Source organism: Reinekea sp. G2M2-21 (assembly GCF_015687175.1).
GTDB lineage: Bacteria > Pseudomonadota > Gammaproteobacteria > Pseudomonadales > Natronospirillaceae > Reinekea.
This window is the reverse complement of sequence record NZ_JADPQG010000005.1, coordinates 344788-402458: the sequence shown is the minus strand read 5'-3', so window position 1 is coordinate 402458 and position 57671 is coordinate 344788. Positions and strand designations below refer to the sequence as shown.

At 47.9% G+C, this 57671-nt stretch carries 59 protein-coding genes (2 of these 59 only partly in view); 18 read left to right on the top strand and 41 right to left on the bottom strand.

Annotated features, from left to right (window positions below; all coding sequences use genetic code 11):
* Both IYN85_RS19000 and IYN85_RS18995 read right to left on the bottom strand, forming a co-directional pair.
* Positions 1-776: the 5' portion of a carbohydrate ABC transporter permease gene (locus IYN85_RS19000; protein WP_196160512.1), read on the bottom strand. 124 nt of this gene lie to the left of the window's left edge; only the first 776 of its 900 coding nucleotides appear in the window; its start codon is at positions 774-776; its stop codon lies beyond the left edge, outside the window.
* A complete protein-coding gene (locus tag IYN85_RS18995; protein ID WP_196160511.1) occupies positions 776-1642 on the bottom strand; it encodes a carbohydrate ABC transporter permease in 867 nt (288 codons plus the stop codon). Before IYN85_RS18995 ends, IYN85_RS19000 begins: the two co-directional genes overlap by 1 nt.
* A 465-nt stretch (positions 1643-2107) precedes the next feature.
* On the opposite strand from IYN85_RS18995, the gene IYN85_RS18990 reads away from it, so the two are divergent.
* From IYN85_RS18990 to IYN85_RS18970, 5 genes are all read left to right on the top strand, one after another.
* The gene (locus tag IYN85_RS18990) at positions 2108-2689 is read left to right on the top strand and encodes a DUF2239 family protein (protein ID WP_196160510.1); all 582 of its coding nucleotides are present in this window, start codon (positions 2108-2110) and stop codon (positions 2687-2689) included.
* Positions 2682-4070 carry an MATE family efflux transporter gene (locus IYN85_RS18985; protein WP_196160509.1) on the top strand — a complete coding sequence of 463 codons (1389 nt, stop codon included), beginning with the start codon at positions 2682-2684 and terminating at the stop codon, positions 4068-4070. Before IYN85_RS18990 ends, IYN85_RS18985 begins: the two co-directional genes overlap by 8 nt.
* A 122-nt stretch (positions 4071-4192) precedes the next feature.
* Complete coding sequence (locus IYN85_RS18980; RefSeq protein WP_196160508.1) at positions 4193-5062, top strand: putative selenate ABC transporter substrate-binding protein; 870 nt, start codon at positions 4193-4195, stop codon at positions 5060-5062.
* On the top strand, positions 5062-5730 hold the full coding sequence (locus tag IYN85_RS18975; RefSeq protein ID WP_196160507.1) for an ATP-binding cassette domain-containing protein: 669 nt from the start codon (positions 5062-5064) through the stop codon (positions 5728-5730). Before IYN85_RS18980 ends, IYN85_RS18975 begins: the two co-directional genes overlap by 1 nt.
* Positions 5720-7174, top strand: coding sequence for an ABC transporter permease (locus tag IYN85_RS18970; protein WP_196160506.1), 1455 nt, complete (start codon positions 5720-5722; stop codon positions 7172-7174). The genes IYN85_RS18975 and IYN85_RS18970 overlap by 11 nt, the downstream gene beginning before the upstream one ends.
* Positions 7175-7188: 14 nt before the next feature.
* On the opposite strand, the gene IYN85_RS18965 is transcribed toward IYN85_RS18970, so the two are convergent.
* The 3 genes from IYN85_RS18965 to IYN85_RS18955 are packed head-to-tail and all read right to left on the bottom strand — an operon-like array spanning position 7189 to position 10509.
* Complete coding sequence (locus tag IYN85_RS18965; protein WP_196160505.1) at positions 7189-8133, bottom strand: transaldolase family protein; 945 nt, start codon at positions 8131-8133, stop codon at positions 7189-7191.
* Positions 8134-8161: 28 nt separating this feature from the next.
* On the bottom strand, positions 8162-8854 hold the full coding sequence (locus IYN85_RS18960) for an L-ribulose-5-phosphate 4-epimerase (RefSeq protein WP_196160504.1): 693 nt from the start codon (positions 8852-8854) through the stop codon (positions 8162-8164).
* Between the two features lie 11 nt (positions 8855-8865).
* Entirely contained in the window at positions 8866-10509 is a 1644-nt protein-coding gene (locus IYN85_RS18955; RefSeq protein WP_196160503.1) for a ribulokinase, read from the bottom strand.
* A gap of 46 nt (positions 10510-10555) precedes the next feature.
* Between IYN85_RS18955 and IYN85_RS18950 the strand changes: the two genes are divergently transcribed.
* The 3 genes from IYN85_RS18950 (at position 10556) to araA (ending at position 13930) form a co-directional block, all read left to right on the top strand.
* The gene (locus IYN85_RS18950) at positions 10556-10756 is read left to right on the top strand and encodes a hypothetical protein (protein WP_196160502.1); all 201 of its coding nucleotides are present in this window, start codon (positions 10556-10558) and stop codon (positions 10754-10756) included.
* Positions 10757-10774: 18 nt separating this feature from the next.
* Positions 10775-11638, top strand: a complete 864-nt coding sequence (gene araC, locus IYN85_RS18945; protein WP_196160501.1) for an arabinose operon transcriptional regulator AraC — start codon at positions 10775-10777, stop codon at positions 11636-11638.
* 822 nt (positions 11639-12460) lie between these two features.
* Positions 12461-13930 carry an L-arabinose isomerase gene (gene araA, locus IYN85_RS18940; RefSeq protein ID WP_196160500.1) on the top strand — a complete coding sequence of 490 codons (1470 nt, stop codon included), beginning with the start codon at positions 12461-12463 and terminating at the stop codon, positions 13928-13930.
* 111 nt (positions 13931-14041) lie between these two features.
* On the opposite strand, the gene IYN85_RS18935 is transcribed toward araA, so the two are convergent.
* From IYN85_RS18935 to IYN85_RS18820, 24 genes are all read right to left on the bottom strand, one after another.
* Entirely contained in the window at positions 14042-14443 is a 402-nt protein-coding gene (locus IYN85_RS18935; protein ID WP_196160499.1) for a hypothetical protein, read from the bottom strand.
* 202 nt (positions 14444-14645) lie between these two features.
* Positions 14646-15248, bottom strand: coding sequence for a hypothetical protein (locus IYN85_RS18930; RefSeq protein ID WP_196160498.1), 603 nt, complete (start codon positions 15246-15248; stop codon positions 14646-14648).
* Between the two features lie 74 nt (positions 15249-15322).
* Entirely contained in the window at positions 15323-15784 is a 462-nt protein-coding gene (locus tag IYN85_RS18925) for a DUF5680 domain-containing protein (protein ID WP_196160497.1), read from the bottom strand.
* Positions 15785-15823: 39 nt separating this feature from the next.
* A complete protein-coding gene (locus IYN85_RS18920) occupies positions 15824-16255 on the bottom strand; it encodes a hypothetical protein (protein ID WP_196160496.1) in 432 nt (143 codons plus the stop codon).
* Between the two features lie 6 nt (positions 16256-16261).
* On the bottom strand, positions 16262-16720 hold the full coding sequence (locus tag IYN85_RS18915; RefSeq protein WP_196160495.1) for a hypothetical protein: 459 nt from the start codon (positions 16718-16720) through the stop codon (positions 16262-16264).
* Positions 16721-17077: 357 nt separating this feature from the next.
* Positions 17078-17734: a hypothetical protein gene (locus IYN85_RS18910; RefSeq protein ID WP_196160494.1), complete on the bottom strand. Its 657-nt coding sequence runs from the start codon at positions 17732-17734 to the stop codon at positions 17078-17080.
* Positions 17735-17821: 87 nt separating this feature from the next.
* Positions 17822-18067 carry a hypothetical protein gene (locus IYN85_RS18905; RefSeq protein ID WP_196160493.1) on the bottom strand — a complete coding sequence of 82 codons (246 nt, stop codon included), beginning with the start codon at positions 18065-18067 and terminating at the stop codon, positions 17822-17824.
* Between the two features lie 484 nt (positions 18068-18551).
* A complete protein-coding gene (locus IYN85_RS18900; RefSeq protein ID WP_196160492.1) occupies positions 18552-18899 on the bottom strand; it encodes a hypothetical protein in 348 nt (115 codons plus the stop codon).
* An 811-nt stretch (positions 18900-19710) separates the two neighbouring features.
* Entirely contained in the window at positions 19711-20136 is a 426-nt protein-coding gene (locus IYN85_RS18895) for a hypothetical protein (RefSeq protein WP_196160491.1), read from the bottom strand.
* Between the two features lie 84 nt (positions 20137-20220).
* Positions 20221-20622 carry a hypothetical protein gene (locus IYN85_RS18890; protein ID WP_196160490.1) on the bottom strand — a complete coding sequence of 134 codons (402 nt, stop codon included), beginning with the start codon at positions 20620-20622 and terminating at the stop codon, positions 20221-20223.
* Positions 20623-21109: 487 nt separating this feature from the next.
* Positions 21110-21457, bottom strand: a complete 348-nt coding sequence (locus IYN85_RS18885; protein WP_196160489.1) for a hypothetical protein — start codon at positions 21455-21457, stop codon at positions 21110-21112.
* A gap of 133 nt (positions 21458-21590) precedes the next feature.
* Positions 21591-22223 (bottom strand): DJ-1/PfpI family protein, encoded by a 633-nt coding sequence (locus IYN85_RS18880; RefSeq protein WP_230390844.1) that lies wholly within the window; start codon positions 22221-22223, stop codon positions 21591-21593.
* 752 nt (positions 22224-22975) lie between these two features.
* On the bottom strand, positions 22976-23131 hold the full coding sequence (locus tag IYN85_RS18875; RefSeq protein ID WP_196160487.1) for a hypothetical protein: 156 nt from the start codon (positions 23129-23131) through the stop codon (positions 22976-22978).
* A 54-nt stretch (positions 23132-23185) separates the two neighbouring features.
* Positions 23186-23692, bottom strand: a complete 507-nt coding sequence (locus IYN85_RS18870; protein ID WP_196160486.1) for a macro domain-containing protein — start codon at positions 23690-23692, stop codon at positions 23186-23188.
* A gap of 87 nt (positions 23693-23779) precedes the next feature.
* Positions 23780-24052 carry a hypothetical protein gene (locus IYN85_RS18865; protein WP_196160485.1) on the bottom strand — a complete coding sequence of 91 codons (273 nt, stop codon included), beginning with the start codon at positions 24050-24052 and terminating at the stop codon, positions 23780-23782.
* Positions 24053-24191: 139 nt separating this feature from the next.
* Positions 24192-24512, bottom strand: a complete 321-nt coding sequence (locus IYN85_RS18860; RefSeq protein ID WP_196160484.1) for a hypothetical protein — start codon at positions 24510-24512, stop codon at positions 24192-24194.
* 231 nt (positions 24513-24743) lie between these two features.
* Entirely contained in the window at positions 24744-24995 is a 252-nt protein-coding gene (locus IYN85_RS18855) for an ankyrin repeat domain-containing protein (protein WP_196160483.1), read from the bottom strand.
* A 124-nt stretch (positions 24996-25119) separates the two neighbouring features.
* Positions 25120-25536, bottom strand: a complete 417-nt coding sequence (locus IYN85_RS18850; protein WP_196160482.1) for a barstar family protein — start codon at positions 25534-25536, stop codon at positions 25120-25122.
* 271 nt (positions 25537-25807) lie between these two features.
* The gene (locus IYN85_RS18845) at positions 25808-26041 is read right to left on the bottom strand and encodes a hypothetical protein (protein WP_196160481.1); all 234 of its coding nucleotides are present in this window, start codon (positions 26039-26041) and stop codon (positions 25808-25810) included.
* Positions 26042-26186: 145 nt separating this feature from the next.
* On the bottom strand, positions 26187-26804 hold the full coding sequence (locus IYN85_RS18840; RefSeq protein ID WP_196160480.1) for a hypothetical protein: 618 nt from the start codon (positions 26802-26804) through the stop codon (positions 26187-26189).
* A gap of 99 nt (positions 26805-26903) precedes the next feature.
* On the bottom strand, positions 26904-27305 hold the full coding sequence (locus tag IYN85_RS18835) for a hypothetical protein (RefSeq protein ID WP_196160479.1): 402 nt from the start codon (positions 27303-27305) through the stop codon (positions 26904-26906).
* Between the two features lie 484 nt (positions 27306-27789).
* Positions 27790-28275, bottom strand: coding sequence for a JAB domain-containing protein (locus tag IYN85_RS18830; protein ID WP_196160478.1), 486 nt, complete (start codon positions 28273-28275; stop codon positions 27790-27792).
* A gap of 123 nt (positions 28276-28398) precedes the next feature.
* Positions 28399-28761: a hypothetical protein gene (locus IYN85_RS18825; RefSeq protein ID WP_196160477.1), complete on the bottom strand. Its 363-nt coding sequence runs from the start codon at positions 28759-28761 to the stop codon at positions 28399-28401.
* A 1053-nt stretch (positions 28762-29814) separates the two neighbouring features.
* A complete protein-coding gene (locus IYN85_RS18820; RefSeq protein WP_196160476.1) occupies positions 29815-30723 on the bottom strand; it encodes a LysR family transcriptional regulator in 909 nt (302 codons plus the stop codon).
* A gap of 113 nt (positions 30724-30836) precedes the next feature.
* On the opposite strand from IYN85_RS18820, the gene IYN85_RS18815 reads away from it, so the two are divergent.
* The 3 genes from IYN85_RS18815 (at position 30837) to IYN85_RS18805 (ending at position 35976) form a co-directional block, all read left to right on the top strand.
* Entirely contained in the window at positions 30837-31760 is a 924-nt protein-coding gene (locus tag IYN85_RS18815; RefSeq protein ID WP_230390843.1) for a DMT family transporter, read from the top strand.
* A gap of 372 nt (positions 31761-32132) precedes the next feature.
* Positions 32133-33122, top strand: coding sequence for a substrate-binding domain-containing protein (locus IYN85_RS18810; protein ID WP_196160475.1), 990 nt, complete (start codon positions 32133-32135; stop codon positions 33120-33122).
* A 13-nt stretch (positions 33123-33135) separates the two neighbouring features.
* A complete protein-coding gene (locus IYN85_RS18805) occupies positions 33136-35976 on the top strand; it encodes an EAL domain-containing protein (protein ID WP_196160474.1) in 2841 nt (946 codons plus the stop codon).
* Positions 35977-35988: 12 nt separating this feature from the next.
* Here the strand turns inward: IYN85_RS18805 and IYN85_RS18800 are convergent, their stop codons facing one another.
* Positions 35989-36900 (bottom strand): DMT family transporter, encoded by a 912-nt coding sequence (locus tag IYN85_RS18800; protein WP_196160473.1) that lies wholly within the window; start codon positions 36898-36900, stop codon positions 35989-35991.
* A 752-nt stretch (positions 36901-37652) separates the two neighbouring features.
* Between IYN85_RS18800 and IYN85_RS18795 the strand changes: the two genes are divergently transcribed.
* Together IYN85_RS18795 and IYN85_RS18790 are read left to right on the top strand one after the other, a co-directional pair.
* Positions 37653-38318 (top strand): flagellar brake protein, encoded by a 666-nt coding sequence (locus IYN85_RS18795; RefSeq protein ID WP_196160472.1) that lies wholly within the window; start codon positions 37653-37655, stop codon positions 38316-38318.
* A 223-nt stretch (positions 38319-38541) separates the two neighbouring features.
* Entirely contained in the window at positions 38542-40593 is a 2052-nt protein-coding gene (locus IYN85_RS18790) for a methyl-accepting chemotaxis protein (RefSeq protein WP_196160471.1), read from the top strand.
* Here IYN85_RS18790 and IYN85_RS18785 read toward each other — a convergent pair.
* Both IYN85_RS18785 and rpe read right to left on the bottom strand, forming a co-directional pair.
* Positions 40590-41432 carry an HAD family hydrolase gene (locus tag IYN85_RS18785; RefSeq protein WP_196160470.1) on the bottom strand — a complete coding sequence of 281 codons (843 nt, stop codon included), beginning with the start codon at positions 41430-41432 and terminating at the stop codon, positions 40590-40592. The two genes, IYN85_RS18790 and IYN85_RS18785, sit on opposite strands and share 4 nt — an antisense overlap.
* 77 nt (positions 41433-41509) lie before the next feature.
* Positions 41510-42181 (bottom strand): ribulose-phosphate 3-epimerase, encoded by a 672-nt coding sequence (gene rpe, locus IYN85_RS18780; protein WP_196160469.1) that lies wholly within the window; start codon positions 42179-42181, stop codon positions 41510-41512.
* Positions 42182-42229: 48 nt separating this feature from the next.
* Between rpe and IYN85_RS18775 the strand changes: the two genes are divergently transcribed.
* The 3 genes from IYN85_RS18775 to IYN85_RS18765 all read left to right on the top strand — a co-directional run bounded on the left by IYN85_RS18775 (position 42230) and on the right by IYN85_RS18765 (position 45079).
* The gene (locus IYN85_RS18775) at positions 42230-43114 is read left to right on the top strand and encodes a DUF3530 family protein (RefSeq protein ID WP_196160468.1); all 885 of its coding nucleotides are present in this window, start codon (positions 42230-42232) and stop codon (positions 43112-43114) included.
* A gap of 82 nt (positions 43115-43196) precedes the next feature.
* Complete coding sequence (locus IYN85_RS18770; RefSeq protein WP_196160467.1) at positions 43197-43607, top strand: hypothetical protein; 411 nt, start codon at positions 43197-43199, stop codon at positions 43605-43607.
* Positions 43608-44212: 605 nt separating this feature from the next.
* Complete coding sequence (locus IYN85_RS18765; RefSeq protein WP_196160466.1) at positions 44213-45079, top strand: hypothetical protein; 867 nt, start codon at positions 44213-44215, stop codon at positions 45077-45079.
* 60 nt (positions 45080-45139) lie between these two features.
* Here IYN85_RS18765 and IYN85_RS18760 read toward each other — a convergent pair whose 3' ends face one another.
* Both IYN85_RS18760 and IYN85_RS18755 read right to left on the bottom strand, forming a co-directional pair.
* Positions 45140-45814 carry a DUF4332 domain-containing protein gene (locus IYN85_RS18760; RefSeq protein WP_196160465.1) on the bottom strand — a complete coding sequence of 225 codons (675 nt, stop codon included), beginning with the start codon at positions 45812-45814 and terminating at the stop codon, positions 45140-45142.
* Positions 45815-46579: 765 nt separating this feature from the next.
* Positions 46580-46942 (bottom strand): GFA family protein, encoded by a 363-nt coding sequence (locus IYN85_RS18755; protein WP_196160464.1) that lies wholly within the window; start codon positions 46940-46942, stop codon positions 46580-46582.
* Positions 46943-47145: 203 nt separating this feature from the next.
* On the opposite strand from IYN85_RS18755, the gene IYN85_RS18750 reads away from it, so the two are divergent.
* Positions 47146-48978 (top strand): hypothetical protein, encoded by a 1833-nt coding sequence (locus IYN85_RS18750; protein ID WP_196160463.1) that lies wholly within the window; start codon positions 47146-47148, stop codon positions 48976-48978.
* A gap of 73 nt (positions 48979-49051) precedes the next feature.
* Here IYN85_RS18750 and IYN85_RS18745 read toward each other — a convergent pair whose 3' ends face one another.
* Together IYN85_RS18745 and IYN85_RS18740 are read right to left on the bottom strand one after the other, a co-directional pair.
* Positions 49052-50800 (bottom strand): ABC transporter ATP-binding protein, encoded by a 1749-nt coding sequence (locus tag IYN85_RS18745; RefSeq protein WP_196160462.1) that lies wholly within the window; start codon positions 50798-50800, stop codon positions 49052-49054.
* Complete coding sequence (locus tag IYN85_RS18740) at positions 50797-52542, bottom strand: ABC transporter transmembrane domain-containing protein (protein ID WP_196160461.1); 1746 nt, start codon at positions 52540-52542, stop codon at positions 50797-50799. Before IYN85_RS18740 ends, IYN85_RS18745 begins: the two co-directional genes overlap by 4 nt.
* Before the next feature lie 94 nt (positions 52543-52636).
* Between IYN85_RS18740 and IYN85_RS18735 the strand changes: the two genes are divergently transcribed.
* Complete coding sequence (locus IYN85_RS18735) at positions 52637-53044, top strand: universal stress protein (protein WP_196160460.1); 408 nt, start codon at positions 52637-52639, stop codon at positions 53042-53044.
* 128 nt (positions 53045-53172) lie between these two features.
* Here IYN85_RS18735 and IYN85_RS18730 read toward each other — a convergent pair whose 3' ends face one another.
* The 5 genes in view from IYN85_RS18730 to IYN85_RS18710 are tightly spaced (at most 19 nt apart) and all read right to left on the bottom strand, a layout consistent with a single transcriptional unit that may run on beyond the window.
* Positions 53173-54030 carry a glycosyltransferase family A protein gene (locus IYN85_RS18730; protein WP_196160459.1) on the bottom strand — a complete coding sequence of 286 codons (858 nt, stop codon included), beginning with the start codon at positions 54028-54030 and terminating at the stop codon, positions 53173-53175.
* Positions 54031-54039: 9 nt separating this feature from the next.
* Positions 54040-55152, bottom strand: coding sequence for an endonuclease/exonuclease/phosphatase family protein (locus IYN85_RS18725; RefSeq protein WP_196160458.1), 1113 nt, complete (start codon positions 55150-55152; stop codon positions 54040-54042).
* Positions 55149-56150 (bottom strand): glycosyltransferase family 2 protein, encoded by a 1002-nt coding sequence (locus IYN85_RS18720; protein ID WP_196160457.1) that lies wholly within the window; start codon positions 56148-56150, stop codon positions 55149-55151. The genes IYN85_RS18725 and IYN85_RS18720 overlap by 4 nt, the downstream gene beginning before the upstream one ends.
* Positions 56151-56169: 19 nt before the next feature.
* Positions 56170-57432 carry a glycosyltransferase family 4 protein gene (locus tag IYN85_RS18715; RefSeq protein WP_196160456.1) on the bottom strand — a complete coding sequence of 421 codons (1263 nt, stop codon included), beginning with the start codon at positions 57430-57432 and terminating at the stop codon, positions 56170-56172.
* Positions 57429-57671, bottom strand: partial view of a lipopolysaccharide biosynthesis protein gene (locus IYN85_RS18710; RefSeq protein WP_196160455.1) — the 3' end only. The gene runs 1050 nt beyond the window's last position; the window shows 243 of its 1293 coding nt (coding positions 1051-1293); its start codon lies off the right edge, out of view; the stop codon is at positions 57429-57431. Before IYN85_RS18710 ends, IYN85_RS18715 begins: the two co-directional genes overlap by 4 nt.

The window sequence follows — 57671 nt, the reverse complement described above, 5'->3', positions numbered from 1 at the left end:
TGTGCAAAGTTCTGCTGTGAAGAAGCAATACCAACGGTCAATGTAAACATGTCTTGTTCTGTGGCCGAAATAAGTGGCCAGAAATAGTCGTTCCACGATGTCAGGAACGTTAATATGCCCAAGGTCGCCTGCGCAGGTAGCGTCAGTGGTAACAGGACACGCCAAAAAATGGTTATCTTACTGGCGTTGTCTAACATTGCTGCTTCATCAATTTCGCGGGGAATCGCCTTGAAAAACTGCGTCATCAGAAAAACACCAAAGGGCGCGGACAGACCTGGCAGAATGAGTCCGGCATAAGTATTGTGCAATGACATTGAACTGAAAATCTGATGCCGAGCGATAATCACGGCTTGCTCAGGCACCGCCAACCCCATCAGTACAATGACGAAAATCGTGCGTTTAAAAGGGAACTCCAATCGTGCGAAGGCATAGCCCGCCAGCGATGACAAGAGCAGCACACCGGTTGTCATACCGATCGACACCACAAGGCTGTTCGTCAACCAACGAAACACATGTGAATTTTCGAAAATGTCCGCGTAATTTTTTAGCGTATAGGGAAACCGGAATACCGCATCGGTTCCCATCATTAATTCCTGGTTCGACTTTAAACTCAAACCGACGGTCCATAAAAAAGGTGCCAGCATAACGACAGACAGAACCACCATCATGACAATAAGCATATGCTTAACACCAATACGGCTGATCAATTCAGATAGCGACATCGAATGCACTTTGCGGGCGGGGCCAGACTTTTTCATTAAAGGTAACTGAGTCATCACGCATCCCCCTGTCGACGACTTAACGCGAATTGCGCCATAGCGGCAATCAGTATCAATAGAAACAAAATTTGTGAGGCCGCGGCCGCTGAACCAATATCCCAACGACGGAAACCAGCGTCGTAGATAAACATCACGATGGATCTCGACGTGTTATTCGGTCCACCTTGAGTCATCAACAGAGCCTGACCAAATAATTGAAACTGCATCACGATTTCGATGATGATCACCAACACAATGGTGCGGCCGATAGACGGTAAGGTAATCTTGAAAAATTCATTCCATCGATTCGCACCATCGATGGCGGCAGCCTCGTAAAGATCTTTGGGAATCTGTTGCAGCGCAGCGACAAACAGCATCATTGGCAACCCCAGACACCACCAGATTGTTGCGATCGCCACTGAGATCAGCGACCAATCCGGGTCCGATAGAAACGCAATCGGCTCCCATCCAAAAACATTGAATAAGTTCGCCATCACTCCGTCATTGGGTATAAAGATGATGCGCCAGATCAAGGTAACCACGGTGACAGAAAGTACCGTTGATGAGAAAAAAATACCCCGCAATAGACTTGGCAACGGGGCTTCTTTATTCAGCGCCAACGCCAGCCCTAACCCTAAGACAACCAAGGGTGGCACCGTAATCAGGACAAATTTAAACGTGTTCCCGACAGTTTGAAGAAAGATCTTATTCGCAAACAATCGACGATAGTTATCTAACCCAACAAATTCCCCAGGACCAAAGAGATCCGCTTTTTGCAGACTCAGGTTAATCCCCCAAAACAGGGGGATGACCACCATAGCAACAAAGACGATGAGGTAAGGTGCTAAAAAGGCATAACCAGCCCAGTCAATGCGTTTATTCATGACTCGCCTCCACGGCAGATACCACTGGGTTGTGGCGACGGCTTTTGTTACCCCTGCCGAAGGGTGTCATTGCATATTTCATATCGAATACTCCGGGTAATCATCGACTCACAATGAGTTACCAGTTTTTTTGTTGTTTTCGCATCTGCCGATAATAATATTACTAATAATATTAGTAAGGCAGGAGTTTCTAGCCATAAACATGGACAATTTGGGAATTTATTCGTGAACACAGCACTTGAACGGTGATTGACTCGGGAGTGCTGACCAACCATGATGCATGGTTGATCAGTTCACCAAACCATAGAGTTCGGCCAGGCGCCGCTTAAATCAGGCTCTACACGCTTTATTGCCCTCTTCGCTTTACTGCACTGACCATGAGTCTCCTTATTTTTACCCCGGTAAATTTGATTTTTTATTTTACCTGGGTAAAATGCTTTCACCTTGATTTAAATGAGAATTCTCATGTCGACCGAATACATCACCATTTACGACCGAAACATCCTCGCCCGCGGCGATTTAGCCGCGGTCATTGAACAAACCAAAGCCACCGCGCCCAATATTGAGCCCATGGTGTTTGCACTGGACAATTGCAAACGGCTTGAATTCAGCTGGCATGGCAGCGCACAGGCCGTGCTTGAGCAGGCCAATACCGTCCTGTCACCAGCCGAAGCCTCAGCCCCGTCAAAACGGGGCCGACCCAAACTCGGGGTGACCTCCAAGGAAGTCACCCTGTTACCCAGACACTGGGAATGGTTGGCCACACAACGCGGAGGAGCGTCAGTGACGTTACGCCGATTGGTCGACCACGCCATGAAGAACGCCTCACCGGAAGAACGTATTACGGTGCTGCAAAACCAATTGCACGGGTTAATGTCGGTATTCGCAGACGCGCCCGGCTTTGAAGAGGCCACCCGCGCGTTGTATCGCAACAGCAAAGTCAGCTTTACGCAGGCGATTGCCGCGTGGCCAGAAGATTTTCAACAGATCGTGATGGACAAATTCAACGCCATCAGCGCAATTCATCAGGGACCCAAAGATGACTGAAACCACCCATAACAACGTTTACCTCAACGGCTCACTAGCCTCGGTATTTGCCAAAACCGCCGCGCCCATCATTTTAATGATGCTGGTTAACGGGTCGTTTAATCTGGTCGATGCCTACTTCCTGGGGATTTTTGTCGGTGCTGACGCGCTGACGGCGGTCACCGCCATGTTCCCAGCCTTTATGCTGATCGTTGCGCTGTCCACGCTAGTGTCTAATGGTTTCGCCAGTGTGATGGCGCGAACCTTGGGTGCGGGCGACACTCAAGACGCCAAAGAAACATTTGCGCAAGCCATCACCCTGTCATTATTGGTTTGTGTGGTGTTAATTGTTTTGTTTATCAGCGCCGGCAAAACAATGACCCTTATGGCCAACAATAACTCGCAAACGTTGGCGGATATGAGTTACCTGTACATTGCCATTCTGGTGTTTGCGTCACCACTGACATTTACGTTATCGATTAATGGTGACTCTTTGCGTTGTGAAGGTCACATCGGTTTTATGGCGTTGGTGTCTTTATCGTCCGTGTTGCTAAACGCCGTACTCAACTATCTGTTCATTGCGCAATTGCACATGGGCGTTGCCGGTTCGGCTTATGGCACCATATTGGCGCAGGCGCTGTCGTTGATTCCGGTGTTCTGGTTCCGTCGCCGACCGACCAACCATCTGAACATTCAGGTTATGCGCGTGTCGCCTCGTCGGCATCACTGGCGCGAATTCCTGGCGCTGGGTACGCCGTCCAGTCTGACTTACATTGGTGTCGCGCTGATGTCCGCTGCCATTTTGTTTAACCTGCAAAAATGGAGTGTCAATCACTATGCCACCACCGTGGGTGCCTACGGCATCATCACCCGGCTGAATACCTTTATATTCTTGCCGTTATTGGGTTTGAGTATGGCGTTTCAGAGTATTGTCGGGAACAACGTTGGCGCTAAAAATTACCAACGCACCAACAGCAGTATCAAAATAGCGCTCATCGCAGCGCTCGTGTATTGCACCAGCATCGAAGCCATTCTCTGGTTGTTACGGCATCAAATTGGGGGCTGGTTTGTGGACGATATGGCCGTCACCAACGAGGTGGCACGTATATTACCGGTATCGATTTTAGCGCTGTTTTTATTGGGCCCGCTGTTAATGGTATCGATGTTTTTTCAAAGCATCGGGGACGCATTGAGAGCAGGTATATTAGGTTTATCTAAAACCTACCTGTTCGCCTTACCGCTGATGTTCACGCTGCCGATGTTTTTCGGCGAATGGGGGATCTGGTACGCCAGCCCGGGCGCCGAAGCTCTCGCGTTACTGCTGACACTGTGGGTGTTGTTTAAACGACGACAAAAACTGGCGTTCCGTTACGGCTTACTCTACCCGGATAATCACGCATAAATCGTTCATTTTTGTGAACCACTGTCGACAGCGGCGGCTGTCGACGGTTGGTTATTCCACAGGCAACCGATATACTCGCGTCCGTTTTTTATTCCCCTGAATCAATTCACACGGACGAACTCATGTTTAATTTTTCCCGACGCTTTATTACCGCAATCACCACGGTTATTTTAGCCTTTTCATCACTGGCGGCTGCACAAACCTTCACCTTTACCGCCATTCCCGACGAAGATGAATCCCGCTTGCAGGAACGCTTTAACAAAGTCGCCGATTACTTAAGCGCCGAACTGGGCATCGAAGTGAATTACATCCCTGTTAAGTCTTACGCGGCGGCCATCACAGCGTTTAAAAATAATCAGGTACAGTTAGCTTGGTTTGGTGGTTTGTCCGGCGTGCGTGCCCGTCTTCAGGTACCAGGTTCCGTGGCTATTGCACAAGGCTATGAAGACCAGTTCTTTAAAACCTATCTGATTGCGCACCACTCTACCGGCCTGACGGCTTCGGAAAATTTCCCGGCGGACATCACAGAAAAAACGTTCACCTTCGGTGCCAAGGGTTCCACCTCTGGTCGACTGATGCCGGAATTTTATATTCGCGAATTTTTCAACGCAGCACCGGAAGATATTTTCCGACGCGTCGGTTTTGCCAACGATCACAGCCAAACCATTGCACAGGTACAAGCCGGTGCGTATCAGGTGGGCGCGGTAAATTATAAGGTTTGGGAAAATGAACTGGCTGCGGGCCATATCGACCCAAGCAAGATCAGCGTTATCTGGAGCACACCAACCTACCCGGATTACCAATGGACCGTACGCGGCGATTTAAACGACAGCTTTGGTGACGGCACCATTGAGAAAGTTCAACGTGCGTTGTTGAACATGACCGACCCAGACTTACTGGCCAGTTTCCCTCGTGCCTCTTTTGTGCCGGCCAGCAACGCCGACTACCTGCCCATTGAAAAAACGGCGCAAGCCATCGGCCTGCTCGACTGATGAACGCAGCAGCCCCGCGTTTTTCCCTGCACCGGGCGTCACTGACGCTCGGTGTACATCAGGTACTCAACGACATTTCACTGACCATTCACGATGGTGAAAAAATTGCGATAGTGGGTCCCTCCGGTGCCGGAAAAACGAGCTTGCTCAATACGCTGTTTCAACAACAGCGCGCACACGTGGCCTTGTGCCCTCAGGCCGATGCGCTGGTCGATATTCTGTCGGTTTATCACAACATCTATATGGGCCAGCTGGAACAACATTCCTCGTTGTATAACCTGCTGAATCTTGCGCGCCCCTTTGCCAAGCCCCGGGCAGAAGTAGCGGACATCGCCAACCGTTTGGGAATCGGCGATAAACTGCGCCACAGTGTCGACCGACTATCCGGCGGACAACGCCAACGGGTCGCGATCGGTCGCGCGTTGTACCGGCAGTGTACGGTTTTTCTGGGCGACGAACCGGTTTCCAGTTTGGACCCAGTGCAAAGTGAATCCATTCTGCGCCAGGTTCTGGATAAGCACACCACCGTTGTGGTAACCCTGCACGATGTGTCTCTCGCGGTAACGCTGTTCGACCGGATCATCGGTTTAAAACAGGGCGCGATTTATTTTGACCATCCGGCATCGCAGGTATCCGATGCGGATCTGGCCGCACTCTATGACCAATAGTGGTCAACGTTATACGCGGTTAACCTTTGGCCTTGTCGCGCTGGCGATACTGTGTCTGCCGTTAGCCGATCTGGAAATTTTTGCAGTAGAACCCTGGATTGAATTGAAACGAATGGCACTGGGGTTTGTTCACCCAGACATGCAGGCTTTTCGTTATCTGTTACCGGCGCTCGGGCAAACCGTTGCCTTTGCGTTTCTGGCGGTGGCCGGTGCCGCGCTTATTGGTCTGCTGGCGTCGATATTTTTTCATTGGCGCATCATCCGCTTGTTGTGTGCCGCCACACGTGCCGTTCACGAACTGTTCTGGGGTCTGCTGTTTATGCAGGTCTTCGGGTTGTCCGCCACCACTGGGCTGCTGGCCATTCTGGTTCCGTTTGCCGGAACGTTCGGCAAAATGTTCGCGGAAATTTTTGAGCAGCAATCCACCGCCAGTCACCGCAGTACCTCGGTGCGTACCGATCGCATCAGTCTGGCCGCGTACACATGGGTGCCGCAGTCCTGGCCTGCGTTGGTCAGCTACACCCGGTATCGCTTCGAGTGTGCGTTGCGCTCCAGCACCATTTTAGGTTTTATCGGTTTACCCACGCTGGGGTTTTACCTGGAAACAGCCTTCAGCCAAGGGAACTACGGCGAGTCGGCTTTGCTGTTGATTGTTTTTTACTTGCTTATTGCCAGCATCCGTTGGTGGATGCAACAACGCCTGCTGCTGGTGTATCTGGTCGCTGCGATTCTGCTGATGCCCGACTCCCCATCGACCCACGCCAGCCTGTGGACATTCCTCAGTCAGGATATCTGGCCGCAAGCGTTACGCGCGGGCGAGTGGTCAGCCGCCGCGTCCTGGTATCAGCAACAACTGTTTTCCGTTGCTTTGCCCGCCACCGTCAACACATTGGTACTGTCACAAATCGCGTTAGTCGGCAGTGGCGCATTGGCCTTGCTGATGTATGGTTTCGCCAGCCCGAAACTGTTTTCGGCCACCGGCTACCGCTTGGGACATTTGGTGCTGTTGATTCTGCGTTCAACGCCGGAAATGGTGCTGGCGTTTGTGCTACTTTTATTGTTAGGCCCGTCCATGTTACCCGCCATCACCGCGTTAAGCCTGCACAATGGTGGGCTCATCGGTTACCTGCTGGCGAAGCAAAGTGAAACGCTTAAATTAAGACCGGACGCGCCAAAAGGGCTCAACCTGTTTGGCTATGAACTCACGCCACGATTGTATTCACACTTTCTGTCGCTGTTGTTGTATCGCTGGGAAGTGATTATGAGAGAGTCCGCGATTCTCGGCATTCTTGGTGTGACCAGTCTGGGCTTTTACATCGACTCGGCTTTTGAAGACATCCGCTACGACCGAGCAGCGTTTCTCATTGCCATTGCGGCGTTGTTAAATATCGGCGTCGACGCGCTGTCGCGTCGACTCCGTTCACTCGGTCATTTATCGTCCTGATCACCTCAGCCCTTTTACAGGGTTTCGATCAACTCCCGCAAGCGTTGATGGTCCTGATAAAACAACCGGATGCCTTCGGCCAGTTTTTCGCTGCTCATCGGATCATCATTCAGCGCCCAGCGAAACGCAGCTTCAGAGACATCGATATCATCATCAACAAAGCTTTGTACAACCTGCTCAATCATCAACTTATTCACCGTCGCATCGCTTTGTGCCAACTGAGCAAGTAACGCCGGGCTGATGGTCAAACGGTCGCAACCTGCCAATTGCAGCACCTGATCTGTCGAGCGAAAACTCGCGGCCATCACCACGGTTTTTAACTGGTGCTGTTTAAAATACTGATAAATCCCCTTAACCGATTGCACGCCTGGATCCAGCGCTGGGTCTGCGGGTAAGTCACCTTGCTTTTGGTACCAATCCTGAATACGGCCAACAAACGGCGAAATTAAAAACGCACCCGCTCGTGCCGCCGCAACGGCCTGAATACGGTGGAACACCAAGGTCACGTTGCATTTATAACCCATTGCTTCCAAACGGCGTGCTGCTTCAATACCTTCGTACGTGGCTGCGACTTTAATCAGAATACGTTCCGGGCTGACGCCGTGCTCTTGATAATACCGCATCAATTTTTCGCCATTGCGGACCATCGCGTCCGCATCGAACGACAAACGAGCGTTCACCTCGGTCGACACGTAACCCGGCACCAGTTGGCTCAGAGACACACCGAAATCCACCGCGATACGGTCGATCGCATCGTCTTGCCAATCCTCTGGGTTTTGCGCTTTCGCTGCCGCCACACAAGCGGCCATGCGGGTTTGTGTTTCCCCAGACTGTGCCGCTTTTAAAATCAAAGACGGATTGGTGGTGACATCGGTCGGTTTGAAGTCTCGGATTTGAGTGACGTCACCGGTATCGGCGACGACGGTCGAAAATTGTTTTAATTGCTCAAGTTGATTCAACGGACTGTCCTTCATAGTATCTGGTCAGTTATTTTTGACCGTAATAGGCATTTTTGCCGTGTTTACGCAGATAGTGTTTATTGAGTAGCGCGCTGTTGAGCCGGGCCACGTCCTGGTTAATCAACAGGGTTTTCAACGCCATGTTGGCCACTTCTTCAATAACCACCGCATTGTGCACCGCGTTATCCGCGTCGCTACCCCACGCAAAAGGCGCGTGCTCTTTCACCAGCATGCCGGGGATCGACAACGGCGGTGTTTCACCGAGGGTTTCGATCATCACCAGCCCGGTGTTTCGCTCATAATCGCCATCGATTTCAGCGTCGGTCAACGCACGGGCACACGGAATGTCGCCATAAAAATAATCGGCGTGCGTGGTGCCCAACGCCGGAATGGCTTTACCGGCTTGCGCCCAGGCTGTCGCATTCGTGGAATGGGTATGGACAATTCCGCCAATATCCGGGTACGCCTGATACAGTGCCAGATGCGTCGGTGTATCCGACGAGGGTTTGTATTGACTGTCGATCACCTGACCCTTCAAATCCACCACGACCATGTCACTCGCGCGCATGGTCTCGTAAGGGACACCACTGGGTTTGATCACAAACACACCCAGCTCGCGGTCGATTCCGCTGACATTTCCCCAGGTAAAGGTTACCAGCCCGTGCTCTACTAACGCCAAATTGGCGCGGAATACCTGTTCTTTCAGTTGCGCTAACGTCATCACCGGTTGCCTCAATTTTTCACGCGGCTTTCAACATACGATGCGTGTTGCAGGTATTGCTGATAGCGTAAACGGTACACACCTACGTACTCGCTGCGGGGTTCAAAAACCCGCTCGGTTCGGCTGCTGAGCGCGGTCATGGCGGCTGCCATCGACGGATACAGATCGGCTGCCACGGCACCGCAAATCGCCGCACCCAGTGCACAACATTGATCCGACGCTTTTACTTCAATGGGCTTATTAAACACGTCCGCACAGATCTGCATAATGGCGTCGGACTTGCGTGATATCCCGCCAATGGCAATCACTTTGTTGATCGCCACGCCCTGCTGTTCAAAGCATTCATTAATGGCTTGCGCACCAAAGGCCGTAGACTCCACGACCGCGTGGAATAAATCGTCTATGGTGCTGCCCAGATTCAAACCGAAAATGGACGACGTTAACCGCTGGTTGGCGTCCGGTGTGCGTCGGCCGTTAATCCAATCCAACGCCAGAGGTGCTTTAAAGGTGGGCTGGTAATGCCGTAGCTGTTCGCCCAGTTTCGGCAAAATAGCATCCGCAGCCTGTTGCTGTTGCGCTTCATTCAAATCCGTTAAGGTAAGTGGCCATGCCACTATATTCTTAAACCAAGCGTAGAAGTCGCCGAACGCAGACTGCCCTGCTTCGAGCCCGACTTTACCTGGTACGACAGAACCGTCGACCTGCCCGCAAATGCCTGCCACGCAGCGGTCCCCTATGTCCTGATACTCTGCAGTGATGATGTCGCAGGTACTGGTACCAATGACTTTCACCAGTTCATTGATGTTCGCACCGGCGCCCACGGCACCGAGATGGCAATCGAATGCACCCACCGCCACAATCACGTGTTCCGACAGGCCGAGTTTTTCCTGCCAATCGCCGGTGACCACACCTGCGGCAACATCGCTGGTGTAGGACTGATCCCCGACATTGTCTCGCACATTCGACAATTGCGGATGAAACTGGGAAAAGAATTTGCGCGGTGGTAAGCCACCCCAGCTGTCGTGCCACAGAATTTTATGACCACTGGCGCAGCGCGAGCGCTTCAGGCTTTTCGGCGCGGTTGTACCGCTGAGAACCGCCGGAATCCAATCGCACATTTCAACAAAACTGTGCATCGCCTGGCTGACTTTGGTGTTTTTCCGCAACACGCGCAGCAGCTTTGCCCAATACCATTCCGACGAATAACTGCCGCCCACATAACGGGTGTAATCCACGCCACCCTGCTTGGCCACACGGGTAATTTCTTCGGCTTCTTCTATGGCGGTGTGGTCTTTCCACAACACGAACATGGCGTCGGGATCGTGTTCAAACTCTTCTCGCAAACTCAACGCCGTACCGTATTTGTCGATCGCAATTGGCGTTGACCCGGTGGTGTCCACGCCTATCGCGCGGATATTGCGAAACACCGCATCGCCCAATTTGGCGCGCAGTTCTTGGCCAGCCTGGGTCATCGCTGCCAAAATATCATTCGGATGCTGCCGGTACTGTTGCTCAGCTGCGTTGCAGTAAGCCCCCTGCATCCAGCGTTCGTAGTACGCAACTTCAGAACCGATTTCTTCTCCGGTGTTGGCATCGACCACCAACCACCGTACAGAGTCACTGCCGAAATCAAGCCCGGCCACATAGGACGACATAGGTTTTTCCTTATCACAGAATCTTTGCTAACTACTGTGCCGGTGCATGGATAAATTCGTTATAGAAAATCGTGCTGTTTATATCGACTTTCCGGGCAAATTGCCGAAACCGAACACCTTAAAACCGCCTGAAACAATCGCAAGAAGCCTTGTTTTTCAAGGCTGTACAGCTATTTATGGGCATAAAACCGTTCGAAAACCAATACAAGACAAAAGCATTTTTTATGGATATATTGGCTACAAATAAGAAAAAAGGCAGCGAAAGATGACCCAATTGATGCCAAACACAGACCCACTGAAACCCGGCTATCCCTTTAACGCTCACCTGGTCGCGGGTATTACGCCCATTGTCAAAGGCGGCGAACTGGATTTTTGGATCGACCGACCCAAAGGCCTGAAAGGCTATATTCTGAACTTAACTGTCTCTGGCGGTGGCCTTGTGTTTCCCGGCACCCCGCACGAACGCAAGGTGACCAAGGGTGACATGATGATCATCCCCACTTCTGCCGTGCATGACTACGGCCGCCACCCCGACCTGCACAACTGGTATCACCGTTGGATTTACTTCCGCCCCCGCGCCATGTGGAGCGAATGGTTGGACTGGACAGAAAAATCCTGCGGGGTTGGCTTTTTGTCCTTAAAGAAACACCACGGTGAGCGCGAGATCGACATGATTGATCATCTGTTTCAAGACATTGATCAGATCAACGAACAAGGCTCAATGTTAGCCGAAGAACTCAGCCTCAACCTGCTCGAACAGATCTTAATCCGCTGTCGTGAATTCGACGACTCCAAACCCACCAGCCCCGTGGACCCGCGCATTCAACGCGCTTGCTTGTTTATTCATGAAAACATCGCCAGTGAACTTTCAATCGACGAACTGGCCCGCGTCGCCTGTATGTCGCCGTCGCGCTTTTCACACCTGTTTAAAAAGCAAAAAGAAGTATCTGTGCGGCAATGGATTGAAGACCAACGCATTGCCCTGGCACGCCAGCTGTTGATTACCTCCGACCTGGCCATTAACCAAGTCGCCCAGTATCTGGGTTACCAGGATGCCCTGTACTTTTCCCGGGTATTTAAAAAGAACTTGGGCGAAAGCCCACGAGAGTTCCGGCAAAGCCAAAGATAGAGTTGCGTACGCACGCGTGAAACGAAAGGCTGTTAACTCAGCCTTTTTGCGCTTGTCACTGTGGCATTTACGTGTTTCTGTGATCTGCTTTTTGTTGGGCGATGCTTTCCGTTTAGGGCAAAACCGGTGCAATGTTAAGCGCCCTTCTGTTACCCCTTCTTTTGACAAACCAATTAACAGCCATTGCCAATATCGGCGTAAATAACCGCTCCGTCGCATCTGCTTTGGCTGAATTATTTGGCACATCGCAACGGATTCAAGGGCACAAAAGGCGACCCTTGTGATCAGCGCGCAAGAATGATGAATTTAGAGCCTACCTTTCCGACTGCCAGAAACTCTGAAAGATTCAACGTAGCGCAGACGCTGATCCGCGCATGGAAGCGCGGGCAAGTGAGGGCATACAGGGCGGTCCGACGTCTCGGGGTATGCTACGAACGGCGTCTCGAAGCAAGTTGGATATGAAGGTAAGTTTCTGGGTCGGTGGCAGGGGGTTTGGGGGTTTTGTTCGGTGCGACGACTCGCTTGAAACCCCCAAGGCAGAAAAAACGGATGCAGCCTCACCGGTACATTCTGTTTTAACGACTCAACCTCGGGTAAAGGCCGGATCAAGAGATCAACCCTTTTGGAAAGCAAAAGCTAATGAACATTTTATACCATGCCAAAAAAGTCGGACCACGTCGTTCCGCAAAACCATTTTGTCCATAAAACTGATCTGTTCGTCTATTCAACCTCCCCCCCGTCTGATCGACACTAAGCCCTATAAAATAGCGATTGCCATCCGTTGCAAACGCGATGGTCAACTTTTTGGAAGGGGTTTTGTTCATGTCAGCACAGCAATCAATTTGGTTCATCACCGGTTCTCAACATCTGTATGGTGACAAGGTTTTGCAACAGGTGGTCAGCAACAGTCAAACGCTGGTCGCGGGTTTAAATGATCAGGCACAATTGCCACTGCCGCTGGAATTCAAAGCCATCGCCACCACGCCGGAGGAGATTCAACGCCTCTGCCTGGACGCGACCAGCGATGCCAACTGCTTGGGTGTGGTGTTTTGGATGCACACCTTCTCACCCGCCAAAATGTGGATAAAAGGTCTGCAAGCGCTGCAAAAGCCTTGGATGCACCTGCACACCCAGTTCAATGACGAACTGCCTTGGCAGGCCATTGACATGAGTTTCATGAACCTGAACCAAAGTGCACACGGTTGCCGTGAGTTCGGTTACATTGGCACACGGTTGGGCATCGACCGCTTCATTACCGTGGGGCACTGGCAAGACAAAGATGTGCATCAGGACATGCAAAACTGGATGCGGGCTGTTATCGGTTGGGCGGAAGGCCAAAGTTTAAAAATCGCCCGCTTTGGCGACAACATGCGCCAGGTTGCGGTCACCGAAGGCAATAAAGTATCGGCGCAAATTCAGTTTGGTTATGAAGTGCACGCCTATGGGGTTGGCAAGTTGGTGGAATACTGCGACGCCGTCAGCGACGAAGATATCGCCAGACAACTGGACCAATACGCCAGCGACTACCAATGGGCGTTCAGCATGGACGACAGCGACAAAGTCACCCGGTTGAAAAACGACGCCCGCCTGGAAATTGCCATGGAACGTTTCTTAACCGACCACGGCTGCAAAGCATTCACCAACACCTTTGAAGATTTAACCGGCATGAGCAACCTGCCCGGTTTGGCCACGCAACGCTTAATGGCGAAAGGCTACGGCTACGGTGGTGAAGGCGACTGGAAAACTTCCGCCAGTGTGCGCATTTTAAAAGCCATGTCGGTGGGTTTACCCGGTGGTACTTCGTTCATGGAAGACTACACCTACCACTTTGGCAAAAAAGCGCAGGTACTGGGTGCCCACATGTTGGAAGTTTGCCCGAGCATCACCAACGACAAACCCATACTGGATGTTCAGCGACACACCATTGGCTGCAAAGCCGACATCGCCCGTCTGATTTTCTCGGCACAGACAGGCCGCGCACGCAACCTGACCACCATAGACTTAGGTGATCGGTTCCGCTTTATCCTGAATGAGCTCGACACCGTATGCCCACCGCAAGACCTGCCAAACCTACCGGTAGCGCACGCCCTGTGGGAACCCATGCCGAACCTGAAAACCTCGGCTCAAGCCTGGATTATGGCGGGCGGTGCGCACCACAGCGCCTATACGCAAGCGGTATCGAAAGAGATTATAGAAATTTACGCAGACATGGTGGGCGTGGAGTTGTGTGTGATTGATGAAAACACCGACATCCGTTCGTTCAAACGTGAACTGCGAACATCGGGTTACTGAGTACAGACTGCAAATCTGGTTTGACTGCAAGCACTGCGAGGTGCGTCTTTTAAACCCTGGTCGTTTATGCGGCCGGGGTCTTTTTTTAGGAAAACGGGTAGAGCCGGATCTTTACTTAATAAGCCCCAGTCGAATAGCGTTACGCTTACTAATGCGTATTGGACAGTCTGGGCATTGTTTGAATGTCATCTGTTTGGAAAAGTAAGGGATCGATCTGTCTTTGTTGATTTCAATATCCTCAATAGGGACGGCAATAGACTTAAAAAAAAGGTTAAAGGGAAGAATAAAGCCAAAATACACATAACGTTCATCGACATTCAATTTCAAAACACACCCAGCAAACGTATTGTTTTTTAATCTAGCAGAGGCAAATTTAATCGGCTTACCCGTACCTTTGAATTGACCGCGATAACACTTTGATAATTCATTCCATCCGGAAGCCCTTGCACCATGTATAAAGGCAAAAGACATTAAAAGCATCAGTATTGCTATAAAGATGAAATCAACAAACACGACAATTCCTTAAACAACTTTTGACAAACTTTTATTGGTAGTCCGAACTTAAATCTGCGGGTCAACGGTTTTACCACCAGTAAAGACTAAGACGGTATCACATATTCCTCACATCAATTCTGTGATGGGCGATATTTAGCGCCAGCGTAATAAATTAAGGTGAGCTCGCGTCGTAAGGTTTAGTGCCCTGAGGTTTAGTGGTTTATTCGAGGTGATCTCTAAATCCCCGATAAACAAAGTAACCTGCAAATGGAATGAATAGTAAAAACAGTAATACGCCAAACAACAAATAACCAATTAAGTATTCCAGTTTAGCAGGGTGTAAACCAACTTTGAGAATAGGTTTAGTTTCTTCCCACTCAGGGTGAGGCTCATCGAAGCCCAATAACAATGTATATAGCTCTCCCTTAGTGAGTGAAACCGTTCCAATGACCAGCCCGTAGTAACCCCCTCCAAATATAGGTGAGTATCCAAATTCTTTGTTAGAGCCACGAGCCAGAACCTCACCACCCTGTTTAAGTTCCCACTCTACGAATATTAGCGAGTCAGAATCTCTCTTTACGTAATTTCCTAAAATCTCATCCATTTGATTTTCAGGAAGGTTCCGTTCAAGGTGAACTTCAATCATATATTCATCAGAGATCTGAGGGGTAAATTTGAACTCCTGAGGATTAACCGTAGAAAAGGAGAAAGGCGCCTTCAGAAGTTCGGTTTTATAAAATGGACCAAAATTGCCATACCCAAACATACAAAACGAGGCTAGAACCCCAAGATAGCTTATGTACTTTAAAATCCGTTTTATCATGTTTTTTAACACTTACGCAGCGTTTTAAGAGAAGTTAGTGCACGGAAGAAACCTAAACTGGTAGCATGCGCACGTTATGTGTATTGAACCAACGAACCGCCATGGTAACTCAATGAGTACACATCTAAGCCATCCCTTGAAATTATTTCGCGACCATTGAACGTATAAGGGGTTCCAAACTGTCTATTCCGATAATGCAAACCTTCATGCTCAAATGATTTCGGCCCCCTATAGGGGTAAAGCAGGCTTATTTGCCTCATTGCCAGTTTTAACGTTTCGTACACGAGCTTCGGCTCGTCGCAAACCTCATAAACTTCACCATAGTAATTCATTACCCAGATTAATGAACCGGATGAATCGTAGACCGATTCTGACCCGGCAAATGGGTTAAATCCGAAATACTTATCTATATAGTGAAAACCGGCCTTTTTGAACTCGAAACCCTTAAAACCGTTTTCAAAAGTCAAGTCAGTCGTCTCGCCACCCGTTGCATAGCCAGCGAGCTTTGCTTCGATAATAAATTCAATTAATTCCACTTTTCCCTCAGCTTATTAACCGTAATGCATTGTTAGCTGTTAACTCGTACTACGACTAGCAAGCCTCGGCTTGTTGTATTCGGACTCGGTCAAAAACAGTAATGCCAAAATGGCTCCTTGGTTTAATGTGTCTATCGACCCAATCAGGCTGAGATAGGAATGTTGAACAACATGTCCCATATTGGGTGTTGCGACCAAGCTCACAACGATTGTTGCCAAGTATGTCCACTTTCCAACAGGATTTGTCAGCAGCAGGAGTACAATCGAAACAACATACAAAATAAATGAAAGACCGGTTAACCACCACGAGCTTTTTGACACAAAGCTTAGGCTCGCATACTCAATATTATGAACGTAGTCCGTTAAATGATCCGGCAGAAGGCCTTGGAAATGCGAAAACAATGCCATGTAGCAAACGGCCAACACCACTTCCAATAGAACAAAATATTTAATCAGTTTAGTTGTATTCATAATTTATTATTCAGCCCAGAATCTACAAGTCACATCATTCTTGAACTCGAACGTCAAAACCTCCTTTAGCCATGGACTTTCTTTTGCGCTATACCACCTACCATCTTGAACTTGTCCAGTAGGGGTGTAAGAAACCCAGTGCACCATATTATCTGAAAACGCATAGTAAATACTAACTGGATGAGCGTTATTATAGAGTTTCGCGTCTTCAATATTATCGGGTAGTTGCGAAACAAAAATACCTACCAATTTAGGATTACCTTTATGAATGTTAATCCACTCTTTCCCGCATGCGACGGGCTGAGTTGCGATCCCTTTGCTTGGGAAAACAAGCATTAGAAAAATCAGAATCAGCGCATTTACCTTCAGTCCAAAAATATCAATTTTAGAGATGAAATGACCAGTACTATAAACCACTGACCTGATCTTTTTACGGAACAAAAAAAATAAACTACGTAGTTTCATTTGATTACAACGATTCAAGACGAAAACCATACGAATAAAAGCATAATCACAAGTAGAGATATAAGACCAAGGGTTTCCCTATCTTTCAGAAACTCTTCCCTACCATCGAAGTAGCTACTCACGGCTTTCCGGAATGGGCCGCGAACCAAAAAACCAATAACAGGGGACTTTTCGCCAGACCGAGTGTTCTTTGCTGCCCACAACATGGCCCCACAGTAAATGAACCCTACAACTATCACACCTGTAGCGAATACTTTCATTTCCATATTTAATCTTTCGCTGCCTACTAAAAATACTTTTAACTTTGTGAAAGTCGCGTGTCGCCATTAAGAAAAAAATACTATGTGTTACCCGCATTCACAGTACATATCCTACTTCCGCTTTCTTCGCGTAGGCCAATAATTCTTCATTTTCAACTGTCGGATTACGAATATAAGCTGTAGCGAGTTTGGAGGCTTCCTCATGTTCCAACATAAAGTGACCAATACCATGAAGACCACTCTCGATACACCCTTTATGCTTAATGCTCAATGCAAACGCCAGAACGTCCTCTAAAGCTGCGCAGATGAACTTTTTATCTGTATTTTCAGGGCAGAAGATCAATGGGGTTACGTCCCAAAGCATATAGTTGAAGCTATCCAATTCGGAGCCCTTTTCGGACTTATGCCCCAACACTTCGTGACACCGTTTTGCCAAGCAGTCTTGGTACAGAACGTTCATCAGCGAAATTGCTTTGAGCCGCTTCTTTAATTCAATACTTTCATCATGAAATGCATATACTAAGTTTGAGTAGGTATGACTGTATAAGTAGTACAACCCCATCCCTAATTGCCAGTCTGAGAAACCCTGAATAATTCCAGCGAAATTCTCATACATTTTAATTGTGTAGTCGACAACCAAATCATTCGAAATGTCAGCAAGTGGCATCTCCATGTCAAAGCGCCAATCGCCTTCAGCTTCATCATGTCCGAATAAGCAATCAATCCATTGTTCAAAGCTAATATCCATAATCACCAAACAGCTCCAAAAAAATGGGAATATATAGAGTACGAAGATTGATTTTACACAATGCCTGAATCCTACTCGTGATAGTGAATATATTCATTTCCCTATTGAATTTACCAGGTTGCTTTCGCTAACAAAGTCAGATACTTGCTCTTTAGTAAACTCAATTGGCGTTTCATCTTTGTCGTTTCGATAGTAAGGAATATGCTTAAACAAAAACTTGACCTCATCACTTTCTCGAAATGAATCAAGGAATTCAAAGCAGCCAATTACGGGTTTTCTCAGGCCAGGACTTGAGTAGGTTAGGCTGTAGTAATATTCACCTTTCGTAAATTTATCCATATAAGTCTCTAATCTTTTTGTAACCGGCGAAATCGAGCGCTAGCAAATGTTAATCCCACATCAGCCCAAGCCTGGCGGCGAAGCACCAGGCCAATACAATATGCGCTTATTAAAAACTGCCACCCGTAAGCGCGAACAGCACAAACGGAATTGAAGCGAATAGTAAAAACCGGCCCAAGTTCAAGAATACACTTTTTCTAGCTGCCAGCCCTTTTTCATTTAATGCACTTGGCACAAACAACGCATTAAATGGGTTAAACCAAAGATACTTATGTGACTTACAATAATCAAAATCTGTATTTACGAACACAATTACTTCACATTTCAAAAGCCGAAATAAACTAACCACGGCTAAGGGAAAGCATATGGAAAACGCCAGTACATTGACTACTATGATTATTAAGCCCAAATAGATCTACCTATACTTAACGCCCATGTCCGCTGATAAAATGCGAAGCAAATTCACTTCGCTTACCTATTACATTTAGTACCAACTACGATCAGGAGACGCTTTAATAATGACAACCGAGTTATGGTCGTAATCAGATAGTTTGGCAGCCGCTTTACCTTTTACCTTAAATTTTAATTCCAAATTTGGACCAACGACTAAATCCATATCTTCATCATTTTGTACATCAATGATTTCATTCGCAGAGTTAAGATAAGTCACCTGAAAATGTATGTTAGACCAAGCAGTATCTGTATTGTTCTTAATTGTGCCGATTGTCGTTATACAAGTTTCACAATTACTTTCAGTTATAGTGAGGCTAGTATCACTTATGACCAGTTGACTACCACCTTCGTAAATTGGCTCACTGTTAAACTGTGCCATAGATTTTTCACTAGCTCGATCAGTAACAAACCAATATCCGCTTAGAGCTATCAAAATAACGGCTATCGCCTGTGGGGGGATAAACTCTCTAATTAACGACTGTGGTCGGTGACATTTAGGACACCAGATCGCTCCGTCCGATATGGTTTCTTTACAGCATCTACATTCCATTTAACTTGCTCCTTAGTTGGATTTAGCGCCATTGGTTTTTGGCGAGTTAAGTGCTAGCGTTAACGAGTCCAAATCCCGCCGCGCTAGCGGTGTGGCGGGCTAGCGCTACATATTCTTGCTAAGTAGAACATCGATATGCTTTCTGAGAAATTTTATTCTCATATGATTATATCGATGTGAATATTTCTTGTACTCATTAAGTGTATTAAACCACGACAAAAGGAAATCTAAATCTTCTAACTTAGCTTGCTTATTCCTGCAATATTCAGCTTCCAGGTTTTGAGCCAGCTTCAAAAGCCTCCTCTTACTGCGCCAGCAGTCTTGGCAGAGAATTCTCTTTTGTTCATAGTATTCTTGGCGATTTTCATAAGCCTTCTTCTGTTCAATCTAAGAAAAAATATCTAACTTACCGCATGATCTACATTTGTAAGTAATGTTCGAATAGAAGTTTTCACGCACGTGAAGACCGTAGCTGTTCTTCGAGTTACGACTGTAACGATCAAAATCAACTTTGTATTTAAACGGTATTACGCTCATACACTTTTACTTTACGTTTTACAAAACCGGCGAATTTGCGCGCCAGCGAGTTTTTAGTCCAAGGCCCGGGAACGGGCTGGTTGCCGGCGTTTGTTAGTACCAGTCACCACCATTTTTCAAACGACTCTAGGTTGGCCCGTATTTCTTCTAATTCACTTGAGTATCCATTAACCTCTAATACTGTCTTACCCATTGTTGCAGTATCTTGAGCGAATAGTTTTGTAATCAAAGTATTCTCAGACTTAATAAGGTTTAGCACTGGGTTTTTGCTCAAATCATGAAGTGTTATTTCGCCAACTTCATTTTTAATAAGCGATTTCAGTTCCACAAGAAAGGAATCGAATTCCGAACACTTAAACCAGCATTCCTTTATCTCGATACTTACCTTCTGATAAGGCATTCTCCAGTTAATACGGATATTAAATGCAACTGAAGGCAGACGATCTTCCACCGCAGCTACATCAAGTAGTACTTCTAATCCATTGTTCTCAATAAGATGCAACATAAGTTTTAATAGTACTAACGCCAAAATAGCTGGCGAAATTGCGCGCCAGCGTGATTGAGTCCAACGCGTGCAGCGGAGCGGTGTTTACTCGTGATGTTAATTGCCTTGTTAGCAATAGTATCTCGCAAGCGACAGCTTGATTGCATCTTGAATTCCACATTCAGATTTAGAGGTAACAAGCCCTTCAAGACTTCCAGATTCCCAACAGAAATACCAGTAATCCTGTGCATTAGCAAAGTTTTCAAGAGTCTTGGCCGATGCTTCATAGTCACATTCTTCATCGATCCACATAAATAATCCAAAGAGGTTGTTTCTTCCTATTTTGGGATAATATTTTCTTTTTGTAATTAATTCTGAATTTTCTTCAATAAAACAACATTCGTTGTCACTGATGAATCCGCTTAGCTTTTGGAAGTGACAATCGCCCATCCAGAATCGAACTTCACTCCGCCATAGTGCGGGGCCAGGTAAAAGGGATTTATTCCCGACAATTTCAATAAATTCACTCATAAATTCTTAGCTAACAGCTTATCCTACCGCCTCAGCGGCTTTTTGTGGTTTCGGCATATGCAAACTTTCTGTTAGCGACCAAAACCCGTTCATAGCCAGTCATACTGCGCACTTCATCCATTTTTGTCAATTTGATTATATTAGGAAAAACCGCTGCGCTTTTACTATTGAAATAGTACCGCTTCGCGAGCCCTTTAATAGTGAGGGGTTTTGCAGGCTGCTGTTTCCCGCCATATTGATATCCCCTTGACTTTATCGCCACAGCGGTACTATTTCGGTTTTTCCGATATTTTTCCGATACATGGCAGTACCTTTGAGAATTGGAAATTAGGGCTGCTCGTAGGGTTCGCTGTAACTAATGGGGTTAACACAGTTTTCTGATGAGAGACGTTCTCGTTGGGCGTAGCAATACATAGCGCTCGGCCATTGGCTGGTTCTGCTGGGTTCTTATTTATGGCGGTCATAAACAGCTTTGGTTTGTAATGTGCTAAATGGTGGTTAGCCCTTGCATTACCACTGGTAGTAAAACGACACTCAAGCCCCAAAAACATATAGAAACCACTTCTAACTTTAAAGTACGGTGTTTAAACCACAGCACTGTTACTACGATTGCTGAAAATGTAACTGCATATTGATAAAGGCTAAGTGCAGTAACAATTGTACCCGAACCGATTGCATCAATAGCCATTAGGTTTAACCCAACTATTCCGATCAGAGAATAAAAAAGCGCAAATCTAAAAGCCGTATTTACATCGAAGCCAAATAAAACAGATAGAAAGAGCACTATCACGAACAAACACGCATAAGCTTTTGCAACGTATAATGCTATATTCATCAATGTTGCTCCTTACACATAACGCCACCATATGAGGCTGCTTTGGAGTTGGTTAATTTTTGTTAGCGTAGCGTTAAGGCATAAATAGAAGCAACGGTAAAGCTGCCCCTATGATAGCTTCGTTATGTTTACATCACCCTACAATCTGCTTTATATATTGTGATACCTGAGGGTTAGAAACCGCTGCGTCACCATAAATTTTAGGGGATGGAAAATATTCAGCATTTAGCTGTATTTCCGACGCTACGGTCTCACCAAAACAATCAGCAATGAATGCTAAAGTCATATCCATACCAGCAGAAACCCCTGCTGATGACCAAACATTGCCATCTTTCACATACCGTTCTTCGATAATTTCAACTGAGTTATCTTGTTTTAGTTCATCAAGGAAAGCCCAATGTGTTGTCGCCCTTTTGTTTGTTAAAATCCCCGATTTTTGCAATAAGTACATGCCTGTGCAAATCGATAATATGCTATGTGACTGACTACTTGTTTGTTGTAAGTATTCAATCACGTCAGGATCTTCCATCGCCAACCTAGCGCCACTACCTCCAGGAACAATTAGGACATCAGGAAAAATATTTTCACTAAAATGTATATCAGCACTAAACCGCATTCCATGCTCACCAGAAGGAGACATAGAATTTAAAGAAATAAGTTTAGGAGGTTCACAAAGTTTCATTTCAGCCAAAAGCCCAATAAGTTCCCATGAACCAACTAAATCTAATTCTTCAACTTTGTCAAAAATAATAAAGTATATTTTCAAAACTACTCCTTGTCCGACGGTAAACATAACGCTTATAGCATGCGCGAGGTTACGAGTCGAAGTGGCTGCGTTTGTTAAGCATTTTATCAAGCTCTTTGACTATTCTTGATGAACTCTTTTTCCAATCTCCTCGTACATAGGTCATGAACCAATGATAGGAGTTCTTAGAAGTATCTTCACCCTTCAAATAACTTAAAATGCATTCTGCGTGATCTGCATTCCACGCCCAAAGATCCAATACCCCTCCCGAGAAATAAAGTATAGGTAGGTCTTTATAGGATAAATTAGATTTTCGATAAGCACATCCAGTGCACCTTATCTGCCAATCTTCTATTCGAAACGTAGGAGATAGATCAGCAACTATGGTTCCTTTTCGATCTTCCTCTGAAGGCTTACTTGCTATGGCTCTCGAACCACAAGAGGGGCATAAAACCTCTACAATCTTTGGCCTAGATTTATGGTCATACCGAATATGAGACCAACCACTTCCACTCATAAATATTCACTTTGCATAACGTTCGTGGCTGGGGCGAGGTACGAGTCCCAAGCCAGCGTTTGATAAGCGCCTACTCTGCCACTAAAATAAAGTTTGCGATAGCTGGTTCTTTACTATCTATCAGTTCCGTTGCAGTCCGGTAACCTTTAGCTCGGACGGAAACTTCACTTCTTAAGAGAATTGCACTAAATATAGGAAAAACCCAAATTCTCATCTTTTTAAGTGAATAGTTACCTGCTTTGTCTGTTTGCACCGTTTAAGATTTTTTCAGCTGATTGTTAGTAATTGTCACTTTAGCAAATATCGACTCACCCGTCTCACTCACAACAGTACCCGTCACTTCAGGTGAAATAGCTAAAGATTTACAACGTTCAAATAACGCACATGTAATAACTAGAGCGATCTTTTTCATGGTTGCTTAATTCCCGCAGCAGCCAGGAGCGTAGCGAGTTGGATGCTTGCGTTGTTATGTGCCATTACTAACCCTTTGAAAGATTCTAAATAGCTCCTCGCCATATATATAAAACTTGACCTCAAGTCTCGTAAACTTTCTGCATGTACCAATAGCAATTCTTGCCGCCTCTTCGTGTGGATATCCATAAGCACCGCACGATATTGCTGGAAATGAAATTGATTCACAGCCATATTCTATGGCTAGAATGCAGGCACTTTCATAAGCTGACTCTAGTACTCTAGCGGAGTCATTCTGATTTCGAAAAATTGGACCAACAGTATGAATCACAAACTTTGAATTCAAATCACCGGCACTGGTAATACGAGACTCGCCAAAAGGGCACCGAATCCCATTGATACTCTTAACCTTCCGGCACTCTTCTAGGAGCTTCGGTCCTGCCGCTCGGTGGATCACCCCATCAACGCCGCCGCCTCCAAGCATTTTTGGATTTGCTGCATTAACGATTGCATCTGTATCTGCCTTCGTAATATCACCAAAAAGTATTTTTAAAGTACTCATAATTTTTCAAAAGTATAACGATAACGTCAATGTTTAAATGGAGCGCAACATAAAAACTATCTGACAGCATGCGCTTGTATGTTTTGATTAGCTAAAGATGTTCGATATAGCTCCAAATATCGCAGAAAATATTTCTACAACACCTTCCAACAGCGCTTCTAGAATGCCAACAATTATTTCCAATACCCCTTCACCAGCCAACACCACTGGTACTGCTGCACCAATTGTGGATGAAGCAATTAAACCGATTGCGAATATGTCAAAACCAGCAACTAATACATAGATTATTGCTATACAAAGCAACAATCCACAAACTGCATTTACAATCCGTAGCCTTAAATCTTTCTCTTCCCTATTCATAGTATTTCTCCAATCCTAAACCTTCAAATGATACATAACGTTTCTAAACTGAGGCGCAATGAAGCGCAGCGTAATTGCGTCCTATGCCCGCCGAAAAGCGTTTTTTAGCGGGACAACTTGCACAGTGCCTTGCTATGCATTAGCTGCACGCACCTTTACTCGCCACAATACCTTCTTCACTTATCTCGAAAGAAAGCCATATAGTATTCAACTTGCTTTCCTTCTCATATGCCTTGAAGTCTGGAGACAACTCATTTAGTAAATCGATTGCTTCAGACTTAGACATGCCAGCGACCAATTTACTACACAAGTTGTTAAGTACTTCAATCTGGTTGCGAGCTTCATACATCTCTTGCTGTCGATATGACTCTGTAACGGCATCATCAATCATTAAGTAGAACCAGTATCCATTGGATACCAGAAGGAGAATTACCAATAGTATTGGAATCCATTTACTCAAGTTTTTCTCCATTTCAATGCATAACGTTCGCAGCACCGGATAATTTAAAGCGAAGCGGAAAGTTTGACCGTGCAGCTGCGTTTGTTAGGCATTTTTTCCGCACTCACTTTGTATTTTTGTTTCTAACTCCTAGATACGTTCTTGGAGCTTCTTCATATGATTGGCATTTGCGCTAGGATTAAATGCAAACTCTGCGTTTAGCACCTTTTTATTGGCGCCTTTGGAAATTAATTAGTTGACTATTCCTCGATGACCGAAATCATCCGCAACTTTTAATGAAGTAAAACCACCTTCACCTTTCTGCTCAATATCGATGCCATTCTCTACCAACAATTTTGCTGCCTGAATACCTCCCCATACGCAGACACAATGTAAAGCGTTGTCACCAAAACTGTTGGTGTCATTTATATCGTCTAGCTTTATTCCAGAAAAGTCAGCCACATTTTCTACCTGGGTCAGCAATTCTCGTACAGTTTTGTCCATTATGTATGCCTAACGCCTTTGTCATGAGCGTTTTGGTGGTAGCGGAGTTTTGGGGTAATGTGGCGAAGCCACCCCAAAACGGAACGTAGACCAAAACGTCAAATGGACAAACTTGTTAGACCTTTTACTTGAGATGTAATTCAATTTTATGTTCCCAGCTTGCTCTTTCAGGTACAGACCGAATAGATTCTACGACCTCGTCGAATAATGTTCTGCTACCAGCCTGTGCAGCTCGAAGCGTAGAGTATGCCCATTCCTTTCCCTCTTCGTGGCCTTCTTGGTGCAAAAAAGGGCTACTTTCAATTACCGACATACAATATTTCTCTAGAGCTTTACTATTCATTGCATCTTTGGAATGAGCAGAATTTTCCCAAATAATTTTACATGGTGATTCCAATCCAAATCCGCCAAATAAACAATCATCAAAACTATCAAAAGATTTACCAAAATAACCTTCGGGGGCATTAACCGCTCTACCAAATTCTGCGTAGAGCGAGTCTAGATCCGTAATTCTTTTACCATTTAGTACGTAGTTATTCATGTAGTTCTAACAGTGTGATATACGGACCCAACTGCAAAAGACGGGTCCGTATATCACTATTTAAAGTTCTATTTTCCGAGTTAACTGCTAAATGCGTCATTGTCGTAGTAATAATTAATGGCTTTTATGGTCTTGGAAAGACCTTCAGCTTCACTATTTTCAAGTACCTCCAGAAGCTGACTGATAGACATAAGTAAATGGAACCCTATTTTCTGAGGATAAAGCGGTACATCAAATTCATCTCTTTCAACTTCATCATCGTCGTCAAAGATTAATACTTTTTTTCACCAGACAACTCAACACCATTAGGTACATATATATCAAAGAACCACTCGTATTCCTCGACTTCTTCTACCAGCTTTTCAAGATTCGTTTTAAATCTCATCAGTTTCGCTTTCATGGACTTTAACGCAAAGGTCACCTGCACGTAATGCGGAGAGCGTTTTTGAGTAAAATGGAGCGCAGCGACATACACAAAAACGAGCGTATCAGTGTGACTACACATAACGCTGCCACGATTTTTTATGTGGTTTCTTTGACTGTAAAGATTATTCAAACATTCGCTTCTATTTCAAATACAAGCCATTGTGTGTACTAATTATTTCCCTCTCAATTTTTATACTAATGGCGTCCGGCATTATATCTTGAACTTATTCCAACCCTCCATAAGATGGTTGGGGAGTATTAAGTAGTGGAGTTACAGATCCTAGCTCTATTTCATGATACGCTGCTCGTGCCATTTGCATAGCGTGTAACGCTTGTTCTATTTTATTTAGACCACCCGTTATATTGGTGGGATCAATATAATTAATGTATCCTAATGCTTGGCTCGTATATTTTCTTGCACTATGTCGCTCATCAAAAACATCTTTGTGTCGAAGTAAATTTCTTAGTTCTGTTATTTTAGTAATTGCATTTCTTTGGTCGTCATCAAGAATTGCCTCATATCCCCTAGCTATCGCTGCTGGAGTTAAATTGGAAGATTTAATCGTTGTTATTGCTGCTTGCAAAGCCTCATCAGTAAACTCGATACGTTGCACTACGCTGCTACCTGTATATCCGACTTTTGTGTTTACTTTATTTTGAATAATTTGTTGGTGAACATCTGAATGTTTATTAGCCATATTTTGTAATTTTTTTTGAGCGATAGTAACCGACCGATTATCTACAAACTGAGAAGTAGCTGATCCAGAGCCGTTTCTTTTTGACTTCAGATCTTCAATCGACCGGCCTTTATTCTCTTGGTTTTTATCACCGTAAACACTCATTTTTAAATCCTCAAATTATGCATTACCGAGATGATTACATAACGTTTCCGTTTGTGGTTAGTTGGCGCGAAGCAGAAACTAACCCACAACACGGGTTTGTTATGCGTAGTCTTGTTCATTGTAGAAAAGCTTGCCTTCTTCAGTAGAGGATTCAATGAGGAAAAACTCTTCATCGGAGACTAGGGCCTCTAAAAAAGGGTATCTTCTAGAAGTTGTACCAGCCTGAGGCGTAATATCACTCAACACTCCCTGAGGGGTTCTCACAACCGAATGAGCCACGAACATTGCACAGCCTGGAGTATCAGGTAAGTCGAAATAAAACCAACCTCTAACAATATCGAATCCTACTGAATGCTCACAGAATATTTCGACATTCTCATGACAGGCTTTTGGAGAAGGCTGCCAGTTGCCACCTTCAATTTTTGCAAGCAGAGTCACCCTCGCCTCAGATCTCCTGCGGTATAGTTCTAAAAGGTAATCTTTTACACCGCTTGGGTACATTTCAATTCCTTCGCATAACAGTTTCATATGCCGCCACTGCGTTTTTTTCCGGCGCCGCATATGCAGAATTGGTTTCTGTTCATATTCGGCTCAATGCCAGTCATATTCGGCGGTGTAGCCACTATTGTCAATCTGATCACCCTAAAAAACCGCACGAGCGGTTTTTACCAAAATACTCGTGCGCCTGAAACGCCCTATTCGTGGGGGTTAGTTTAATAAGCGGGAAATGGTCATTCTGTTTTCGCCTGGGTTTTTAGGCGCGTGCACAGATATTCAGGCAGCTTCCGGAAAATGCGGCGTAATGGCTCTTTTGGCGCGAAGATGGCGTTTTTTAGTGTGACTGGGCAATGGGTATCTCCTATTGCGGCGAGTGCCTGAACTATAGAAGTGATCGACAAACTCATTGCCCCTTCGACTGCTTCGCGCTCTGGGCGAACGGTATGGTTAAGCAATGTCGGGCTCAAGCCCGACCTATATGTGAAAATTACACCAAGCCTAGTCTAGCGAGTGAGGTGGTGTTCATCCGGTTATAGCCATTGTTATTGCTAACCGCTTTGGTGATGAGGAAGAAGTCGTCCAGCCAGATTGAGTATTCCAGCAGTCGGTCTTTTATTCGAGTGGCTTCCAGCAGGTGTTTGTCTTTTATTGATAGGTTTCCCTTTGGGTTGTGGTGAATAAGAATGAGCCGTGTGGCGTTGGCTTGAATAATGTGGCTGATGAGTAAGTTAGTGGTGAGTTCTTTGAGTGAGAACTTCCCTGTGAGAATGGGTCGGCTTTCCAATAACACGCTGCGCGTGCTGAGCATAAGTGCGTGAATGGCTTCGTGTTTTAAGTGGATGAAGGTGTTGGCGATGTACAGCTCGGCTCGGGCGATGCTGTCCAATAGTACGGGGTTAGTTTTTTCCAGTTCACGTTGATGGGCGTGAGTGAACAGCAGTTCATCGTCCATGTTGGTGATTTTTTTGTACATGGTTTGTCTCGCTTTTTAAATTCGTTTTCTGTTAAAAAGTTTTTAAGCATCAGAAACCTTGCCTGCGTGCGCAGGCAAGATGTGCGGCTAAGCAATGTGTTCTGTTTATTAGTGTGTGTGCTGTTATTTTTTGCGCGGGTACAACGCGCGCGTTTTGTACAGGCGTAACAGCTGTTTATAACTCACGAATGTCACGGAACACGGCTTTAGCCGCATCGAATTTGGAAAAGCTCCGGTGTACAACGCCAAGGCAATACGAAAACGCCACCAGTGTAGGGCGCGTAAGTACGCGGGGTCGGTTTCTATCTGTGGGTTTCGGTGCCGGTTGGCGTGTGTGGAGTTTGCTGTTGTGTTAACAGCAGTTTCACAAGGGTTTTTCACTTCAACAGGGTGTTGAAGGTCGCTGTTTTGTGCGCTTAGTTTTTCTTGTGAGTGGAAATTTTCTTGGAACGAGCGGTGCTCTAGCTTAGAATCCTGCTTAGCCATAATTGATACCTGAATTATCGGTTGTGGTTAGCTGCCCTTGAGTGGTAGGACACTCTTGGGTAGCGCTTAGTTTTACGCTACTTTCTTTCCGTTATCTGCCTCCTGAATTCTCTGAAAAACCAACCTGTATAAAACACTGGGTGAGGATTGAACACAATTTATTTTTTGTGTGAGGTGAGGTTATTGTGATGGATGTCTAAAAAAATTTGGTTTGCTCATTATGTAGCAGTGTTTTTTTCGTCAGAGTAATGGGCTCTTTCTTCGTTTTGTCGAGTTTGAATTTAAATTTGTGGCATTTGGATAGTTCAAGACGTGGTTTTATTGGGAGTTTTTTTTTCGTCAAGGGCCACAACAGCTAGGCCCTTAACAATCCCAGCCGCCGCCACAAACGACTGGTCACACTTCTCAATTCCGTCTTCGACAGGTCGTTTGCGACGGCCATCCTTGGCCGGCTCACTTGTTCAAGCATCCATGCTTGAACAACCTGTGAAACGCGAATTGATTCGCGTGGTCGTTTGAAAGGCGGTGAAACCGCGGCACCGTCACCATCACAATTGAAGTGATTTATTAAGATTCCATTTAAAAAATCCAAACCAACCAAGCAAAATTTTTTACCGACATCGGCGTAAATAACCGCTCCGTCGCATCTGCTTTGGCTGACTTAATTGGCACGTCGCAACGGATACAAGGGCATGGATGCCCTTGGAAGCGCCGCGCGTGCAGGGACGCACGCTCAAGCGACCGTTCGAAGAAAGTGGCAATGAAGGAAGATCACCGAAGCGGGCGACAAAGAGGGGGTTCAAGGGGATCGCCCCTTGGAAAGAAAAAAATCTCAGCAGAATTCAATTATCAAGAGCCGAGCCCGAATCGTTGGACCGGTTTGGTCCTTAAGGAAAAAATCTCCACATGAAGCCATGACGCTTAATAATAAAAATGCCGCGCAAACATAAAAAAAGGCGCTTAAGAAATCACCATTCAGAGCTGCCCTCTTGGAAAAGAACTGTTTGCTAGAACATCCAGCATCGAAAACCCCAAGAACAAAAACCAATACTGCTAGGCGAATGCGTCCGTCAGGAAGTCTATAAAGGCCTTTACTTGCGTTGGGATGTAACGAGATTGTGCGTATTGGGCGACCATGGTGCCTTGGTATTTGCCGTCCATTTGCCAGTCGGGCAATACCTGTACGATGTCGCCGCGCTGGAGTTCGGTGGCGACGACGAAGTCGGGGAACAGGGCTATGCCCATGCCGCGTAAGGCGGCTTGTTTGCGGATGCTGGAGTGGTTGACGGAGAGTGGGCCATTCACGGGGACGTTGCATGTTTGTTTGTCTTTGCGGAGCCGCCATACGGTGTCGTCTTGGTCTTCACTGAGGGCAATGCACCGGTGCTGGGCCAGGTCTTCGGGGTGTTGCGGTGTGCCCGCTTGGTTAAGGTAGGCGGGGCTGGCGCAGAGTAACATACGGACGCGACCCAGCGGTTTGGCGATTAATCCGGCGATGGGGGTGTTGGTAAGGTGAATGACGACGTCGACGTTGTCGGCTATGGGGTCGAGGTAGCGGTCTTCCACTTTGAAGCGCAGGCGAATATCAGGATAGGTGGCGATAAAGTCCAGTACGACGGGCGACAGGACGATCCTGGCCAGGGCTTGGGGGGCGGCGACGGTGAGCAAACCTGTGGGTTGTTCAGAGTTACTTTGTGCGGCGCTGGCGGCCTGTTGGGCGTTTTGCAACATGCTTTGGCACAGGGCGAAGGTTTCTTCACCGGCGACGGTAAGGCGTAAACGCCGGGTGGTCCGTTCTAGCAGTTTGGTGGCGAGTGCGGTTTCTAACCGGGCGACGGAGCGGCTGACGGATGAAGCCGCCACGCCGAGTTGATCGGCGGCTTTGGAAAAACTCTGCTGCTCAACCACGGTCACGAAGGTGGCCATGTCTGGCAGCAGTGCTATGAGCTTATTCGTATCCATAACGCAATTATTCTTTGCAGATTTCTATCATTATTCCCTAACAGTAATGAATTAGGCTCGTTGGCGTCAATCTTAATGGCCAATACCAACGAAACTGCGCAGGAGAATCTGCTTTGACGACCGCACCATCACGCCCTGAAAATCACCTGCCCTTGCCTGCTCCGCGCGGGTGGCCAATAACGGAAATATCACTGATTCTGGTGGCGATGGTTTGGGGGGCCAGCTACGGGCTGACCAAAACGGCGCTGCTGTTCACTTCGGTGTTTGCTTTTATCGCGATTCGTTTCCTACTGACTTTTGCGTTGCTGGTTCCGGTGCTGATCCGCGATTTTGCGCGGGGTAAGAATCGGGATGCGTGGGTTGCGCTGCCCACCGGCTTGTTGCTGCTGGCTATCTTCACGTGCGAAGTGATGGGTATTCAGCACACCAGTGCGGGCAATGCTGCAGTGCTGATCAGCCTTTCTGTGATTCTGACAGCGCTGATTGAAGCGCTGGTGCAACGGCGAGCGCTGCCTAAACGCTTGTTGATGCTGTGTGTGTTGAGCGTGGTGGGCGTGGTGTGCTTGTCGGTGAATGGCGATTTCCGTTTTGAAACTCACCCTGGCGATATCTGGATACTCACCGCCGCGCTGTTGCGTGCTTGCATGGTTACCGGTACACAGGCGCTCACCCAACACCGGCGGCTGACGGCGCTGAGTTTAACCGCGTTGCAGTCGGCGGTGGTGGGGCTCGGTGCGCTCAGTGTTTGTGTATCAGCAACGGGCTTTGTGCTGCCAACAGAACAGACATTCTGGCTGACCACCTTGTTTCTGGTGGTGTTCTGCACCATCTTCGCGTTCTATGCGCAAAACCGTGCGGTGCGGCTTACCTCGCCGACCCGGGTCTCGTTACTGCTTGGCAGTGAACCGCTGTTTGGTACGCTGTTCGCGGTTCTCTGGTTACAGGAAAGCCGTTCGTTGTTGCAGTGGTTTGGTGCGTTGCTCATTGTGGGCGCGGTTCTTGGTGCGTCTCGCCGTTCACCCTCAGCGACTGAATAATCACTCTCGCTTGGTTTAATAACAAACGCCTCTTGGCACCACTGTGTTAGCAACACACGGCTGAACATTGTTCACCTGCCTTAACGTTGAGGCAGGTCATATGAATGAACAGTTGCACTCACTGTTCAGAGTTGAACCCGCCCCTCACCTTGCGATTCATCCTTCTGGATCTAAGCTATTCTGAGATAACAGCGCAAATTTGAGTAACAGATCGTTTCGCCAAAGCGCCCATTAGGTTGTAGGAAAAGCTTAACGCAACACCGCAATGCCTGCTCTTTTGCAATACGGCTTTCGCCTACTGGCCATACACTGTTCACAAACAATGTCACGCATGATTCTATGGCTAAAAAACTGAAGGTACGGGAGTAAGTTATGATGTTGGCTCACCCATTTGGTTCGGTCGCAGTTTGGCTGGTTTCTTTCGTGTTACTTTCCTGTACCCCCACCCCGGAAACTGGCACCGATGTAAAGGATATAGCCGCATCCGCTGAGGTTTCAGCCGAAGAAATTCAGGTTGCGTTGGTGATGAAGACGCTGACCAACCCTTTCTTTGTGCAAATGGAAGTGGGCGCCCGACGTGCTGAAAAAGAGTTCGGCATTGAGCTGCTGGTGAAAACAGCATCTCAAGAAACGTCCATTCAACAACAAATTGATATTGTGGAGCGCCTGATTGATGACAGGGTGGACGCAATTGTTATCGCCCCCGGCGACTCAATTGAATTAATTCCGGCATTAGCCAGAGCGCAAAAAGCCGGAATAACCGTGGTGAATATCGACAACAAACTGGATGCACAATTTGCCAAACGAAATGACATGAAAACGGTTCCGTTTATCAGTGTCGATAACGAAGCCTCTGCCTATGAAGTAACAAAATACTTAACGGCGCAAATCAGCAAACCGACCCAAGCGGTGGTGATTGAAGGAATCGAAGAAGCGCAGAATTCACAAGACCGCAAAAACGGTGCGTTGCGCGCTTTTGCGGAATCCAATCGGGTTGATGTGGTGATGACCAAGTCGGCGCATTGGAAAATTGACGAGGCCTACAAAGTTGCAAAAGAAATGTTTGAACAATACCCCGGCATTGGCGCGGTTTTTTGTGCGAATGACATGATGGCCTTAGGTGTGCTGGAGTTCCTATCACAAACAGAACGGTCAAACGTTCTCGTGGTCTCTTACGATGCGCTGGAAGATGCGAAACGAGCCGTACTCACTGGTGAACTGGTGGCGACTGTCGACCAAAAGCCAGGGGAGCAGGGCTACCTTGGCGTGCGCACTGCACTCGACATGCTCAAAGGCGAACCGGTTGAAGACGTGCTGTTGATCGATGCGGTATTGGTCACCAAAGAAACTCTGACTCGATAATGCGGACAGACTCATGAGAATGATGTTTCGCTTCACTACTTTAACCGGTAAATTCACCGCGTTTCTGTTTGTCATGAGCTTAATGCCCATCCTGGTCTTGGGGTACGTTTCTTATACAACGACTGCAAAAACCCTGGTTGAGCAAGAACTGAACCACACCAACAGTATGATTGCCGCTCAGGAAAAAGTATTGGACGTAATACTCAGGGAAATTGAGGGGTTAATTCACAACATCTCCGGTATTGAGATTCTGATCGATGCCATGGACAAAAAGAACGCAGACCTAAGTACCTTTGAGCGGCTGGCCGCACAAGCTCAGATCGGTTACATCTTAAACGGTTATCTTGGGTTGGAGGGTTTGGTGTCGATCGATGTTATCTCCGAATACGGCAGTCATTTTCATGTTGGACAAACCTTGGCGCAGTCGGGTATTAATCAATCTCTGTTGGAAGAACTGAAAGCAGCCGCTACCGTATCCAGAAACCGAATTGTTTGGGCGGGTGCGACGCGCCCGATCAACCTGAGCATTGATAATGATTACGTATTGACGGCGGCTAAAGTCATCCAAAAGGCGAACTTAACCGCTAACGCCAGTCGCCTGGTCGGCACTATTGTCATCAGTTACGATCTGGACAATATCCACAAGACGCTTTCTGCGGCGAGTTTTGAAGGGCTCGGGTCTTCGATGTTATTGGACCAACACCAGCACATCATATTTCAGCAAGATAAGCTGCACTTAGGTGAATCTATCGAGCAAGCTTACCAGGTTGCGCTGGATTCGTTCGACGAAACCTTTAAGGTCGTCTACGAAGGGTTGCCTTACCTGGTTGCGTCCAAAGAACTTACGTTTTACGGCTGGACCTTACTGCGCATTATTCCAGAAAAAGATCTGTTGGCTCGCACGCAAACTATCCGCTTAACCACCGGGGCGAGTGTTGCGTTTGGGCTGAGTATTTTGATAATTGGTTTTTTCTATTTGAACCGCCGCATCGTAAACCCCATTGGCAATTTGGTTCAAAAATTCCAAAAGATAAACAGCGGTGAGTTTGACCTCAATGATCAGATGCCAGAAGAAGGCAGTGACGAGATAACAGAACTCACACGATGGTTTAATTTAACGGTCGCCACTTTGATCGACCGGGAAAGCTACGCAATCGCGCTGAAGGAAAGTGAGACGCGTCACGAACTTATTTTAAAGGCCAGCCACGAAGGGATTTGGGATTGGAACTTGGTCAATAACGTTATAACACTATCCGCTGACTTCGCACAGTTGATGGGCCTGAACCCCGACACCCAGGGAAAAATTCATACCGCGAAGTGGATGTCGCTCATTCATCCTTCGGACCGAGAGGGTTTCAACAAACAAGTCAGTGATTATCTGGATGGAAAAACAGATAAGTTCATTTTCGAGTACCGAATAAAAACAGCTCTCGATGATTATCGGTGGATTCTGTCGCACGGTATCGCCGTAAAAGATGAAACGGGTAAGTACATCCTCATGGCCGGCTCCCACACGGACATTAACAGCCGTAAAGAAGCAGAAGAACAACTGACCCACGACGCCTTCCACGACAAACTGACCGGTCTGTATAACCGCGCATTTTTAGTCAGCTATTTAACGCAATTGTTCGCAGCTGAAAAACGTGAACACATGACCAGCTTTGCTTTAATGTTTCTGGATTTAGACGGTTTTAAATCGGTGAACGACTCCATGGGGCACGCCGCCGGTGACCGCTTACTGAAAGAAACGTCAGAACGGTTAAAACACTGCCTAAGGGAAGCTGATGTACTCACCCGCTTTGGTGGAGATGAATTTGTTATTTTATTAACCAACATAGAACAGTTTCGCTACGCTCAGGTGGCGCAGCGGATCATCGCCAGTTTAAAAGAACCCTACACCATTATGAGGCAAGAGCACCGGGTTGGGGCCAGCATAGGGGTAACCTTGAGTAGCAACGGCTACGCCTCTCCGGAAGAAATGATGCGCGATGCCGATCTGGCCATGTACCGCGCCAAAGCTGCCGGTAAAAACTGTTATGTGCTGTTTGACCACAGCATGCGCCAAGAGATGTTGCGTACTATCCGTCTGGAACAGGATATTCAACACGCGCTGGATCGCCATGAATTCCAGTTGTACTACCAATCGATTGTCGACACGCATACCAAAGAGCTGCAGCAGATTGAATGCTTTGCCCGCTGGAATCATCCCGATAAAGGTTTGTTGGATGCGATCGAATTTATCGAATACGCCGAGCAAAAAGACCTGATTAAAGATATCGGGTACTGGGCGCTGGACACCGCCTTGACTCAATACGCGGCGTGGAGCCGCAACTTGCAAGGTAAAGACGTTAAGCTGGAAATCGCGGTTAACTTTTCTATCAAACAACTATTCGACACCCACCTGCTGACTTTTTTAATTGAAAAACTCGACGCACTGAAGCTGCCGGCCAGCGCGCTGATTATCGACGTGAAAGCATCGGTTATCGCGCAAGATTCCAGCCGAGCCAAACAGGCATTGCGTATGCTGAAAGATAAGGGATGCCTTATTCACCTGGATGACTTTGGGATGGACTACTCGTCTTTGAGTTATTTGATTGACTACCCGGTGGACGCGTTGAAAATTGAACGGTCGCTGCTCGACATTGACGATAACCCCGAGCAGCGCACGAAGGTTATCAGCGGGATTATTCAGTTTGCCGAAGCATTGGGCATTCGTTGCATAGCCGAAGGCGTTGAAACGAACGACCAACTGGCGCTGCTGCGTTCCGTTGGTTGCCATAGCGTACAGGGTTACCTGATCGACAGGCCGGTCAACGCAGATGAGTACTACCAAACCGTTATCAAAAACATTTAAAGTTAGAGCTTACTACCCTGTCACCCCTGGCGGGACTTCCTTTGGAATAGGCGGCCGACGCTCCTGGCTCAGGTAGACACCGATGAACACAATCGCTACTGCAATCCACTGGCTCAAGGTGAGCCGTTCACCCAACAGCAACATGGAAAACAGCAATGAAAAGGCCGGTAACAGGTTAGTGTACCCAGCCGCGGTTGACGCTTTGACGTGCGCCAACGAATAGTTATATAGGCCATAGGCGCCAAGTGTAATCACCAAGCCCAGATAGATTAAAGTGCCGACCGACCATAGGGAAATTTGCGCAGGCCATTCGGACATTAGCGCCAACGGCAAGAAAAACACCGTGCCCACAAAACTCTGCAAGGCAGTCAGCACAAACGCCGAGTAACGTTTGGTCAGGTGTTTCACCAGCAGGGTATAACCGACAGCTGTGACCATCGCCATAAACTCCAGAAAGTTACCTAGCAGCGCGTTGGGGGCCTGGTCGGAGTCTTCACCGGTTAGGCTCATCCACAGAACACCCGCGACGGCCACCCCGAAACCGATCCACTGCTTCAGGGTGTTGCGTTCGCCCAGAAAAAAGAACGCGGCAATGGCCACCATCAGCGGCAGCATGGAAGTCACCATACCCGCCTGCCCGGCACTGGTGTAAAGCAACGCCTGAGACTCGAACAAGAAATACAGACAAGGCTCAAAAAATGCCATGCCCAACAGGTATTTCCAGTCTCCCGGCTGATAATTAAAACCATGACGCAACCACGGCCAAACCACCAGAAAAGCCGTCGCGCCAATGGCCATCCGCACAAACACCACCACCATCGGCGACATCTCATTTACCGCAACCTTCAACGCAATAAACGAACTGCCCCACAACAACATGGCCAATAACAACGCCAAATGCGCGCGAATTGTCGATTTATCCATCGGTCCTCCTGAATTCAGGCGGTCATTGTGGTCAGTATTTTGGGCAGGTCAATATATAAATAAGGTCAGCGGCGCGTTGCTGTAACTTCGGTAATTTTCGCTGAAAAGACGGGTTGGTGACATTTACTCTGGACGGGAAAATTTAGTTAGGTTTGTAACGCAAGGGTCGCTTGGAGGGTTTTTCTTTTCAAGGGGGCTGCCCGAATGGCAGCTACTTACGCTTATTAGGTTGTATGTGAAACTTTTGCGTCATGCAGTGACCTGGTTTCGTTGGGAGTTTTTCGCCGTCAAGGGCCGAACCGGTCCGACGATTCGGGCTCGGCCCTTAACAATCCCAGCCGCCGCCACAAACGACTGATCACACTTCTCAATTTCGTCTTCGACAGGTCGTTCGCGACGGCCTTCCCTGGCCGGCTCACTTGTTCAAGCATCCCTGCTTGAACAACCTGTGAGACGCAAATTGCTTCACGTGGTCGTTTGAAAGGCGGAGAAAACCGCGGCAAGAGCTACTTTCTCGATAGATAAAACCAACCTCTAAATTCTATGTACCAAGGACTGGCGTAAATAACTGTTTCGTCGCATCCGCGTTGGCTGACAAGGCAGCCGAAACCAAAAACCACAACATCCACTCTTCAATTCGCGTTTGTAAAACGCTCGGCTACACTTTTTAACATAATGGGCTTGTGCGTCAGTCTAAGGCGACCAGGCTATCTACCCTTCATGCCGCGAATGCAGAGTAAAAGTAACGACACATGACCGCAAAGAAAGACATCAGCTTTGAAGCCCTTAAATTGCTCCCTGGACAAGTGTTACAACTCGAGTTCGACGGCTACGATGCCACTCGGGACCGTTGCACGCTGGTCGGATATCACCGTGGCCGCAATATTATTGTGTCGACACCCACAAAGCAGGGTGTGCCGATGTCGGTGAAACCTAAAAATAAGGTGAAGGTCCGCCTGTTCGTGAATCAGATCAACGGTGCCTGTGCGTTTGAGGCGACAGTGGTTCACGTCAGCATTATTCCGTTTCCCCATTTGCACTTGTCCTGGCCTGAGAAACTGGTGGTGGGCGAGGTGCGCAAGTCTATCCGTGCGACGGTGCATGTTGTCAGCTCGGTAATGTTCAGTTTGGAGGGTAAGCGACATACGATGTCGGCGGTGATCGATGACCTGTCGACACACGGAGCGCGAATCCACGGCGCTGATATGAAGGTAAAAGAAGATCAGGAGATGGACTTGGTGTTTAAAATCGAGGTCAGCGAGATCGAGCGAATTCTGCATATTAAATCCATCGTGCGTTCTGTTCAGTTTAATGAGGCTAAGGGCGCTCACTTTTACGGCCTTCAGTTCGTGAATGTTGAGGAGTCCGACAAAATCGCTCTGCACGCTTTCGTGTTGACCCAGTTGCACACCAGCTGAAGAACCCGCATCGGCTCAGTCAGCGTAGCAAACGCGCCCAGTGCCGCGCAGAACAGAATGCCCCCGTCTTTTGCCGACTCAAATCATCAAATTGGCGATTATTCTTTAAAATCGTTATACCTCAACTAAAGTTCAATCAACCGGTTCCGATATAGTCTGCCTAAGCAATCGGATCGTATGAATGGTTCCAACGACACGCTTTCGCGGCGAATAGGGTCAAATTATGTTCTCACGTTTTAACGCAATGCCTTTAGCCAGACAAATCATCCTCATTCTGCTGGCCATTAACCTGGTGGTGTTTACGTCGATGATTTTGTACATCTCGGTGTCTTCCACAAGCAGTGCCTTAGACAAGGCACGGCAAGACGTATTGCATGAAGTTGAGCTGATTGACCAACAGTTCTCGCAATTCAGTACCTCGCTGGAAAAAGAAATTTCCAACTACGCGGCGATCATCAAAAAACTGTTTCCCGGCAAACTGGCCCTGGTGCCGGGTCAAACGCTGAAAACGGGTGATTACACCGCACCGGCCATTGCCTTAAACGGTGAAGTCCTCAATAACGATTTTACCCGGATTGACGAATTCACGGCGCTGACCAATGTTGTGGCCACACTGTTTGTAAAAACGGGAGACGATTTTCTTCGGGTCACCACCAGCTTGAAAAAAGCCGACGGCAGCCGCGCGATGGGTACGTTTTTAGGCAAGACCCACCCTGGTTATCAGAATTTCATTAATGGGCAGTCGTATATCGGCCGTGCCACATTGTTCGGCCGTGAGTACATGACCCGATACGACCCAGTCATAGATCAATCCGGAAAGGTGATCGGTATATTGTTTGTCGGTCAGGACTTTACGGAAGCGCTGTCTGACCTGTCCAACATTATTGCTCAGTTACGCATTGGGGACAGTGGCTACGTGTTTGCCGTTAATGCACTGGCGGGCAACGAGCAAGGTCGCGTGATGATCCATCCGAGTTTAAAAGGAAAACGATTAGCGGAACTTAAGGATGCCGATGGCATGTTGGTTGACCCTGAGATGTTAACCAAAGATGAAGGCAGCTATGAGTTCAACCGCACGGAACAAGGTAAACAGAAGCAGAAATTATTAGCCTACACCCACTTTGACCAATGGGATTGGGTAATTGGCGGTGTGGGTTATGTCGACGAATTTACTCAAGAAGCGCTGGCGCTGAGAAACAACCTGATCATCATGTCCATCGTCTCCGTGATTGCACTGCTCGCCATTTCCTTTTTGTCTGTGCGCAGCAAGCTCGCGCCATTGCAGGATGTCACTGACGCCTTGGTGAAAATCGGTTCGGGCGACCTGACCAGCAACCAATGTGAGACGGGTCTGGGTCAACGTGACTCCAAAAATGAAATTCATCAGGTCTTGCGGCAACTGGAATCGACTCGCCTGTCGTTTTCGGAGTTGATTAATGCGTTGCTGCAACAGGTTAAACATTTGTCTGAGGCCAGTGACGCGTTACGCCATGTTTCGGTTGAAAACAAACAGGTCGTTGCCCAACAAAACGAAGAGGCTGACCAAATCGCCACGGCGATAACAGAAATGGCGGCCAGCATCCGCGAGGTGGCACAAAACGCCAGCACAACGTCCGAACAAACCAACAAAACCGCGGAGGCCGTGACCGAAGGTTCTACCCTGATGCAGAACTCGCAAGACATTACCCAACAGGCAGCTGAAGAGCTGAAAACAGCGATTCAAATTATTCAGGCGTTAGCGAAAGAGTCGGAAAACGTTGGTTCTGTGCTGGAAGTGATTGGTAGCATTGCTGAACAGACCAATCTGCTCGCACTGAATGCAGCCATTGAAGCAGCACGTGCCGGTGAGCAAGGTCGCGGCTTTGCCGTGGTGGCCGATGAAGTGAGAAATCTGGCGCAGCGAACACAGGAATCCACCTCGGAGATCAAGGGCATCATCGACGGTCTGCAGAAGAGTTCGCAATCGGCGGTGGCCTCGGTTACGACGGCGGGTGATTACTCATCACGGTCGGTGGATTACTCGGAAAAAGTGATGGCCGCGTTAACCACCATTGCCCAGTACACGCGTGAAATTAACGACATGACCATGCAAACGGCGACCGCCTCTGAAGAGCAAAGTTCGGTCAGCGAAGAAATCAGCAACAGTTCAGTGTCATTAAACGACTCGGCGAAGCGCTCGTCTGAGCTGGCGCAACAGACATCCGAGTCCGCCGAGCAGTTGAATGAAATGGCCGAAACCCTGAGTCAGCAGGTCGTGGCCTTTAAGATCGGTTAATCCCGATCAGGCAACTCGAAACCATAGCGACTCGCCAAAAACTGAGCCACACCATGCTCGTTATTGGTCCCGATGGTCGCGGTCGCTATGGCCTTGAGCTCATCTAGGCCTTGCCCCATGGCGTAACATTCATCGGCTAGCTTAAACATGGAAATATCGTTGTCTGAGTCACCAAAACAGATCATCTTTTTCGCACCCAGTTGCTGTTGAATGAGCTTCGCGGCGTCGCCTTTGGTGCCTCCGGCGTGGTGGATGTCCATCCAATAGTTGCCTGGGTTATACATGTCGTGCCCGGCAAATACAGCGACACCGGTCACGTCGGCCAGTTCCTCGGCCATGTCCATTACGGCGGCGTTATCGGTGGCGGCAAAAATGTTCAGAATATGCTCTTCAATATCGGAGTAATCGGAACGCTCCTGAACAACGATGCCTTCATGGTTCAAAAAGTCGGCCCATTCTCGCTCGCGCTGCGTTGAAATACCGGTAATGACAGCGCCGATATTATCTTCGTGATCGATAGTGTTCAGCCACGGGTTAATGCCGCGTTTACGCAGGCGCTTGCAGACTTCAATGACCTCAACGCGATCCATCGGCATTTTGCTGATGACTTTGTCTTCATTTAAGTCCCACATCAATACGCCATTTTTGTACACCTGAGGGTGCTTGAAATGAATGCCGGGCAAGGCTTCACGGCCGCCGTGCGGCATTCGACCGGTCGCAATCGTCCAGTTGACCCCCAGACGATCGAGTTCCGACAACGCATGCCGGGTGACATCGGAAAGTTTTTCCCGGCTATTAAGCAAGGTTCCGTCTAAATCAAATACCAGTAATTCGTCCAAAATTGATCCTATTGCTGTGGGTAGCGAACGCGTTTCACGTCCGCTGGGGAATTGAGTGCTGCCGGTCAAACGTGAGGTTATTTTACCAACGCAAGCTCAGCACGCATGTTACGAATTTGTTCGGCGTAATCGTCTGCATTGAAAATAGCAGACCCGGCGACAAAGGTATCGGCCCCGGCTTCGGCAATTTCCCGAATGTTATCGACTTTAACGCCACCGTCGACTTCCAGACGAATGTGACGGTCGCTCGCCTCAATGCGCTGGCGCGCTTCACGCAGCTTATCCAGCGCCGACGGGATAAACGACTGGCCACCAAAGCCCGGATTCACCGACATGATCAGAATCATGTCGATTTTATCCATGACATAATCCAGATGATGCAGTGGCGTGGCGGGGTTAAACACCAGGCCAGCTTGCAAACCGGCATTTTTGATCAATTGCAGAGAGCGGTCGATATGCTCACTGCCTTCCGGATGAAAGGTAATCATACTGGCGCCTGCCTCAATAAAATCGCCTATCAGCCGATCTACTGGAGAGACCATCAGATGAACGTCAATCGGTGCGGTGACGCCGTGATTGCGCAAAGCTTTACAAACCATCGGACCAATCGTGAGATTCGGGACATAATGGTTGTCCATGACATCAAAGTGGACCCAATCCGCACCAGCGGCTAGAACATTATCGACTTCTTCTCCCAAACGGGCGAAATCGGCAGACAGGATAGAAGGCGCAATGAGAAAATCAGACATCGAATGGAAACCTTGGTTAGTCGGGAGCGGACATTCTAGGGGTTATAAATGCTAGGTCAATTTCGAATCCGTCAATTTATTGGTTTGATCGCCGTTTTGATCGTCCCTCTTGGGCTAGTAAGCCTTGCTGCGCCTGTTCCGACACCGCACTTGTCCCGCAGCCTCGACTTACAACGCCAATACCAAAACTCGCTCCAAGCAGAACAGGTGTTGGAGTTAACAACCGACCAGGAACGGTTTATCGCCCTGCAATTGGAACAGGAGACCGCATCACCAGAGGGCGGCGTGTTGATCTTACACGATGCCGGGCAAACCCCTGATTGGCCGTACCTGTTGCGGCAAGTACGTGAATACTTACCCGCTGTGGGTTGGACCACCTTATCAATTGACCTACCTACACCGCTGCGCGATGCCATTGGCGTGCTTCCGCTGAATGAGAATGCATCGGATCCTGGCCCTGTCAGTGACGAAGACCAGCAAAACCGGGTTTTAGCGCGAGTCGCGTCGGGTATTAAGCAATTGAATGGTGATGGCATCTTCAATATCGCCGTCATCGGCTATGGTGACGGCGCCTATTGGGCCAGCCGTTACTTAAGTGAGCGGATCAGCGAAGATGAAGTGGAAGGCTATGCACTGATCCTGATTGATGCGTCGCTGAATTACCCGGAATTGCCCGATTATTTAGGGCAACTGACCGTCCCTGTGCTGGACCTATATATGAACGACAGTGATTACTCACATCAACAGGCTCGTAAACGCAAAGCCACCGCCGTTCGGGCCGAACACCCCGATTATTTGCAGATCCACGATGCCCTGCGCCAGGGTTTTTACGGTTCCACGGCCATTGACCGCACCACACGACGCGTGTGGGGTTGGTTGCGCAACCACGCCGCCGGGTATGAAGCCAACCTGACAAATAAACCAACGTTCTAAACTCGCGCGCACCATAATGCCGACTATAATCTTATTTACCATTTTGAACGGTTAGAGCCGTTTGAAGACAGCGGACATTGTTATGAATAGCAACGTCGAGTTTGAAGTACACGTGCAAGCCCCCGTCGTTTACGGGATCCCCCGAACCGCATTCACCGCGGAGGTGACAGAGCAGTACTTCCAGGCCATCACAGATGCCGCTCGGGGACTTGGGCAATGGGTTTTGTTTGAACACCCACAAAGCACCGTCACCCTGGCGAACATAGATACCGAAATGGTTGTTCAACAATACAGTAAACTGGCGCAACAGGGCTGTGCTGGCATTGCGGTACTGGTGAACCAGGCCATCGTCGGTGCCGTGCGCAAACCCCAGGCCCTGTCGCAATTACCCATTCCGTTTCAGGCTTCACGAAACCCAATTGAACTCAGCCACTTTGTGGAATCGGTTATAGCGCAATTCCAGGACAGCTCTGAGCACCAGAACTTGGCTTGAGTTTTACTGCGCGCGCACGAAGGTAACTAAGCTTCCGACGTGTCCTATTAAGACCTTTTTTAGGCATGCAATTGGCTAGGGTTTATCTGGTAACTAAGTGATCTCATAATTGTTTTGGTCGCAAGGCCTCTTCCATTTTTTTCAATGGGTCTAGTAACGACAAAACAACACACTTAAAAACCATATAATGCCAGTAAAAAGGAGTTGGCGATTCAAACCGAATACCTAGGGCAATCCTTTGCCAAGATAATGAATATTGCCTGCAGAACTTGCCTCGACATTTGCGCATTTCTGCACCCGCTGAGGTAGATAGCAAGTATTCAGAGAAGCCTTGGCTTCGGAAGGTAAAAAGCATTTCCTGACGGCCTGCAGCTTTTATCCTGTTGGCGCTTCAGAAATGCCATTGCTATTTTAACCTAGTCAATAGGAATACCACCGCTGATTAACGCCCAGATTGGCCAATCAGAATGCTTGAAGATATCGCGACAGAACGAAAATAGTGAGCCAAGTTCAATCGGCGTTTCACAAAGAATAATCACATCATTCAGATGATTGATCAAATTCTAGCCTATACTGTTCTGAAGAAGTATTAACTGGATTTCGCCATGAGAGCACGACTCTTTCGTCTATTTTTTGTGCTAGTGTTTTGCTCGCTCGCGACAGCGGAAACGTTGAACGTCATATACCCAAGTGAATTGGGCCGAGACAAAGAAAACTCCTACGATTACCAATTGCTAAAACTTGCATTAGATAAAAGTGGCGTACCCTACTCACTTTCACTGACCCAAATGGAAATGAACGAAGAACGTGCACGACGAATGATCATGATAGGTGCAGAAGAAGTTACGATCATGAGCGCAGGCACACAAGCCGATTTCGAAGAAAAGCTTCAAGCCATTTATATTCCTTTGTACGGAGGGCTGATTGGCAATCGAATTTTCATCATTCATAAAGACCTTCTGGAGGCATTCTCGCAAGTAAAAAACCTCACCGACCTTCGCCAATTCACTGCTGGACAGGGACCTACTTGGCCAGATGTGGCAGTTTTTAAAAACGCAGAACTACCCTTGATGACGGAGGAATATCCTAACTTATTCACACTGACTGAGTACAAACGAATCGACTACTTTCCTAGAGGTGCGAACGAACCGTTTGTAGAACTAGAACGATTCAAAGAAGAATACCCGAACTTAGTTGTTGAGCCCTCTGTTTCTCTTGTTTACCCATTTGCTGTGTATTACTTTGTTTCAAAAGAAAATAAAGCCCTACACGATGCCGTTTATCACGGGCTCATAAAGGCTCACGAAGACGGATCGTTTATTGAGTTCTTTCGTACCCATCCTGCCACTCGAAAAATGCTAGACAACGCTCATATGCAAAACCGTGTACGGATCACGATAAATAATCCAACAATGAGTGATCGCACTCTGAGCATCCCCAGTCAGTATTGGTTTGATAGTAGCTGGCAATAAGCCATTCATATGCAAGCAAACTTGGAGGTTAACAGTTAATTTTTACGCACTAGTAAACATTCAATATTCAATATCCGCACTCAGACCTTTGGCGGAATCGATAATCATTTCCATATCACGTTCGCCAATACTTGCTTTGTATATTTTTCTTTCTTGATTGAGTCGCTTTACAGTTATATAGAGTTTTTTATAATCTGCGTCTGCAATTTTCTCAGCGGTATCGTAGCCAGACTCCAACAACACGTATGCAAACGTATGATTCACCCATCGAATTCTAGATAGGTCTGCTAACTTAGTAAGAGTTAAAATAACGCTCGCATGGATCCCTGTTGTTTTTGAAAGTACCCGACGCTTCGATTGAGTCTCTACTTCTGCATACAATTGCAGAGTATTCTTTATGCCAATGTCCTCAAGCCGTTTAGCGGTATCTTCATCTATACACGAAAAATCTCTGATCCTATTTGGCTTCTGTCTATACCCGTTAACTACTCGCTTGAGAACCGACAAATACGCTTCAGACAGACCTGTTATTTTTGTCATCCTCTGAATTTTTTCTTTATCTTTCAACGCAATCAATAGTTCATCAAGGTTTCTAACATTATTCACTTTCAATAAATTGAGGTTCTTATCAATATCCTTTTCCAGAATCTTCCAGCTTGAGATAAACGTGGTTGATTTTAAGATATTTTTATACTCGTCAATGCTAATTTCCTTTAGGTCAATATAGTATCCCATTTGCTAGCTCCTATGCACAAAATGGTCGCCGAATTGAAACTGGGTTTCGAGACGTCTTACTGACATTTCTTGATGGCTTTACTTGCGAAGAACACCTGGCATTCTTCTTTAGCAATCGTTCCATTTCCAATATCTGTTGGGCGGGTGATAGCCGAAGATGGAAATCGGGTCCTTATTGCAGTTTTTAATGTTCTTCAAAGATTCAATGATTATTTGTCAAAAACAAAGGCTTTCGCAGTCACCGCGCCAAGACTATCTGCAGCATAAACCGAACCCTTTACCTCGACAATTAGTTTAAGTGCGGGGGTATTTTTACCTACTACCAAGACTACTCGGCAAACATGGAAAACTATCTTAACTGAGTTACGCAGTACGGTTCATTCACGGCAAATGGTTTAGCGGAATATTGGAAATATACTCATGCAAGCCTTAGATAGGGATATGAGCCAACAGTCTACTCGTCGTATCTGCTTTGGCTGCAATGATGAGCACCACGCAACGGACTGAGGGTCATGAATATCCTTGAAAGCACCACGTGTGAAGGGACACACGCTCAAGCGAGCGTTCGACGAAAGTGCAAGGAATGGCAAAAAACTGAAGTATGCGACAAATGGGGGGGAAAATCGATTAAAAGCGAAGTCCCAATGGGCTTCGATTCAATTTTAACGACCTCACCTCTGGTGAAGGTCGGATTGGTTCTCCGAATCATGGAACACCTCTTGATCAGCGATATCAGGTAATCGAGGGGTAGCGAAACATCCGGCATTAAGACTCCAACGAAAGCCCTTGTCCATTGCGGATATCGATATCAAAGGTCAACGGCTCCAGCTCATCCACACAAGCGGCGTTAAAGCCGATTTTGTCCTGCATGGTACGTGGCTGATGGTGTGTGTATATGCCGCATTTACTGCAAAAGTAGTGATGGGCCAGCTTGGTATTCCATTGGTACTCTGACAACGCGTCCTGACCACCCGTCAGTTTGAACTGTACATTATCGACGATCACCATAACCGCGGCTTTACGACGGCATAAGGAGCAGTTACACCGTACACCGGAGGTAATGGGCTCATTTGCCGTCACCTCAAACGTCACGCTGCCGCAGTGACAATGCCCCTGATAGGTTTTCATAGCACTCTCCTGTTGGTTTTTTTGTTTTTAGGCAACGGCAGATTAGCACAGTTTTGCGCAAGGGCTGCGTAATCGGTTCCCGAACCGTCGGTTAAAGCGTTCGTCTGCCTAAAAATGTGTCCCGGTGCGTCGAGTCGGACGCCGGAACCCGCATTAGAACCTTATTTTGCCAGCACGACTATCGATAATGGAGTTTCAACACGATGACCAATTGGTTAAGCGCCAAGTATGGCCCAGTGCCTTTTTCGGCTGCTGCAATGTCCTTGCTCTTGAGTGCCTGTCAGACCGGTGACAAACCTTCCCCGCAAGTAAACCAGCCACCCGTAGCGAGTAATGTTTCGATCCAGTTGCCGACAGGCGATACCCTGCTGCCGGGAATGGAGTTGCAGGGCAGCTATGTGTATACCGATGCAGAACAAGATGCTGAAGGCGTGACGCAGATCCGCTGGCTCCGAGATGGGCAGCCGATTCAAGAGGCCTCCGGTAAAACCTATCAGCTGAGCAATGAAGATTACAACTTGCCGATTAGTTTTGAGGTAACCCCAATGGCGAACACAGGTTCAGCTCTAGGCGCAACAGTGATCTCCGGTACGATCACCATGAGCGATACGGCCGCGCCAGCGCTTTCGTTGCTACAAGCGGTTGAAACGCCCACGCTAAATACCTCACCAACGTTTGTGATACATGCCACTGAGGCAGGGTCGCTGCAAATTCGTGGAACCGGGTGCACGACACGAACGCGAGCGATCAAATCTGGTGACAGTACGATCCAGCTGGGACCTCTGACGGCGGATCAACCTTACGAATGTTCAGTACAAGTAACCGATGTCGCGGGCAACCCGTCCAACGAAATGGCGATTCCTCAATTTACCGTGGTTGGGCTTAAGAATGTTGAGCTGAACCTGTTCATTGGCGTGGAAGACACGCAGGTCGAACTGGCAGATAGCTATTTACTTGCCTATGAACTGTTCCGCTATCGAGGTGAGGACTGCGACCTCAGTCAATACGCAAGTTGCGATACCGGCCAACTGACGCTGACTTATGGTCAGGAAACCCTTACGGATACGGCACTGACGACCAACACGACAGCAACGTACGCAGCTGAATTGCAAGGACACCAAAGCAACAGAATGCAGATCACAGCGCGCGACGGATGGGGTGGCCGAAGCACCGGTTATCTGCGCAGTGTCGAATTTGCTGGAAAGGCCTGGCTCATTGGCGGCTTATTCGATACGGATATCTATTCTTCGACCAATGGCATGGACTGGCAACGGGAGATCACCAACTTACCCCTGCGCACATTCACGGAAACGATTGTGTTTAAAGACAAGCTTTGGGTGATTGGCGGTCGGGAAAATGGCAATACCCGTTTAGGCGACATTTGGTCTACGACAGACGGCAACAATTGGGTCCGGGAATCCAGCAAGGGGCCCTTTGGCACTCGCGAATTCCATCAATTAGTCAGCTTTGATGAACAGCTGTGGTTATTCGGGGGAACCAGCGAAAGTTCCGGCGAGTCGCGAGACATCTGGCGCACGAGTGATGGTTTGCAATGGTACCAAGTGACTACAGATGCGGGGATGGGTGGCTTACAACATCACAAAGCGATCTCAGTTGCATCTGATGGTATTTACGTATTGGACTACGACTGGCAAAACAAGAAAACAAAGGTATGGAAAAGCCAGACAGGTTCCGGCCCCTACACTGCGATCAGCGAACTGCCTGAAGCCCTTTCTGGTTTTTCATTTGTTCATAAAGATGGCTATTTCTGGGTCTTCGGCGGCGTACTGACGATAGATTATCTGCCATCTCATTATGTGTACCGGTCGGCGGATGCCGTGACTTGGGAACGACTCGAACCCAGTAATGCGTATGAACCATTCCAGAATGCCGACATACTGGTCTATCACGACCGGTTCTGGCGCTATGGCGGGCTTAACGAAACCTCAAACTATACCACGCATATTTCATCCTCTGCGGATGGAATTGACTGGCGCATTCCTCAAACCACGACGCTGACATTTCAGGAACCCTAAACGAAGCCGCCCTCTGACTTATTGCAGGGGGCGTCACCTTTTTGGTCATCAACTGAGGGCGGATCGGGATACCTCACTCAGCTTCGGCCATAGGGTCTTTTTTCATTTGCAGTTCATACATGTGCCGGTAAAGCCCTTCTTCCCGCATAAGTTGCGCATGACTTCCGCGTTGCTGTACATGGCCCTGATGCAGAACATAGAGCGTATCCGCATCACGCACGGTACTCAGGCGATGCGCAATGGCGATAAGCGTGACCTGCCCGCGTAACAACATCAACGATTTCTGGATCAGCGCTTCGGTATGACTGTCGATGTTTGCGGTGGCTTCATCCAGGATAAGAATTTTGGGTTTTCGAGCCAGTGTGCGTGCCAAACTCAGTAACTGCCGTTGCCCGGTACTTAAATTTTTTCCGCGTTCGGCCAGTTCGGTATCGTATCCTTTCGGCATCGCCATAATGGCATCGTGTAGCTGTGCTTGCTGCGCAGCTAGCTTAACCTGTTCTTGCGTGAGGTCCAATTCAAGACGAATGTTGTCTGCGATGGTGCCAGAAAAAATAAACGCATCCTGTTGCACAAATCCAATAAGCCCCGTGCGAATATCCTTATGAATGTCATCGATGTTATGACCACCAATACGGATTGCGCCGTGCTCAACCGAATAAAAATCCATCAATAACGACATCAGTGTGCTTTTACCAGAACCAGTGTGGCCCACAATGCCAATGAACTCGCCGGGTGTGACGGTAAAATGAACATCCTGCAGCACATCTTTTTCGCCGTCGTAGCTGAAGCGTTCCACGTCGAAATGGATTTCTGTTGTCGTTGGGGTAATCTTCGGTTGCAGATCCGGCAGGGTCTTCTCGTCCAGTAAGGCGAACACTCGACTAGCAGACACCAGCGCTTGCTGCGCCATGTTCAATCGGGAGGTCATGTCGACCAACGGCTCTGTCACATTGCCCAGGTAATTAATAAACGCATAAATCACCCCAACTTTAACCGCTCCGGTTTGGGTAAGCTCCAGCCAGCCAAAGCCAAACAAGAGTGCGGCCAGCAGCAACATATAAATGAAGTCGATCAATGCTCGTAGCAACAACCCATCTACCACAATATTACGCACTTTTGCGCGGTAGTGGTCGGTACTGGTTTGTGAAAAAGCCGCGGAGAAAGCCTTCTGTTGGTTCATCAGCTGAATCACCGACATCCCTTCAATGCTTTCGTTCAGGCGCGCGTTAATGTCGCTGAGTAAACTGCGTACCCGTTGAAAGATAGGCGTCGATATTTTCTGATAGGTAAACATCAGGACCAAGACCACGGGCACCAGCGTGGCACAAATCCACATTAAACGGATATCGAGAAACGCCATGGCGATCAGAATGCCAATGATGCGCACGGTGTTTTGCGCAAACACCGAAATGACATTAACGTATAAGTCTTTTATCGCTTCTGTGTCGTTGGTAATGCGGCTGATTAAACTACCGGTGGCGGTCTTGTCGAAATAAGCCATAGGCAAGTTCAACACATGGGCAAACACCTGTTCACGTATACGTTGAATCACGTCCAGCGCGATTCGATTAAAACGAATCGCCTGCATAAAGAAGGCGCGCGCGCCAATCAGCTGCGCCGATATGTAGAACGCCGCCAGAGTTGCAATACCCGGCCAGTGCCAATTGCTGGGCGTAAGATAATCGTCAATGAAAACCTTGATCAGATATGGCCCCAGCACGCTGGCGGTGGTGGCCACCAGCAATAACAGGAATGCCTGCATCAGTGTTTTTTTGTAAGCCAAGGCATAGGCTAACAGCCGCACAAAAGTCTGCTTCATCGGCCTTCCTCCACGGCTTGCTCCAGTTGCTGATAGTCAAACATCTGGCGATACCAACCCTGCTGCGACAAGAGTGACCGATGTGAGCCCTGCTCCATTATTTCACCATGGTTTAACACAATAATGTGCTGCGCGGTTTCCACAGCCGACAACCGGTGACAGACAATCAAGGTTGTTTTACCCGCGCGTTCGGCGCGTAAATGGTTGAGAATCGATTGTTCGGTTTTTACGTCCACCGCGGACAGGGCATCATCGAGTATCAACACAGGGGCATCCTGCAACAAAGCTCGGGCGATGGCGATACGTTGCTTCTGCCCACCCGACAACGTGACACCGCGTTCACCAACTTCAGTTTTATACCCTTTAGGGAACCGGCAGATATCATCGTGAACCTGAGCAATGGTGGCGACCCGCTCAATCTCAGCCTGGCAGGCTTCCGGTTTCGCCAGCGCAATGTTTTCGGCAATGGTGGCGGAAAACAAAAACGGCGTTTGCGGCACGGTGGCAATGTGCGCACGCAGGTTATCCAGCGTGAATTCCTGAATTTGGCGGCCACACAACCGAATAACGCTCTGCCCGTCTTCTTCCATACGCACCAACAAATTGATCAGTGTCGATTTACCTGCTCCGGTGTGACCGACAATGCCCAGCATGTGCCCCGCGGGAATAGTCAGATGAATGTTTTGCAATGCCGGGTTTTCGGCATCACGGAATCGAAACCGTTCAACAGAGAATTCGATCATCGGAGACACCGGCTGTGTGAATGTGCCGTCATCCTGAATATCCGGTTTCATGGCAAACAGCTCATCGATCCGCTGATAGGCGGCCTGCCCTCGCTCGACCAAATTCAACAACCAGCCAATGGCAAACATCGGCCAGATCATGTACCCAAGATACAACGTAAAACTAGTGAGCTGACCCAGCGTCAGTTCGCCGCGATAAATGAAAAAGGCGCCGCCGGCAACACTTAGGAAAAATGAAAAGCCAATGCCCAATTGAATAGCCGGGTCGTATTTGCTGTCAGTGCGTGCAACATCCTGATTGGCTTTATTGGCTTGTGTGGCAATCGCGTTGAACTGTGCCTGCTCAACCTGCTCGCGACCAAAGGCGCGGGTCAAGCGCAAGGCAGAAATACTTTCCTGCACGTCGTCGTTCAAGTCACTGAACCGCGCCTGTGCATCCCGAAACGACGCGTGTAAAGCCTTGCCGAACCGCCACATAAAATAGCCCACGATGGGCCATGGGATCAGCGCGATCAGAGTTAAAGGCCAGGAAATGAATACCGTCATCATGATCAGTACCAACATACCGGTAAAAGCACCGTCAAACAGCGCTAACACAGCTTCACCGGCGGTCATTTCAACGGCTTGAATATCGTTGGTGGCACGGGCCATCAAATCGCCGGTTTTCATCTTCTGGAAGAACGAAGGTGGTTGAATACTGAAATGCCGGAACATTTGCTGCCGCAATTGGTTCGCAAGAATGTAGCTGGCCCCGAACAAGGCTATCCGCCAGGTGACTCGAAGCGTGTAGCTGACCAGTGCAGCGACCAGAATCCAGCCCACATGCTCATACAAGAAGGCTTTGGTGACGGTCCCATCAGCCAATGAATCGACGATTTTGCCGATCATCCACGGCGGCACCATGGTTGCCAGCCCGACCCCGATCAGGGCAAACACAGCAATACCATAACGGCGCCATTGCTGGCGGAAGAACCAGAATAATTGAATAAAAACAGACATGAAATGCGTACTCTTTGATCGCTAGAGCGGTCATCTGGCAAATTGACCAGTTCGGCCTACACTGAAACGACAACAACTCTGAGATGGTGAAACTATGTATGCGTCAATTTTGGCACCTATTGATGTCTCTGTCCCGCTTATTGCGGAACAAATTTTGAAAAAAGCACTGTTTCATTTGCAATACAGCGACTGCGAAGTCACGTTATTGGCGGTTGCCCCCAACGGGGCCGATGAAAACACCCTGGACGAAATTCGTGGGAAACTGATGGAATTCGCGGAACATCACATCTCAACACATGAGGGCCGCATCCATTTGATGGTCGAAATGGGCTTGCCCAGCAACACCATTCTCGATAAAGCGGACGAAATTCACGCAAATCTGATCTTAATGGGCAGCCATCGCGGCGGGACCAATCAATTGGGGCGGTCAACCTTAGGCAGCACCGCGGCGAAAATTGCCTCCCAAGCGACCTGCGACGTCAGTATTATCAAGGCGATGTAGCCCATTGGCGCTGCCAGCACTAATGGGTACAAAACCAACGAAAACGCAAACCATGCTATGAATCATTGAATTGATACGCCCTGGGAAATCCGGGGGTGTGCTGAGCAAGCACGCCCCGTTCTCCGTTTTTATATATGTTTGCGAATGAGATGAAAAACGGTAAACAGATGCGCTGCGGGGGTAAAGGTCACGATTAACCGTTGACCGATCATGGTTAACTTCGATTGCAGATTCGTCTGATAACCATATTCTTTTACCGCTCGTTTGCGTATGTTGAGAATCTGACGGAATGAGTTTTTAACGTCGAGATGCGACAACGATTCGGGGCGTTCAAATATCACACACAAAATATCGTCCAGATTGCGCATTTTCCCGTAAGGCGCGATTCTGAAGATGAGATCCAAATCCTCCGCGATATGGGTATCCGGGTCGTACCAACTAAAATGCTCAGGCACCAAGGCGCGATTTATCATAATGGCGGAATGCTGGCACGGGATAAAGGTGAATATTTTCTCCAGTATGTCTTCATGTGTGGTCGGGGAGTACTTAATCCGCTCAATTTTTTTAACCGTGTCGATGATCCGAACCGCGCCACCCAGCAATACATGGTCTGGATGCTGTTCAAAAAAAGCCACCTGAGTCGCCAGTTTAGTCGGCACATACATGTCGTCGGAATCCAAGCGGGCCAAATAGCGGCCTCGCGCGTTCTCAATACCAACATTCGCTGTCACACTGACGCCGGAATTTTTATCATTCTTGAAAACGTGAATACGAGAGTCCCGTTCGGCATATTCCATAACGATGGCCAATGAGCCATCGACGGAGCCGTCGTCAATCGCCAATATCTCGAAATCCTGAAAAGTTTGATTCAATGCACTGTCCAAGCATCCACGCAGGTACTCCTCCGTGTTATAAAACGGTAGGACAATACTGACCACGGGTGGTGTACCGTGCTGTGGGTTCGTCGAGAGTCGTTGATAGCCCATGTTCGATCCTTATAATTCTTCGGTTAAATATTGCAGGGTAATTCGTTGCGCGTTGTGGTCGGACAGCGCTTCAATAGGAATATTCTCAAATCCCAGCACTTGGAATCCGTGATCCGGATTTGCGAAGACATAGTCAAATCGCCACCAGCGCAGGCCGTTAAACTCAAATGTGACCGGAAACCGCTCCTGCCCATAACGAAACAGATCCACCTGTTGCTTCGTTAGCGTTCGCATGGTTCCCATCGGTTTTGGCGAGTTAAAATCACCGGCAATAATGTAATCCTGCTGCGTTTTCTCTATCGCTGCGTGCAGCCGGTCAAATGCAATATTTCGAACGCGAAACCGTCTGTCCAAAGCATCATAAAAATCTCTCGTTAAAGGGTCTTTAAACTCCAAGTGCAACGCAATATGAACATTGAACAAGCGTAGTGTGTGTTCACCTATTTGCACATCGGCTACCTGAAACTGATCGGAAGGGTCCAGGTAGGCGTTCTGAATCGGGTAGCGTGATAAAATCAGAAACTGCTGTTGATGAACCAGGTGGTAACCTGGAAAATAAGACAAAATTTCAGGGGTTTTGTCGAAGGTCAGGTAATCAGCATCCAAGCCCGGAATCACGGTAGAAATCGGAATGGCGGGGCTGTTCAATCGAGCATCCGATTCAACATCATGCTCTGAGGCACTGTACAGAACTTCCTGTAGTAAATAGATGTCGGCGTTCTGTTTTTGCAAAAACTGATAAAAAGCCGCTTTGTCTTTTTTCTCATCCCACATCAGGCTATTCCAGTTAAACACCACCAATTCTCTGGCATCTGCATCTGCAACACTGACCGGCAATGGCCTCCAGTTCACATCGAGTTGCGTGGTGCCCAGTAGGAATCCAGCCAAAGACAACGCCATAGCCCATCGCTTTCGACTACCAACGGCCGTAAGTAAACCCAGCACCACAGGGACCAAAAGAAAGACAAAAGGCGGAGTACTGCCGGGAAGGCTCATCAACGAAAATGAGCCCGCAGCCACCAGGAAGAAAATCATAAACAACACCCAGAAACCCGCTAGGGCAACTACCAGGTAGTCTAACCAACGGACTCTGTTGACTCTTCGGGGAATAGCTAATGTCACGCGCTTACCCCACCGCGTCGAAACGCTGGATCGATACACCAGTCAATGAGGCCCTTGCACAGGCCAGCACAGGCTGTTGCACTGACGAGCAAGTGCACCGAGGTAAAAAATATCAAGAATCGCAGCCCACGTTCTTTGGCCACAAACACGTATTGAGATCCGTCCAACGCGATAAACACACAGAGCCAAAACACTGTCAGTGCCAAAAAACCCCAATGGAGCGTCGACAATGGCAACGTCAATAACGTCAGAGCGGCAAAACCAAGCGCTAATGCACGGGCCGGTGTTTCAAAACCTTGCATTGGCTTGCCTCGGCGCATGTACAGCGGAATTCGCGTACGTGCCCGTTTGAATAATTTCGACATTATCACGCGAACACTGTCATCGTCGTCGTGTCGCCCCATCACCGTTGACGTAAGCAATAACTGGTAGTGTTGCGACAAACGGTGGCCGTATTCCGCGTCTTCTGAATCGCGCAGCGATTCATTAAAACCACCAATCTCGTGAAAAACATATCGCTTTACCGCGCCTAAAGAAAAGAATCCGGGCGTCACGATACCTTCCGAGCTTTTACGCCAATGGTAGGCTTGCAGACTACGATAGTCTTCGACGATGCTGTCGCGTATCAAAGGTACTTTATCGTAGATGCCACAAACCGAACCCAAAGCCGAATTTTGATTAAACGCGATCAGGGTATTCTCAATAGCGTCAGTAAACAGGGCAACGTCCGAATCCAAGAAAAAGATCACCTCTCCTTTCGCCGCCATGGCACCCATATTGCGAGCTTTTGAAGGTCCGGCGTTATTACCGGTGGATAATATCGTGACATGGAAGGGCTCGATTAGCCCCAGGCAGCCATCGGTACTGCCATCATCCACGACGATAATTTCGAGTTCTTTATGCGTTTGAGAAATCAAGGCTTCCAAACACAATAGAATTGTTTTGCTGGAGTTGTAATTTGGTATAACGACTGAGACCAACGTTTTGTTATCGTACACACTGTGTTCCTTTTTCGGGTTAGCCAATCTGTTCATAGACCTGCAATGTTTGCGTGCTCGTTTTGTGCCATCGAAATTGCTGTTTCACATACGCTTGAGCACGTTCGCCAAGCTGCTTAGCTTCTTCTGGCGCTTCCAACAACCGATTAATGCACTCCGCCAAAGCCATCGCATTATCGCTGTCGGAGAAAGCCGACACCGGTGCGTCGGTGTAACCACAATTCTGTGGCGCGCGTATCACTTCCGGGAAGCCACAACCCAACACGACCGGTTTCGCCAACGACATGGCTTCAAGTGCCACAAAACCAAACGGTTCGTATACGGACGGGAAGATGCAAACATCGGCTAAGCAATAGTGTTGCATTACTGCTTCTTGCGGCATTTGTTCAAAGTACGCATGTACATGGGCTTCAATGCCAAGTGTGTGGATGGTCGATTGCATCTGCTGTTGATAATTCGCCTCACCGGAACCGACCAAAACCAGTTTTACATCTGAATGTTTTTTTATGACCAATGGCATGGCCCTCAACAGAGTGTCCACGCCTTTGTGCGTAATCAATCGTCCCGCGAACAGCAGTACTTTGGTCGCGGGTCCCAATCCCAGGTCACATTTCAGTAGCCGCTGCGTTTCTGTGTCGGTTGCTGCACGCTCTAACACCCCTTGCAAAACAGTGTCTTCGTAGCCATGATGCACAACGCTTATCTTTGCTGCGTCCCATCCAAAGCTTTCTAACTGCCGTTTAATTTCCTCACTCGGCACAATAACGTGACGAGCAACCTTGCCAATTTTTCTCTCCAGCCATGCCGCGACTTTCGGCGTAAAACCATTGGTCCCGTGGAGGTTCATGCTCATTTCGGTACTGTGAACATGGAAGACCAACGGCTGCCGTGTGATGTAATACAACAACAAGGCTGCGGGAACACACATCCAATCGTGTACCGCTAATGTCCCTAATTCGTTGCGCCTTTTACTCCGCCAAAGCTTTCGGAAGGCATGCCAGTTGAACATCGCCAAGTTCAGCGCATTAAACAAGATAGCCTTGAGTGAAAGTTCGCCACGCGTCGCATCTAATCCTTTTCGTGTAAATCGGCAGGGCGAAATACGATGAATGGTCAATGAGTCCCTTCGTTCGGTTTTAGGTAGCGGATAGGGATAATTCAACGTATAGAGTGTCAGATCGTGCTTTTCCTCAACTAACTGTTTAACGACCCTTTCCATATAAATACCCAAACCACCCCGGTAGTTCGGTGGAAATTCTGTACAGATAATGGATATTTTCATGAAGCCTCTCCAATAAAACGATCGCTGTAATAAATTTTTAAAGCGAACAGCGTAACCATAAGCATGGCACCGTATACCAAGGTGATTGACGCAAGTGCGCCCGTGAGTCCGTACTGCGCTGCGCCCAAAGGTAGGCCAACGATAAAAAAGGGTAAGCAACAAGCCACAGCAATGCTGCCAATCCTGGCTGCGCGCCCGCCATCCATGGTCAACAAATGATTAGCCAACTGAAAGAAGGT

Bases quoted from the DNA above. Each gene is read 5' to 3' on its own strand.
- IYN85_RS18855 (WP_196160483.1), bottom strand. From the start codon at position 24,995: ATGGACAAAACTGTACGAGAATTGCTGACCCAGGTAGAAAATGTGGCT.
- IYN85_RS18795 (WP_196160472.1), top strand. From the start codon at position 37,653: ATGACCGCAAAGAAAGACATCAGCTTTGAAGCCCTTAAATTGCTCCCT.
- IYN85_RS18735 (WP_196160460.1), top strand. From the start codon at position 52,637: ATGTATGCGTCAATTTTGGCACCTATTGATGTCTCTGTCCCGCTTATT.
- IYN85_RS18970 (WP_196160506.1), top strand. From the start codon at position 5,720: ATGACCAATAGTGGTCAACGTTATACGCGGTTAACCTTTGGCCTTGTC.
- IYN85_RS18840 (WP_196160480.1), bottom strand. From the start codon at position 26,804: ATGAGTGTTTACGGTGATAAAAACCAAGAGAATAAAGGCCGGTCGATT.
- IYN85_RS18985 (WP_196160509.1), top strand. From the start codon at position 2,682: ATGACTGAAACCACCCATAACAACGTTTACCTCAACGGCTCACTAGCC.
- IYN85_RS18995 (WP_196160511.1), bottom strand. From the start codon at position 1,642: ATGAATAAACGCATTGACTGGGCTGGTTATGCCTTTTTAGCACCTTAC.
- IYN85_RS18905 (WP_196160493.1), bottom strand. From the start codon at position 18,067: ATGGATAAATTTACGAAAGGTGAATATTACTACAGCCTAACCTACTCA.
- IYN85_RS18875 (WP_196160487.1), bottom strand. From the start codon at position 23,131: ATGAAAAAGATCGCTCTAGTTATTACATGTGCGTTATTTGAACGTTGT.
- IYN85_RS18760 (WP_196160465.1), bottom strand. From the start codon at position 45,814: ATGGGATACTATATTGACCTAAAGGAAATTAGCATTGACGAGTATAAA.
- IYN85_RS18750 (WP_196160463.1), top strand. From the start codon at position 47,146: ATGACCAATTGGTTAAGCGCCAAGTATGGCCCAGTGCCTTTTTCGGCT.
- IYN85_RS18800 (WP_196160473.1), bottom strand. From the start codon at position 36,900: ATGGATAAATCGACAATTCGCGCGCATTTGGCGTTGTTATTGGCCATG.
- araC (WP_196160501.1), top strand. From the start codon at position 10,775: ATGACCCAATTGATGCCAAACACAGACCCACTGAAACCCGGCTATCCC.
- IYN85_RS18765 (WP_196160466.1), top strand. From the start codon at position 44,213: ATGAGAGCACGACTCTTTCGTCTATTTTTTGTGCTAGTGTTTTGCTCG.
- IYN85_RS18870 (WP_196160486.1), bottom strand. From the start codon at position 23,692: ATGAGTACTTTAAAAATACTTTTTGGTGATATTACGAAGGCAGATACA.
- IYN85_RS18920 (WP_196160496.1), bottom strand. From the start codon at position 16,255: ATGAATACAACTAAACTGATTAAATATTTTGTTCTATTGGAAGTGGTG.
- IYN85_RS18820 (WP_196160476.1), bottom strand. From the start codon at position 30,723: ATGGATACGAATAAGCTCATAGCACTGCTGCCAGACATGGCCACCTTC.
- araA (WP_196160500.1), top strand. From the start codon at position 12,461: ATGTCAGCACAGCAATCAATTTGGTTCATCACCGGTTCTCAACATCTG.
- IYN85_RS18825 (WP_196160477.1), bottom strand. From the start codon at position 28,761: ATGGCTAAGCAGGATTCTAAGCTAGAGCACCGCTCGTTCCAAGAAAAT.
- rpe (WP_196160469.1), bottom strand. From the start codon at position 42,181: ATGTCTGATTTTCTCATTGCGCCTTCTATCCTGTCTGCCGATTTCGCC.
- IYN85_RS18740 (WP_196160461.1), bottom strand. From the start codon at position 52,542: ATGTCTGTTTTTATTCAATTATTCTGGTTCTTCCGCCAGCAATGGCGC.
- IYN85_RS18775 (WP_196160468.1), top strand. From the start codon at position 42,230: ATGCTAGGTCAATTTCGAATCCGTCAATTTATTGGTTTGATCGCCGTT.
- IYN85_RS18770 (WP_196160467.1), top strand. From the start codon at position 43,197: ATGAATAGCAACGTCGAGTTTGAAGTACACGTGCAAGCCCCCGTCGTT.
- IYN85_RS18950 (WP_196160502.1), top strand. From the start codon at position 10,556: ATGGATAAATTCGTTATAGAAAATCGTGCTGTTTATATCGACTTTCCG.
- IYN85_RS18730 (WP_196160459.1), bottom strand. From the start codon at position 54,030: ATGGGCTATCAACGACTCTCGACGAACCCACAGCACGGTACACCACCC.
- IYN85_RS18960 (WP_196160504.1), bottom strand. From the start codon at position 8,854: ATGACGTTAGCGCAACTGAAAGAACAGGTATTCCGCGCCAATTTGGCG.
- IYN85_RS18980 (WP_196160508.1), top strand. From the start codon at position 4,193: ATGTTTAATTTTTCCCGACGCTTTATTACCGCAATCACCACGGTTATT.
- IYN85_RS18805 (WP_196160474.1), top strand. From the start codon at position 33,136: ATGAGAATGATGTTTCGCTTCACTACTTTAACCGGTAAATTCACCGCG.
- IYN85_RS18715 (WP_196160456.1), bottom strand. From the start codon at position 57,432: ATGAAAATATCCATTATCTGTACAGAATTTCCACCGAACTACCGGGGT.
- IYN85_RS18885 (WP_196160489.1), bottom strand. From the start codon at position 21,457: ATGAATATAGCATTATACGTTGCAAAAGCTTATGCGTGTTTGTTCGTG.
- IYN85_RS18810 (WP_196160475.1), top strand. From the start codon at position 32,133: ATGATGTTGGCTCACCCATTTGGTTCGGTCGCAGTTTGGCTGGTTTCT.
- IYN85_RS18900 (WP_196160492.1), bottom strand. From the start codon at position 18,899: ATGGCACAGTTTAACAGTGAGCCAATTTACGAAGGTGGTAGTCAACTG.
- IYN85_RS18975 (WP_196160507.1), top strand. From the start codon at position 5,062: ATGAACGCAGCAGCCCCGCGTTTTTCCCTGCACCGGGCGTCACTGACG.
- IYN85_RS18955 (WP_196160503.1), bottom strand. From the start codon at position 10,509: ATGTCGTCCTATGTGGCCGGGCTTGATTTCGGCAGTGACTCTGTACGG.
- IYN85_RS18915 (WP_196160495.1), bottom strand. From the start codon at position 16,720: ATGAAACTACGTAGTTTATTTTTTTTGTTCCGTAAAAAGATCAGGTCA.
- IYN85_RS18755 (WP_196160464.1), bottom strand. From the start codon at position 46,942: ATGAAAACCTATCAGGGGCATTGTCACTGCGGCAGCGTGACGTTTGAG.
- IYN85_RS18990 (WP_196160510.1), top strand. From the start codon at position 2,108: ATGTCGACCGAATACATCACCATTTACGACCGAAACATCCTCGCCCGC.
- IYN85_RS18850 (WP_196160482.1), bottom strand. From the start codon at position 25,536: ATGAATAACTACGTACTAAATGGTAAAAGAATTACGGATCTAGACTCG.
- IYN85_RS18845 (WP_196160481.1), bottom strand. From the start codon at position 26,041: ATGTGTAGTCACACTGATACGCTCGTTTTTGTGTATGTCGCTGCGCTC.
- IYN85_RS18790 (WP_196160471.1), top strand. From the start codon at position 38,542: ATGTTCTCACGTTTTAACGCAATGCCTTTAGCCAGACAAATCATCCTC.
- IYN85_RS18865 (WP_196160485.1), bottom strand. From the start codon at position 24,052: ATGAATAGGGAAGAGAAAGATTTAAGGCTACGGATTGTAAATGCAGTT.
- IYN85_RS18890 (WP_196160490.1), bottom strand. From the start codon at position 20,622: ATGAGTGAATTTATTGAAATTGTCGGGAATAAATCCCTTTTACCTGGC.
- IYN85_RS18745 (WP_196160462.1), bottom strand. From the start codon at position 50,800: ATGAAGCAGACTTTTGTGCGGCTGTTAGCCTATGCCTTGGCTTACAAA.
- IYN85_RS18835 (WP_196160479.1), bottom strand. From the start codon at position 27,305: ATGTACCCAAGCGGTGTAAAAGATTACCTTTTAGAACTATACCGCAGG.
- IYN85_RS18830 (WP_196160478.1), bottom strand. From the start codon at position 28,275: ATGTACAAAAAAATCACCAACATGGACGATGAACTGCTGTTCACTCAC.
- IYN85_RS18930 (WP_196160498.1), bottom strand. From the start codon at position 15,248: ATGATAAAACGGATTTTAAAGTACATAAGCTATCTTGGGGTTCTAGCC.